This window comes from Cupriavidus nantongensis (assembly GCF_001598055.1).
GTDB lineage: Bacteria > Pseudomonadota > Gammaproteobacteria > Burkholderiales > Burkholderiaceae > Cupriavidus > Cupriavidus nantongensis.
In genome coordinates this window covers 2,330,995-2,386,574 of sequence record NZ_CP014845.1, presented here as the reverse complement: position 1 = coordinate 2,386,574, position 55,580 = coordinate 2,330,995, and the positions used below count along the sequence as shown (strand labels likewise).

Annotated in this window: 51 protein-coding genes (2 of these 51 only partly in view); 28 read left to right on the top strand and 23 right to left on the bottom strand. The window is 69.4% G+C overall.

From position 1 onward, the window contains the following. A protein-coding gene (locus tag A2G96_RS31540; RefSeq protein ID WP_174549339.1) for a FadR/GntR family transcriptional regulator crosses the window boundary here: on the bottom strand, positions 1-30 show its 5' end (the start). It extends 693 nt beyond the left edge of the window; 30 of the gene's 723 nt are visible here — the first part of the coding sequence; it begins with the start codon at positions 28-30; its stop codon lies off the left edge, out of view. A gap of 125 nt (positions 31-155) precedes the next feature. Here A2G96_RS31540 and A2G96_RS31535 point away from each other — a divergent pair, with 125 nt between their 5' ends. The 4 genes from A2G96_RS31535 to A2G96_RS31520 all read left to right on the top strand — a co-directional run bounded on the left by A2G96_RS31535 (position 156) and on the right by A2G96_RS31520 (position 5,067). Continuing rightward, complete coding sequence (locus A2G96_RS31535) at positions 156-938, top strand: (Fe-S)-binding protein (protein WP_062804027.1); 783 nt, start codon at positions 156-158, stop codon at positions 936-938. Next, positions 935-1,633 (top strand): LutC/YkgG family protein, encoded by a 699-nt coding sequence (locus A2G96_RS31530; protein WP_062804026.1) that lies wholly within the window; start codon positions 935-937, stop codon positions 1,631-1,633. The genes A2G96_RS31535 and A2G96_RS31530 overlap by 4 nt, the downstream gene beginning before the upstream one ends. Continuing rightward, positions 1,633-3,078, top strand: a complete 1,446-nt coding sequence (locus tag A2G96_RS31525; RefSeq protein WP_062804025.1) for a LutB/LldF family L-lactate oxidation iron-sulfur protein — start codon at positions 1,633-1,635, stop codon at positions 3,076-3,078. The genes A2G96_RS31530 and A2G96_RS31525 overlap by 1 nt, the downstream gene beginning before the upstream one ends. Positions 3,079-3,345: 267 nt before the next feature. Then, positions 3,346-5,067, top strand: coding sequence for a lactate permease LctP family transporter (locus tag A2G96_RS31520; RefSeq protein WP_062804024.1), 1,722 nt, complete (start codon positions 3,346-3,348; stop codon positions 5,065-5,067). Positions 5,068-5,094: 27 nt separating this feature from the next. Here the strand turns inward: A2G96_RS31520 and A2G96_RS31515 are convergent, their stop codons facing one another. The 3 genes from A2G96_RS31515 to A2G96_RS31505 all read right to left on the bottom strand — a co-directional run bounded on the left by A2G96_RS31515 (position 5,095) and on the right by A2G96_RS31505 (position 9,134). Beyond that, entirely contained in the window at positions 5,095-6,216 is a 1,122-nt protein-coding gene (locus tag A2G96_RS31515) for a CaiB/BaiF CoA transferase family protein (RefSeq protein WP_062804023.1), read from the bottom strand. Between the two features lie 14 nt (positions 6,217-6,230). Further along, entirely contained in the window at positions 6,231-7,205 is a 975-nt protein-coding gene (locus A2G96_RS31510; protein WP_062804022.1) for a Bug family tripartite tricarboxylate transporter substrate binding protein, read from the bottom strand. Positions 7,206-7,331: 126 nt separating this feature from the next. Next, positions 7,332-9,134, bottom strand: a complete 1,803-nt coding sequence (locus A2G96_RS31505) for an acyl-CoA dehydrogenase family protein (protein ID WP_062804021.1) — start codon at positions 9,132-9,134, stop codon at positions 7,332-7,334. A gap of 118 nt (positions 9,135-9,252) precedes the next feature. Here A2G96_RS31505 and A2G96_RS31500 point away from each other — a divergent pair, with 118 nt between their 5' ends. The 4 genes from A2G96_RS31500 (at position 9,253) to A2G96_RS31485 (ending at position 13,079) form a co-directional block, all read left to right on the top strand. Beyond that, positions 9,253-10,152 carry a LysR family transcriptional regulator gene (locus tag A2G96_RS31500; protein ID WP_062804020.1) on the top strand — a complete coding sequence of 300 codons (900 nt, stop codon included), beginning with the start codon at positions 9,253-9,255 and terminating at the stop codon, positions 10,150-10,152. 417 nt (positions 10,153-10,569) lie between these two features. After that, positions 10,570-10,881, top strand: coding sequence for a FeoA family protein (locus A2G96_RS31495; protein ID WP_062804019.1), 312 nt, complete (start codon positions 10,570-10,572; stop codon positions 10,879-10,881). A gap of 15 nt (positions 10,882-10,896) precedes the next feature. Beyond that, positions 10,897-12,753: a ferrous iron transport protein B gene (feoB, locus tag A2G96_RS31490; protein ID WP_062804018.1), complete on the top strand. Its 1,857-nt coding sequence runs from the start codon at positions 10,897-10,899 to the stop codon at positions 12,751-12,753. 14 nt (positions 12,754-12,767) lie between these two features. After that, complete coding sequence (locus A2G96_RS31485) at positions 12,768-13,079, top strand: DUF6587 family protein (protein WP_062804017.1); 312 nt, start codon at positions 12,768-12,770, stop codon at positions 13,077-13,079. 335 nt (positions 13,080-13,414) lie between these two features. Here A2G96_RS31485 and A2G96_RS31480 read toward each other — a convergent pair whose 3' ends face one another. Then, a complete protein-coding gene (locus tag A2G96_RS31480) occupies positions 13,415-14,761 on the bottom strand; it encodes a hypothetical protein (protein WP_231909715.1) in 1,347 nt (448 codons plus the stop codon). A gap of 611 nt (positions 14,762-15,372) precedes the next feature. Between A2G96_RS31480 and leuA the strand changes: the two genes are divergently transcribed. Together leuA and A2G96_RS31470 are read left to right on the top strand one after the other, a co-directional pair. Further along, positions 15,373-17,067: a 2-isopropylmalate synthase gene (leuA, locus tag A2G96_RS31475; RefSeq protein ID WP_062804015.1), complete on the top strand. Its 1,695-nt coding sequence runs from the start codon at positions 15,373-15,375 to the stop codon at positions 17,065-17,067. A 343-nt stretch (positions 17,068-17,410) separates the two neighbouring features. After that, complete coding sequence (locus tag A2G96_RS31470; RefSeq protein ID WP_062804014.1) at positions 17,411-18,052, top strand: OmpW/AlkL family protein; 642 nt, start codon at positions 17,411-17,413, stop codon at positions 18,050-18,052. Between the two features lie 152 nt (positions 18,053-18,204). Here A2G96_RS31470 and A2G96_RS34315 read toward each other — a convergent pair whose 3' ends face one another. Together A2G96_RS34315 and A2G96_RS31460 are read right to left on the bottom strand one after the other, a co-directional pair. Further along, positions 18,205-19,110 carry a response regulator gene (locus A2G96_RS34315; protein ID WP_062804013.1) on the bottom strand — a complete coding sequence of 302 codons (906 nt, stop codon included), beginning with the start codon at positions 19,108-19,110 and terminating at the stop codon, positions 18,205-18,207. After that, the gene (locus tag A2G96_RS31460) at positions 19,094-22,426 is read right to left on the bottom strand and encodes a hybrid sensor histidine kinase/response regulator (RefSeq protein WP_062804012.1); all 3,333 of its coding nucleotides are present in this window, start codon (positions 22,424-22,426) and stop codon (positions 19,094-19,096) included. Before A2G96_RS31460 ends, A2G96_RS34315 begins: the two co-directional genes overlap by 17 nt. 235 nt (positions 22,427-22,661) lie before the next feature. On the opposite strand from A2G96_RS31460, the gene urtA reads away from it, so the two are divergent. The 7 genes from urtA (at position 22,662) to A2G96_RS31425 (ending at position 29,214) form a co-directional block, all read left to right on the top strand. Further along, on the top strand, positions 22,662-23,951 hold the full coding sequence (gene urtA / locus A2G96_RS31455; RefSeq protein ID WP_174549338.1) for an urea ABC transporter substrate-binding protein: 1,290 nt from the start codon (positions 22,662-22,664) through the stop codon (positions 23,949-23,951). A 66-nt stretch (positions 23,952-24,017) separates the two neighbouring features. Further along, positions 24,018-24,932 (top strand): urea ABC transporter permease subunit UrtB, encoded by a 915-nt coding sequence (gene urtB, locus A2G96_RS31450; protein WP_062804010.1) that lies wholly within the window; start codon positions 24,018-24,020, stop codon positions 24,930-24,932. Positions 24,933-24,954: 22 nt separating this feature from the next. After that, the gene (gene urtC / locus A2G96_RS31445; protein ID WP_231909714.1) at positions 24,955-26,097 is read left to right on the top strand and encodes an urea ABC transporter permease subunit UrtC; all 1,143 of its coding nucleotides are present in this window, start codon (positions 24,955-24,957) and stop codon (positions 26,095-26,097) included. A gap of 17 nt (positions 26,098-26,114) precedes the next feature. Then, positions 26,115-26,858 (top strand): urea ABC transporter ATP-binding protein UrtD, encoded by a 744-nt coding sequence (gene urtD, locus A2G96_RS31440; RefSeq protein WP_062804009.1) that lies wholly within the window; start codon positions 26,115-26,117, stop codon positions 26,856-26,858. 30 nt (positions 26,859-26,888) lie between these two features. Continuing rightward, on the top strand, positions 26,889-27,578 hold the full coding sequence (gene urtE, locus A2G96_RS31435) for an urea ABC transporter ATP-binding subunit UrtE (RefSeq protein WP_062804008.1): 690 nt from the start codon (positions 26,889-26,891) through the stop codon (positions 27,576-27,578). A gap of 56 nt (positions 27,579-27,634) precedes the next feature. Then, the gene (fmdA, locus tag A2G96_RS31430; RefSeq protein ID WP_062804007.1) at positions 27,635-28,867 is read left to right on the top strand and encodes a formamidase; all 1,233 of its coding nucleotides are present in this window, start codon (positions 27,635-27,637) and stop codon (positions 28,865-28,867) included. A 32-nt stretch (positions 28,868-28,899) separates the two neighbouring features. After that, positions 28,900-29,214 (top strand): zinc ribbon domain-containing protein, encoded by a 315-nt coding sequence (locus tag A2G96_RS31425; RefSeq protein ID WP_062804006.1) that lies wholly within the window; start codon positions 28,900-28,902, stop codon positions 29,212-29,214. A gap of 45 nt (positions 29,215-29,259) precedes the next feature. On the opposite strand, the gene A2G96_RS31420 is transcribed toward A2G96_RS31425, so the two are convergent. Continuing rightward, positions 29,260-30,771 (bottom strand): AMP nucleosidase, encoded by a 1,512-nt coding sequence (locus tag A2G96_RS31420; protein WP_062804005.1) that lies wholly within the window; start codon positions 30,769-30,771, stop codon positions 29,260-29,262. 187 nt (positions 30,772-30,958) lie between these two features. Between A2G96_RS31420 and A2G96_RS31415 the strand changes: the two genes are divergently transcribed. After that, positions 30,959-31,348 carry a GNAT family N-acetyltransferase gene (locus tag A2G96_RS31415; protein ID WP_062804004.1) on the top strand — a complete coding sequence of 130 codons (390 nt, stop codon included), beginning with the start codon at positions 30,959-30,961 and terminating at the stop codon, positions 31,346-31,348. A gap of 59 nt (positions 31,349-31,407) precedes the next feature. Here the strand turns inward: A2G96_RS31415 and A2G96_RS31410 are convergent, their stop codons facing one another. The 4 genes from A2G96_RS31410 to A2G96_RS31395 all read right to left on the bottom strand — a co-directional run bounded on the left by A2G96_RS31410 (position 31,408) and on the right by A2G96_RS31395 (position 35,400). After that, positions 31,408-32,469 (bottom strand): MBL fold metallo-hydrolase, encoded by a 1,062-nt coding sequence (locus A2G96_RS31410; RefSeq protein ID WP_082819173.1) that lies wholly within the window; start codon positions 32,467-32,469, stop codon positions 31,408-31,410. Between the two features lie 197 nt (positions 32,470-32,666). Further along, positions 32,667-33,632: a Bug family tripartite tricarboxylate transporter substrate binding protein gene (locus A2G96_RS31405; RefSeq protein ID WP_062804003.1), complete on the bottom strand. Its 966-nt coding sequence runs from the start codon at positions 33,630-33,632 to the stop codon at positions 32,667-32,669. Between the two features lie 42 nt (positions 33,633-33,674). Then, complete coding sequence (locus tag A2G96_RS31400) at positions 33,675-34,028, bottom strand: AtuA-related protein (RefSeq protein ID WP_062804002.1); 354 nt, start codon at positions 34,026-34,028, stop codon at positions 33,675-33,677. 10 nt (positions 34,029-34,038) lie between these two features. Then, positions 34,039-35,400, bottom strand: a complete 1,362-nt coding sequence (locus tag A2G96_RS31395) for an acyclic terpene utilization AtuA family protein (RefSeq protein WP_062804001.1) — start codon at positions 35,398-35,400, stop codon at positions 34,039-34,041. 125 nt (positions 35,401-35,525) lie between these two features. Between A2G96_RS31395 and A2G96_RS31390 the strand changes: the two genes are divergently transcribed. Further along, positions 35,526-36,431 carry a LysR family transcriptional regulator gene (locus A2G96_RS31390; protein WP_062804000.1) on the top strand — a complete coding sequence of 302 codons (906 nt, stop codon included), beginning with the start codon at positions 35,526-35,528 and terminating at the stop codon, positions 36,429-36,431. Positions 36,432-36,509: 78 nt separating this feature from the next. Here the strand turns inward: A2G96_RS31390 and A2G96_RS31385 are convergent, their stop codons facing one another. The 8 genes from A2G96_RS31385 to A2G96_RS31350 form a co-directional block, all read right to left on the bottom strand. Then, a complete protein-coding gene (locus A2G96_RS31385) occupies positions 36,510-37,301 on the bottom strand; it encodes an SDR family oxidoreductase (protein ID WP_062803999.1) in 792 nt (263 codons plus the stop codon). Between the two features lie 49 nt (positions 37,302-37,350). Beyond that, entirely contained in the window at positions 37,351-38,487 is a 1,137-nt protein-coding gene (locus A2G96_RS31380; protein ID WP_062803998.1) for an ABC transporter substrate-binding protein, read from the bottom strand. 244 nt (positions 38,488-38,731) lie between these two features. Continuing rightward, positions 38,732-39,244 (bottom strand): hypothetical protein, encoded by a 513-nt coding sequence (locus A2G96_RS31375; RefSeq protein WP_062803997.1) that lies wholly within the window; start codon positions 39,242-39,244, stop codon positions 38,732-38,734. Positions 39,245-39,459: 215 nt separating this feature from the next. Beyond that, entirely contained in the window at positions 39,460-40,890 is a 1,431-nt protein-coding gene (locus A2G96_RS31370) for an acetate kinase (protein WP_062803996.1), read from the bottom strand. Positions 40,891-40,965: 75 nt separating this feature from the next. Then, positions 40,966-41,877: a hypothetical protein gene (locus A2G96_RS31365; protein WP_062803995.1), complete on the bottom strand. Its 912-nt coding sequence runs from the start codon at positions 41,875-41,877 to the stop codon at positions 40,966-40,968. Between the two features lie 10 nt (positions 41,878-41,887). Next, entirely contained in the window at positions 41,888-42,586 is a 699-nt protein-coding gene (locus A2G96_RS31360) for a C39 family peptidase (protein ID WP_062803994.1), read from the bottom strand. Further along, positions 42,586-43,017: a hypothetical protein gene (locus A2G96_RS31355; protein WP_062803993.1), complete on the bottom strand. Its 432-nt coding sequence runs from the start codon at positions 43,015-43,017 to the stop codon at positions 42,586-42,588. Before A2G96_RS31355 ends, A2G96_RS31360 begins: the two co-directional genes overlap by 1 nt. Positions 43,018-43,197: 180 nt before the next feature. Further along, a complete protein-coding gene (locus A2G96_RS31350) occupies positions 43,198-44,769 on the bottom strand; it encodes a hypothetical protein (protein ID WP_062803992.1) in 1,572 nt (523 codons plus the stop codon). A 683-nt stretch (positions 44,770-45,452) separates the two neighbouring features. Between A2G96_RS31350 and A2G96_RS31345 the strand changes: the two genes are divergently transcribed. The 4 genes from A2G96_RS31345 (at position 45,453) to A2G96_RS31330 (ending at position 49,282) form a co-directional block, all read left to right on the top strand. Continuing rightward, a complete protein-coding gene (locus tag A2G96_RS31345) occupies positions 45,453-46,238 on the top strand; it encodes a GntR family transcriptional regulator (RefSeq protein ID WP_062803991.1) in 786 nt (261 codons plus the stop codon). Between the two features lie 133 nt (positions 46,239-46,371). Continuing rightward, entirely contained in the window at positions 46,372-47,421 is a 1,050-nt protein-coding gene (locus tag A2G96_RS31340) for a tripartite tricarboxylate transporter substrate binding protein (RefSeq protein ID WP_062803990.1), read from the top strand. Then, entirely contained in the window at positions 47,418-48,704 is a 1,287-nt protein-coding gene (locus tag A2G96_RS31335; protein ID WP_062803989.1) for a 3-isopropylmalate dehydratase large subunit, read from the top strand. The genes A2G96_RS31340 and A2G96_RS31335 overlap by 4 nt, the downstream gene beginning before the upstream one ends. Before the next feature lie 47 nt (positions 48,705-48,751). Next, complete coding sequence (locus A2G96_RS31330) at positions 48,752-49,282, top strand: LeuD/DmdB family oxidoreductase small subunit (RefSeq protein WP_062803988.1); 531 nt, start codon at positions 48,752-48,754, stop codon at positions 49,280-49,282. A 15-nt stretch (positions 49,283-49,297) separates the two neighbouring features. On the opposite strand, the gene A2G96_RS31325 is transcribed toward A2G96_RS31330, so the two are convergent. Together A2G96_RS31325 and A2G96_RS31320 are read right to left on the bottom strand one after the other, a co-directional pair. After that, the gene (locus tag A2G96_RS31325) at positions 49,298-49,990 is read right to left on the bottom strand and encodes a phosphoribosyltransferase (RefSeq protein WP_062803987.1); all 693 of its coding nucleotides are present in this window, start codon (positions 49,988-49,990) and stop codon (positions 49,298-49,300) included. A 95-nt stretch (positions 49,991-50,085) separates the two neighbouring features. After that, entirely contained in the window at positions 50,086-50,979 is an 894-nt protein-coding gene (locus A2G96_RS31320; protein WP_062803986.1) for a LysR family transcriptional regulator, read from the bottom strand. Between the two features lie 176 nt (positions 50,980-51,155). On the opposite strand from A2G96_RS31320, the gene A2G96_RS31315 reads away from it, so the two are divergent. Together A2G96_RS31315 and A2G96_RS31310 are read left to right on the top strand one after the other, a co-directional pair. Further along, on the top strand, positions 51,156-51,614 hold the full coding sequence (locus A2G96_RS31315; protein ID WP_082819172.1) for a nucleoside deaminase: 459 nt from the start codon (positions 51,156-51,158) through the stop codon (positions 51,612-51,614). Then, on the top strand, positions 51,607-52,875 hold the full coding sequence (locus A2G96_RS31310; RefSeq protein ID WP_062803984.1) for a cyanate transporter: 1,269 nt from the start codon (positions 51,607-51,609) through the stop codon (positions 52,873-52,875). Before A2G96_RS31315 ends, A2G96_RS31310 begins: the two co-directional genes overlap by 8 nt. A 70-nt stretch (positions 52,876-52,945) precedes the next feature. On the opposite strand, the gene A2G96_RS33955 is transcribed toward A2G96_RS31310, so the two are convergent. Then, complete coding sequence (locus tag A2G96_RS33955; RefSeq protein WP_167354408.1) at positions 52,946-53,083, bottom strand: hypothetical protein; 138 nt, start codon at positions 53,081-53,083, stop codon at positions 52,946-52,948. Between the two features lie 407 nt (positions 53,084-53,490). Here A2G96_RS33955 and A2G96_RS34290 point away from each other — a divergent pair, with 407 nt between their 5' ends. The 3 genes from A2G96_RS34290 to A2G96_RS31300 all read left to right on the top strand — a co-directional run. Then, on the top strand, positions 53,491-53,613 hold the full coding sequence (locus A2G96_RS34290; protein WP_257734180.1) for a hypothetical protein: 123 nt from the start codon (positions 53,491-53,493) through the stop codon (positions 53,611-53,613). A gap of 28 nt (positions 53,614-53,641) precedes the next feature. Continuing rightward, the gene (locus tag A2G96_RS31305; RefSeq protein ID WP_062803983.1) at positions 53,642-53,959 is read left to right on the top strand and encodes a YXWGXW repeat-containing protein; all 318 of its coding nucleotides are present in this window, start codon (positions 53,642-53,644) and stop codon (positions 53,957-53,959) included. Between the two features lie 725 nt (positions 53,960-54,684). Further along, positions 54,685-55,580 carry the 5' portion of a helix-turn-helix transcriptional regulator gene (locus A2G96_RS31300; protein ID WP_062803982.1) on the top strand. Its footprint extends 85 nt past the window's final position, so only the first 896 of its 981 coding nucleotides appear in the window; it begins with the start codon at positions 54,685-54,687; the stop codon falls past the right edge of the window.

Genomic DNA, 55,580 nt, shown 5'->3' with positions numbered 1-55,580 from the left:
GGTGGTATGCCCGTGCCTGGCTGCCGTCATGCCGTGTTTCCTCGCTCCTGATCTGGCGCGGCCCGCCCCCTGAATTGGTCCAACCAATTTGAAGCGCCGCGCGGAAGCGGGAATTATGCGCCCAAACGTGCGACCCAGCACGTGTGGAGCGAGACATGAAGGATCGTCAGTACCCCAGCGGCCCTGCCCCCACGCAGGCCTACCTCTTTGCCACCTGCCTGGTCGACATGTTCGTGCCGCAGGCCGGCCTCGATGCCGTGCGGCTGCTCGAGCGCGAAGGCCTGACGGTGCATTTCCCGCGCGGCCAGAGCTGCTGCGGCCAGCCCGCCTACAGCAGCGGCAACCCGGACGCGGCGCGTGCGGTCGCGCGCGCCCAGCTCGACCTGTTCGGCCAGCCGTGGCCGGTGATCGTGCCGTCCGGCTCGTGCGCCGGCATGATGCGCCACCACTGGCCGCAGCTCTTTGCCGACGATCCGGTGGCCGGCCCGAAGGCCCGCGAACTGGCCGAACGCGTCTATGAGCTGGGCGAGTTCCTGCTGCATGTGCTGCAGGTGGACTTCGGCGCTGCCGCGCCATCGGCCCAGCCACCGGAGCGCATCGTGCTGCATACCTCATGCGGCGCCCGTCGAGAAATGGGTACGCGCCAGCACGGCGTGGCGCTGGTCGATGCGCTGCCGGGCGTGACCCGCGTCGAGCATGCGCGCGAATCGGAATGCTGCGGGTTCGGCGGCACCTTCTCGCTCAAGCATCCCGATATCTCGGGCGCGATGGTGCGCGACAAGGTGGCCTCGGCCTGCGCCACCGGCTGCGACCGCCTGGTATCGGCCGACTGCGGCTGCCTGCTCAATATCGGCCATACCGCCGCGCACGACCGCGCGCCGCTGCAGGTGGAACACCTCGCCAGCTTCCTGTGGCGCCGTAGCGGAGGTGCCGCATGAGCACGCCCGGCGCCCGCGAACGCATGCTCGGCCGGCTGCGCGCCGCCGCGCCCGTGCCGTCCCCGCAAACCACCGAGCTCGATCGCCGCATCGACGGCCATTTCGAAGCACGCCGCCATGGCACGCCAACGACTGGCGCGCGCGTCGCCGCGATGCAGGCCGCGCTGCAAGGCCTGCATGCCGAAGTCTGGTGCGCCGATGCCAGCGCGTGGCCGGCGATGCTCGCGGCCGAGCTGGCCAGGGCGCGCGTGAAGCGCCTGCTGCTCGATCCGGCCACCGCGGCCGGCGCGGCGCTGGCAGCCGCGCTGCCGGCCGGCATCGAAGCCATCGGCTACGACCGCCCGATCGAGGCGTGGAAGGCTGAGCTGTTCGACACCGTCGACGCCGGTTTCACCGTGGCGCGCTCCGGCATCGCCGCCACCGGCACGCTGGTGCTGGCGCCCGATGCGGGCTCACCGCGCACGGTGTCGCTGGTGCCGCCGCTGCATGTCGCACTGGTGCGCGCATCGACCCTGCATGACGACCTGCATATGGCCGCGCGCGCCGAGCGCTGGGCCGACGGCATGCCGACCAACCTGGTGCTGGTCTCGGGCCCGTCCAAGACCTCGGACATCCAGCAAACCCTGGCCTACGGCGCGCATGGTCCGCGCCGGCTGTGGGTCGTGATCGAGACCGACACCGCGGAGGGCGCGTGATGAGCCAGCAGACACTGCAATTCGTTGCGCCACAGGACTTCAAGGCACGCGCCCGCGAGGCGCTGGACGACCCCAAGCTGCGCCAGAGCTTCCGCGGCGCGATGGACTTCCTGCAAGGCAAGCGCCTGGCGCAGTTTCCCGACGCCGACGAGCTCGAACGCCTGCGCGACCTGGGCGAGGCGGTGCGCCAGCACGCGCTGGCCAACCTGCCGGACCTGCTGGTGCAGCTGGAACAGAAGCTGAGCGCGGCCGGCGTGCAGGTGCACTGGGCCGAGACCGCCGACGAGGCCAACGCCATCATCCACGGCATCGCCAGCGCCAGGCAGGCCACGCGCGTAATCAAGGGCAAGTCGATGGCCAGCGAGGAAATCGAGCTGAACCATTACCTGGCCGAACGCGGCGTCGACTGCATCGAGTCGGACATGGGCGAGTACATCGTCCAGCTGGCTGGCGAGAAGCCCTCGCATATCGTGATGCCGGCGATCCACAAGACCAAGGGCGATATCGCGCAGCTGTTCACCGAGCATATCCCCGACACGCCCTATACCGAGGATGTCGACGCGCTGATCCAGACCGGCCGCCGCGCGCTGCGCCAGGCTTTTGTCGAGGCCGACATCGGCCTGTCCGGCGTGAACTTCGCCGCCGCCGACACCGGCACGCTGTGGCTGGTGGAAAACGAGGGCAACGGCCGGCTGTCCACCACCGTGCCCGACGTGCATATCGCCATCATGGGCATGGAGAAGGTGGTGGCCCGGCTCGAGCACATCGTGCCGCTGTCGACGCTGCTGACGCGCTCGGCCACGGGCCAGGCCATCACCACCTACTTCAACCTGATCTCGGGCCCGCGCCGCGCGGGCGAACGCGACGGCCCGCGCGAAGTGCACCTGGTGCTGCTCGACAACGGCCGCACGCAAGCGTATGCCGACGCGCAATTGCGCGCGACGCTGCAATGCATCCGCTGCGGCGCGTGCATGAACCACTGCCCGGTCTACACCCGCATCGGCGGCCACGCCTACGGCACCACCTACCCCGGCCCGATCGGCAAGATCATCTCGCCGCACCTGCTGGGACTGGACGCCACCGCCGACCTGGCCACCGCCTCGAGCCTGTGCGGCGCCTGCGGCGAGGTCTGCCCGGTGCGCATCCCGATCCCGCAGCTGCTGGTGCGCCTGCGCACTGAGGCCAACCGTGATCCCGCAGAACCGGCGGCCAACCCGCTGCGCGGCCAGGGCGCCAAGTACAGCCGCGGCGAACACCTGGTGTGGCGCTTCTGGAGCGGCGCCTATTCGCACCCGGCGGCCTACCGGCTGTTCCGCTGGGCCGCCACGCGGCTGCGCGCGCTGACGCCGGCGCGGCAGCTGGGATGGACGTCGCATCGCACGCCGCTGAAGCCGGCGGCGAAGAGCCTGGCGGATCTGCTGAAGGAAAAGGGGCAGCCCGAGTAGGCGGCGCCAGGCTCGGCGCAGTAGAGCGCAGCGTCGACGCTTCCCACACCCGCATGTTTGCTCCCCTCTCCCGCTTGCGGGAGAGGGGCAGGGGGTGAGGGCAGGCGGTGGCATACCGACGGCCTGGACTTCGTCGACACACCGGCCCTCACCCCAACCCTCTCCCGCAAGCGGGAGAGGGAGTACACAAGCGCGCGGATCGATGCTGCGAAGCGTCACGGAAGAACAAAAATTTTCCCGAACCACCACCAAATCAGGAGACCAACCTTGCAACCCTGGACCCAACTCTACACACCGCTAGGCAGCCTGTGGCTGTCCTCGCTGGCGGCAGCGATCCCCATCGTGTTCTTCTTTATCGCGCTCGCGGTCTGGCGCATGAAGGGCCATGTGGCCGCAGCGGTGACGCTGCTGCTGGCGCTGGCGGTGGCGATCTTCGCCTACGGCATGCCCGCGCAGCAGGCGCTGGCGTCGGCTGGTTTCGGCTTTGCCTATGGCCTGTGGCCAATTGCGTGGATCATCGTGACCGCGGTGTTCCTCTACAAGATCGTGGTCAGGACCGGCCAGTTCGACGTGATCCGCGCCTCGGTGCTGTCGATCACCGACGACCAGCGCCTGCAGATGCTGCTGATCGGCTTTGCCTTCGGCGCCTTCCTGGAGGGTGCGGCGGGCTTCGGCGCGCCGGTGGCGATCACCGCGGCGCTGCTGGTGGGGTTGGGCTTCAACCCGCTGTACGCCGCGGGCTTGTGCCTGATCGCCAATACCGCGCCGGTGGCGTTCGGCGCGATGGGCATTCCCATCATCGTGGCCGGGCAGGTGACGGGCCTGGACCCGTTCCATATCGGCGCCATGGCCGGGCGCCAGCTGCCGCTGCTGTCGCTGCTGGTGCCGTTCTGGCTGGTGTTCATGATGGACGGCGCCAAGGGCGTGCGCGAGACCTGGCCGGCGGCGCTGGTGTGCGGCGGCAGCTTTGCCGTGACGCAGTACTTCACCTCCAACCATATCGGGCCGGAACTGCCGGACATCACCTCGGCACTGGTGAGCCTGGTGTCGCTGGCGGCGTTCCTGAAGGTGTGGCAGCCGCGCAGCGCGTCGCAGCGCGCCGGCGGCCGCGCCGGCAACGTCAGTGGCGGCACGGTCGCGCTGGCGGGCTTTGGCGGAGGTATCGGTGGCGGTATCGGTGGCGCAATGCAGAGCCGCAAGGCATCGCCCTACACGCTGGCGCAGACGCTGCGCGCGTGGGCGCCGTTCGGCATCCTGACCGCCATCGTCACGGTATGGAGCCTGCAGCCGTTCAAGGCGCTGTTCGCCGCCAACGGCCCGCTCGCCGGCACGGTGCTGAAGTTCAAGATCCCGGCGCTGGACCAGCTGGTGATCAAGGCCGCGCCGATCGTGGCCACGCCCAAGGCCTATGACGCGGTGCTGAAGATCGACCTGCTCTCCGCCGTCGGCACCGCGATCCTGCTGACCGCGCTGATCTCGGCCGTGCTGCTGCGCATGAAGCCGCGCGACCTGCTGGCCACGTTCGGCGAAACGCTGGTGGAACTGGCGCGCCCGGTGCTGTCGATCGGGCTGGTGCTGGCCTTCGCCTTTGTCGCCAACTACTCCGGCATGTCGTCGACGCTGGCGCTGCTGCTGGCCGGCACCGGTGCGGCGTTCCCGTTCTTCTCGCCGTTCCTGGGCTGGCTGGGCGTGTTCCTGACCGGCTCCGACACCTCGTCGAATGCGCTGTTCTGCGCGCTGCAGAACACCACCGCGCACCAGATCGGCGTGTCCGACACGCTGATGGTCGCGGCCAACACCACCGGCGGCGTCACCGCCAAGATGATCTCGCCGCAATCGATCGCGGTGGCCTGCGCGGCCACCGGGCTGGTGGGCAAGGAGTCGGAGCTGTTCCGCTTCACCGTCAAGCACAGCCTGCTGTTCGCCGTGATCATCGGCGTGATGACGATGGTGCAGGCTTACTGGCTGCCCGGAATGATTCCAGGCTGAGCGTGGCTGGGGCCGGCCCGGCGATGCCTATTCGAGGAAATCGTTGCCCGGCGTCAGCGGCGCATACCTGTACGTCGCCGGCGTCCGGCTCAGCTTCACCGGCGCGCCCAGCCCCTGGTAGCCCCCTTCCATCTCCACCACCATCTCGCGATGGCGCGTATGCGGATGCTGCAGGGCATCGGCCACCGACAGCACCGGCGCGCACGGCACGCCCGCGGCCACCAGCGCGTCGGCCAGCGCCTTGCCGTCGAGCGCGCGCATGCGCGCTTCGAGCTCGGCCTTCAGCGCCACGCGGTTGACCGAGCGCGCGCCCGCGCTGGCGTAGCGCTCGTCGTCGGCCAGCGCCGGCACCTGCAGGTGTTCGCACAGGATGCGGAACTGGCGGTCATTGCCGACTGCCAGGAACACCGGGTCGGTGGCAGTGGCCACGGTGTCGTACGGGTAGATGTTGGGATGCGCGTTGCCGGTGCGCTGCGGCGTCTTGCCGCTCATGAACCAGTTGGCCGCGTGCGGATGCAGCAGCGACAGCCCTGAGTCATAGAGCGCCGCCTCGACGAACTGCCCGCGCCCGCTGCGCATGCGTTCCTGCAGCGCCAGCAACACGCCGATGGCCGCATTCAGGCCGGTAACCATGTCGACCACCGGCAGGCCGACGCGCAGCGCATCGCCATCGGCGTCGCCGTTGATGCTCATGATGCCGGACATGGCCTGGATCGCCGCGTCATAGCCCGGCAAGCCGCCGAGCGGGCCGTCGGCGCCATAGCCGGACACGCGGCAATGCACCAGCCGCGGAAAGCGCGCGGACAGCGCCTCGTAGCCCAGCCCCCACTTCTCCATGGTGCCGGTCTTGAAGTTCTCGACCAGCACGTCAGCCTCGGCCAGCAGCGCGAGCAGGACTTCGCGCCCGGCGGGCGCGGCCAGGTCCAGATGCATCACGCGCTTGTTGCGGTTCAGCCCGAAGTAGTACGAGGCCACGCCGTCCCTGAACGGCGGGCCCCAGGTACGGGTGTCGTCGCCCTGCGGCGGTTCGATCTTGAGCACGTCGGCGCCGTGGTCGCCCAGGATCTGCCCGCAATACGGGCCGCCCAGGATGCGCGACAGGTCGACCACGCGGATGCCGGCAAGCGCGCCGGGGCTGGATGGCGTCATGGCGATTCCCTCCCTCAGTCGAGCTGCGCGCCCGATTTCTGCACCACGGCGCGCCACTTGCCGACCTCCGCCTTGACGAAGCTGCCCAGCTGCTCCGGGGTGGTCGACGGCGCGAACTCCAGCCCTTGCGCCTGCAGTGTCTTGCGTACGTCGGGCTGCTTGAGCGCGTCGGCAAAGGCGCGGTTGAGCTTGCCGACCACTTCCGCCGGCGTGCCGGCGGGCGCGACCACGCCGAAGAACACCGACACGTCAAACCCCGGCACGCCCTGCTCGGCCACCGTCGGCACGTCGGGCAGCGCCTGCGAGCGCGCCTTGGTGGTCACGCCCAGCGCGCGCACCTTGCCGCTCTTGATGAAGGGCATCGCCGTCAGCACGTCGGTAAAGGTCATGCTGACCTGGCCGCCCAGCAGGTCGTTCAGCGCCGGGCCGGTTCCCTTGTACGGGATGTGCTGGAAATCGGTGCCGGTGACGTTGTTGAACAGCACGCCGGCCAGGTGCGACGAGGCGCCATTGCCGGACGAGGCATAGGTCAGCTTGCCCGGGTTGGCCTTGCCATAGGCGATCAGCTCGTTGACGTTCTTTGCAGGCACCGACGGATTGACCACCAGCACGTTGGGCAGTTGGCCGATCTGGATCACCGGGGTGAAGCTCTTGACCGGGTCGTAGTTGATCTTGCGGTACAGGCTGACGTTGATCGCCAGCGGCGCCGAGGTGCCGAACATCAGCGTGTAGCCGTCGGGCTCGGCGCGCGCGACTACCTCGGCGCCGATATTGCCGCCGGCGCCGGCACGGTTCTCGACCACCACCGGCTGGCCCAGGCTGGTCTTGAGCGCGGCGGCGAGCGTGCGCGCCATGGCATCGGTGGGACCGCCCGGCGGATAGGTCACCACCATCATGATCGGCTTGGACGGAAAGTCCTTCTGCGCGAAGGCGGGGGCGATAAACAGCGAGCACGCGGCGATGGCCGCGACGCGGTGCCAGAGTTTCATGGCATTGTCTCCTGGTGTAGGACGTCTCCCGCGGGGTATGCGGGATGGTTGGGGCGTCTTCGGGGCGGGGTGCTCCCTCTCCCGCTTGCGGGAGAGCGGAGCGAACAATGGGTTCAGGTTGCGGCGTCAGAACACGTTGACCGCATCGACCGCGCCGGCCGCACGCACCGCGCCATCGTTGGCGGGCGCCACGGTTTCGGCCAGCCATGCCGGCTCGTCGCTTGCCGCCAGCGGATCCTGCGGCAGCACGCGGTGGCGCAGCACCAGCTGCGCCAGCCGCATGCGGCGCACCGAGCCGATGCGCCCGGCTTCCCAGGCCATCGCCACCGCGCTGGTCACGTGGTACAGCGCCGAGGCTGCCTGGCGCGCCAGCAGTTCGCCGTCGGCACCGGCCACGGCGGCCTGGCCGGCGAGTTGGGCAGCGCTGGCGATGGCGCCTTCGAATACGGCGCGGGCGTCGGCGTGCATCGGGGTATCGGCCAGCAGCCCGGCCAGATGCGCCTGCAGTACCGGCAATGCGCCCTCGCGCCGGACCGCGCGCAGCACGTCGAGCGCGACGATATTGCTGGTGCCTTCCCAGATCGAGCCGAGATGGGCGTCGCGCACCAGGCGCGGGTCGCTCCATTCCTCGATATAACCGCAGCCGCCGCGAATCTCCATGGCGTCGCCGGTAACCTTGCGCGCGTCGCGGCAGGCGCGGAACTTGATCAGCGGGGTCAGGATGCGCATCAGCGCGTAGGCGTCGGGCTCGCCGGCGTCGGCGCGGCGCAGCGCCTCGGCGGTCTGGAACACCATGGTGCGCGCCTGCTCGGTGGGCAGCGTCAGCTTGAGCAGCTGGCGGCGCATCAGCGGCATGTCCTGCAGGCGCTTGCCGAAGGCCTGGCGCTCGCGCGCGATAAACAGGCCCTCGGTCAGGGCGCGGCGCATCAGCCCGGCGGCGCGCACGCCGTTGGACAGGCGCGAGTTGTTGATCATGTCGGCCATCTGCACGAAGCCGCGGCCGGGTTCGCCGACCAGGTAGGCGTGCGCGCCCTCCAGACGGATCTCGCCGCTGGCCATCGAGCGCGTGCCGAGCTTGTCCTTGAGCCGGATGATGCGGTAGTGGTTGGCGCTGCCGTCTTCCAGCTGGCGCGGCAGCAGGAACAGCGACACGCCCTTGTGGCCGGGCACGGCGTTGCCGGCCTCGTCTTCCACGCGCGCCAGCACCATCGCCAGCGCGGCATCGGGGTTGGAGCAGAACCACTTGTCGCCATGCAGGCGCCAGCCGCCTTCGGCCGAGGCATCGCGCACCGCGCGGGTGGCGGTGGCGGCGACGTCGGAGCCGGCGCCCTGCTCGGTCATGAACATCGCGCCCTGGTACAGGTCGTCAAAGACCTGGGTGGTCAGGTTGGGCAGGAAGCGCTCGACCAGCGCCGGGTCGCCGAACTTGCGCAGCGTGCGCGTCAGCGAATCGGTCATCGACAGCGGGCAGCACAGGCCGAACTCCGCCTGCACGAACAGATAGGTAAGCGCGTACTTGGCCGCCGGCGGCATGGGCTTGTCCCAGCCCAGCACGCCGCCGCGGTGCGAGGCCGCGGCCAGACCGAATTCGGCAAAGGCCACGCGCTCCATCTCGACATAGGACGGGTGCTTGTCGATGCGCTGCGCGTCGACGCCGGCGCGGGTGCGATAGGTCAGTTCCGGCGGGTTGCGGTCGGCGACGCCGGCCAGCTCGTCGAGCACGCCGCCGGCCAGCGCGCCCATGCGCTCGAGGTGCGGCAGCAGGTGGTTGAACAGGTCGGGCGGCAGGTACAGCGGCAGCAGCGCACGCAGGTCCGGGTCGGCGGCAAGCAGGCTGCCGCCCTGGCGGTCAGGCACCGGATGCACGGCGGCCGCCGCTTGCGTGGAATGGGGTTGCTGGGGGATGTCGCGCACGGCGCTGGATGGCATGGCAAGTCTCCTGGTATGACGGTGCCGGCTGGCGGCCCCTTTGGCCTCCATTATTCAAACCCCAAGGATTTGCGTCTAATTCTAAAATTGGCTTGATCCATATAATTTCTGTATCGCCATGGAATTCCGCCACCTGCGTTACTTCCTCGTGCTGGCCGAGGAACTGCACTACGGCCGCGCCGCGCGCCGGCTCGCCATCTCTCAGCCGCCGCTGTCGCTCAATATCCAGCAGCTCGAGGCCTCGGTCGGGGCGCGGCTGTTCGACCGCGACAGCCGCGGCGTGCGGCTGACCGCCGCCGGCCGGGCCTTCCGCGAATCGGCCACGGCGCTGCTGGCGCAGGCCGAGGCCGCGCGGGTGCTGGCGCGCGAGATCGAAGCCGGCGCCATCGGCCGCCTGCGCGTGGGCTTTGTCGGCTCGATGCTGTACCGCGGGCTGCCGCAGACGCTGCGCGAGTTCGAGGCGGGCTATCCCGGCATCCATGTGGCGCTGACCGAACTGAATTCGCAGGAACAGATCGACGCGCTGCTGCATGACGAGCTCGACGCCGCCTTCATCCACACCGGACGGGTGCCTGACACGCTGCAGGCCACGCTGGTGCATTCCGAGCCCTTCGTCTGCTGCCTGCCCGCGGACCATGCCCTGGCCGCACTGACGGAGTTGCCGCTGACATCGCTGCGCGGCGAGCCGTTCGTGCTGTTCTCGCGCAAGGCCTCGCCGGACTATTACAGCCGGATCTTCGACATGTGCGCCGCACAGGGCTTCTTCCCGCAGATCCGGCATGAGGTGCGGCACTGGCTGTCGGTGGTGTCGCTGGTGTCGCAGGGCATGGGCGTGGCGGTGGTGCCGGCGGCGCTGGCGCGCTCGGGCATGGCCGGCGCGGCGTTCCGGCCGCTGGCGGACGCGGCGGTGCGCTCGGAGGTCTATTGCGCCTGGAAGACGGCGCCCGACCATCCGGCGCGCGACCACTTCGTCACTATGGTGGCGGCCAAGGCGGCGCAGCCGAAAACACAGCCATAAAGAAAAAGCCACCGGTCCAGGGACCGATGGCTTGTGAAGTACGCGTGGAACGGGGTGTTCAGCGTGCTGTGAGCTTAACGCCGCTGGCTTACGGCAGCCATAACGCAAATGCAGTAATTGCACGCGATGACAGGAATCGCGCGGATTCGTGTCTCATTGCCGAACCGCGGTTCTTGCATCGCTTGAATAACGGGCACGTCGGGCCCGTATGCCACCGCCTGCGCTCAGCCATTCATCCCCTTAGCGGTTATCATTCGCCTCCTGCCGTGCCCGCCGCGGCAAGGCTGGCGTGCCCGCCCTTTGAGGGGGCAACGTAAAGCCTTATTTGCGATACAATGAAAACGATTTTCATTTACACACCCCGGCGCGGTCGCACCGACCGCTTGGCGGCAGGCCGCGCCACGGACTGGAAGCATGATGCGGTTGTCTGAACTTCCACGGCGCACGCCCGCCGTAGTGCAATCGGTGGACGACGCCACCCCAGGGGATCCGGTTGCGCGCCGCCTGCGCGAACTCGGCTTCGTTGCCGGCGAGCCCGTGCAGGTCATTGCCTACGGGCCGTTCGGCATGGATCCGCTGGTGGCGCAGGTAGGCTTCACGCGCTTTGCGCTGCGCCGCTCGGAGGCGGCGCGCATCAGCGTGGAAATCGCCAGCGCCTCGGTCACCCGCATCGCCCCCGCCACGCAGGGCGACGAGACTGCCCCACCGTCCGCCAAGCGGACCGCCTGAGCCTTTCCCCGGATTATGTCTGCAGCTGCTTCCCCTTCTGCCCTGCGCATTGCGCTGGTCGGCAATCCCAATTGCGGCAAGACCGCACTGTTCAACCGCCTGACCGGCAGCCGCCAGAAGGTGGCCAACTACGCCGGCGTCACCGTCGAGCGCAAGGAAGGCTACTTCGTGTCGCCGGCCGGGCGCCAGGTGCGCATCCTTGACCTGCCCGGCGCCTACAGCCTGCATGCGGCCAGCCTGGATGAAGCCATCACGCGCGATGTCTGCCTGGGCCAGCGCGCCGGTGAGGCGCGCCCGGACCTGCTGGTGTCGGTGGTCGATGCCACCAACCTGCGCCTGCACCTGCGCTTCGTGCTGGAACTGCGCCAGCTGGGGCTGCCGATGGTGGTGGTGCTCAATATGAGCGACGCGGCTGCGCGCCGCGGCATCCAGATCGACCGCGACAAGCTGTCGGCCGCGCTCGGCGTGCCGGTGGTCAGCACCGTGGCGGTCCGGCGCGACGGCGCCGCGGCGCTGGTCAGCCTGCTCGATGCCACGCTGCCGCCGGCCCCGCCCGCTGGCACTGCATCGGGCCCGGACTTCGACGTGCATGCCGAAGTCAACCGCCTGCTGTCGGCCGCGGTGAGCATGCCGGCGCGCACCGCCGCGCTGGACGACCGCATCGACCGCATCGTGCTGCACCCGGTGTTCGGCCTGCTGCTGCTGGCGGTGCTGCTGTTCCTGATGTTCCAGGCGGTGTTCTCGTGGGCCGAGCCGCTGATGGACGGCATCGAGGGCGGCGTGCACTGGGCCGGCGAGATGCTGGGCGCCTGGCTGCCCGACGGCATGCTCAAGAGCCTGCTGGTCGATGGCCTGGTCGCCGGGCTGGGCAGCGTGGTGGTGTTCCTGCCGCAGATCCTGATCCTGTTTCTGTTCATCCTGACGCTGGAAGAATCCGGCTACCTGCCGCGCGCGGCGTTCCTGCTCGATCGCCTGATGATGGGCGCGGGGCTGTCGGGGCGCTCGTTCATCCCGCTGCTGTCGAGCTTTGCCTGCGCCATCCCCGGCATCATGGCCACGCGCACCATCCAGGACCCGCGCGACCGGCTCACCACCATCCTGGTGGCGCCGCTGATGACCTGTTCGGCGCGGCTGCCGGTCTATGCGCTGCTGATCGGCGCGTTCATCCCCGAGCGCACCGTGATGGGCCTGCTCAACCTGCAGGGGCTGGTGCTGTTCGCGCTGTACGTGGCGGGCATCGTCAGCGCGCTGGTGGTGGCCTATGCGCTCAAGTTCCTGCGCCGCGACCGCACCGACCATCCGCTGCTGATGGAGCTGCCGTCGTACCGTATCCCCAATCCGCGCGACATCGCCATCGGCCTGTGGGAGCGTGCCCGCATCTTCCTGTCGCGCGTGGGCAAGGTGATCCTGGCGCTGACGGTGCTGCTGTGGTTCCTGTCGACCTTCCCGTCCGCGCCTGAGGGCGCGACTGCGCCGGCGATCGACTACAGCTTTGCCGGCATGATCGGCCATGCGCTGCAGAAGGTGTTCGCGCCGGTGGGCTTCAACTGGCAGATCTGCATTGCGCTGGTGCCGGGCCTGGCCGCGCGCGAAGTCGCGGTGGGCGCGCTGGCCACCGTGTACGCGCTGTCGGGCAGCGAAGAGACCGTGGCCACGCAGCTGGCGCCCATGATCGCCGCGCAATGGTCGCTGGCCACCGCGCTGTCGCTGCTGGCGTGGTACGTGTTCGCGCCGCAGTGCATCTCCACGCTGGCGGTGATCCGGCGCGAGACCGACTCGTGGAAGGTGATGGCGCTGTCGGCCGCCTACCTGACCGGGCTGGCCTACCTGGCCGCGTTCGTGACCTACCGCGTCGCGCTGCTGTTCAGCTGAGGCCACCCGCCGCCATGAGCCTCTACCACGCCATCGAAACCCTGCTGGTCCCGCTGATCGTGCTGGCGTGCGCGGTATCGGTGGTGGCCCGCTACGCGCCGCGCACGCGCGAGCGCGTCAAGGCGGCGCTGGCGGCGCGCCTGGGCGGCCCTGCCGCCGCCGGCTGGCGCGGCCGCCTGGCCCGCTGGCTGGCCCCGCAGGCCGCCGCCGGCTGTGCCAGCGGCTGCGACGACGGCGGCTGCAATACCTGCGACGCCAATACCAGCAACTCCACCAGCCAGGACAAGCCTGCCGAGCAGGTGGTGCGCTTCGTGCGCAAGCGCTGAGGCGCGCTTTTCCTCCCTTATCCTCCACGCAGAAACGGGTACGCCCGCTGCTGCCGCATGGTCGCGGCAGGCGGCGGATGGCGCGCGTCCGGCCGTCTTTGCAGGCGGCGGCGTGGGCCTTTTTGCTGGTCAATCGGGCCCGTTCCGATGCACGCAGAATTGGGTACGCTTTACGCGCTCGCCTGCCGGGCAGGCACGCAGAAACGGGTACGCTCGACCGGTTATCCCTGCCGCTTGTGTACTCCCTCTCCCGCTTGCGTCTTCGCAAAGCAAAACGTGCAAAACAAAACGCCCTCCATCCGGAGGGCGTCTCGCCAGTTGCGGGATACCGGCGCTTACTTGACCGTACCGTAGAAGACCAGCTTCAGCGGCGTATTGTCGGCGACTGCGGTGCAGGTCGCGGTGATGGTGAAGTCGCCGGGACCGGTGCCGCTGGCGCGCACCTGGTTGGGCAGCATCACCATGCTCGGGCTCAGCGACACCGGCCCGGTGCTGGACCATGCCCAGTCCCTGCACGCGGTGAACTGCGCATCCTCGCCCAGGTGCTTCATGCGCGCGGTCACCTCGACCGGCGTCGGCGCCAGCAGCAACAGCGTGATCGGATCCTGGTTGTCGCCCACCAGTGCCCACAGCGGGTTTTCCGTCACCGTCAGGGTGGCGCTGCGCCGCTCGCCCAGCTTGCTGCTGACTGCGGTCACAGTCAGGCTGCCCTGCACCGGGCCGGTGTCGCCGGCCAGGCTGGTTCGCACCGTGGCGTCATGCGTACCCGCAGCTTCCGTTGCCGACAGCGTTGCCGAGCTTGCCGTATAGCTCCAGCTGCCGTCGAAATCCGCGGTCACGTCCTGGCCGTCGTGGCGCAGCACGCGCGCGCTGAAGGTGTCGGGACGATTGCTGAACACCTGCAGCGCGTTGACCTCGCGCCCGCCCTTGGTGGTCACCACGCGATAGGCCGCGGCGCCGTTCTTTTGCACCGTCACCGCGATGACGCCGCTGAGGGCATGTCCGTCAGGCGCGGTCACCGACACCGAGACACTGGCCGTGGCCGCGGTCGTCGGCGAGCCGTTGCTGGCCTTCAGCGTGGCGCTGTTCTGGCTGGCCGTGACCTGGACCGCGGTACCGCTGCTGGACCAGGCCCAGTTCGAGACGCTGGCCGACACATCGCTGCCGTTGCTGTCGAGCAGCGTCACCTTGACCGGCAGCTCCTGGCCGTCGCTCATCGACAGGCTGGTGGCAGGCATCGACAGCGTGTAGCTCAGCGCCGACGCCGGCACCACGGTGATGGTGGCCGATTGCGGGGGCAGCTGTACGGTGGTGTTGTCGCTCCCCCGCACCGTGGCCGCCACCTGCACGGTGGTAGTGCCCGGCGCCACGCCCCTGACCACGGCGCTGCCCGGCGTGCCCGAGCTCGGCGTTACGGTGGCGACGGCGCTGTCGGTGCTGGTCCAGTCGAAGGTGGTGTTGCCCGATACGTCGACGCCGTTGCTGTCGACCGCCAGCGCGCTGATGGTCAGCGTGCGGCCGACACCGACCTCGCCCGAGGTCACGCTCATCTTCGCGCTATAGGTCAGCGGCGTGGTGGTGCCGCCCGATGCCGGCGCGGCGGGCGCGCTGCCGCCACCACCGCCGCCGCATGCCGCCAGCAACAGGGCCGCGGCCGAGCCCGCCAGCCAGGATGCCCACATTCTCAGTCTCATGATGTTCCCCCCAGTCGTGTTTTTCCCGCGCTATCAGCCTAGGCACAAAGTGGCCCGCGCAATACCAGCCAGACGACTGAGGTGCAGCGCACAGAACATCGCGGGGAGTCATCCATTCAGCGCAGGACATCGCCATTCGGACGAGGAAAACCGCGGCCGAACGGCACGCACTGCAGCCGGCCCCAACCGTTTGGCGCAGCCCGTTTCCACCATCCCCTGAGCGGGCCACGACGGTTTGCCGCGCTCGACGGCACGTGCGCAACGCTTGACCAGTCCCGGACTTGTCGACTAACCTTGCCCGTTCCTATGGACCTGCGCGGCATGCGCACCCACGTGGAGCGGCCCCGGCCCCTCCGACTCCCGCCACGATGAACCGTTACACCAGCACTCCCTGCCAGGCTGCCGATGCGTCCCGCATCGCTGCCCGCGCGCGCGTGCTGGCTGCCCTGGCATCGGGCCGCGCCCTGCGCGCTTCCTCGCTACTGCTAAGCCTACCGATCGGTTGCCGGGCCTAGGGCCCCGTGGCAGTTCGGCAGCCTTGCGCCACCCTTTTCCCGTTTTTCCGTTTTTATCTTCCCTTGCGAGGAAGGAGACCCCGTATGCTCGTCAATCCCGCCACCAAGTACCGCCCTGCCGCCACCGTCGACCTGGCTGACCGCAGCTGGCCCGGCCGCACCATCACGCGCGCACCGCGCTGGATGAGCACCGACCTGCGCGACGGCAACCAGGCCCTGATCGAGCCGATGAACCCGGCGCGCAAGCTGCGCTTGTTCGAACAGCTGGTGAAGATCGGTCTGAAGGAAATCGAAGTGGCGTTCCCCGCCGCGTCGCAGACCGACTTCGACTTCGTGCGCATGCTGATCGAAGAACGGCGCATCCCCGACGACGTCACCATCGTCGTGCTGACGCAGTCGCGCGAAGACCTGATCCGCCGCACCGTCGAATCCGTGCGCGGCGCGGCCCGCGCCATCGTGCACCTGTACAACCCGATCGCACCGGCCTGGCGGCGCATCGTCTTCAATGCCTCGCGCGACGAGATCAAGGAAGTCGCGGTCTCGGGCACGCGCCTGATCAAGGCGCTGACCGATGCCATGCCCGAAACCGCGTGGACCTACGAGTATTCGCCCGAGACCTTCAGCCTGGCCGAACTCGATTTCTCGCTGGAAGTCAGCGACGCGGTGTCGGCCGCGTGGCAGGCCGGCCCGGGCCGTCCGATGATCCTGAACCTGCCGACCACGGTCGAATGCAGCACGCCCAACGTGTTCGCCGACCAGATCGAATGGATGCACCGGCGCCTCGCGCGGCGCGAGCATATTGCGCTGTCGGTGCATCCGCACAACGACCGCGGCACCGCGGTGGCGGCGGCCGAGCTGGCGCTGATGGCAGGCGCCGACCGCGTCGAGGGCTGCCTGTTCGGCAACGGCGAGCGCACCGGCAACGTCGACCTGGTAACGCTGGCGCTGAACCTCTACACGCAGGGCGTGGCGCCGCAGCTGGACTTCTCCGACATCGATGCGGTGCGCCAGTGCGTCGAGCACTGCAACCAGCTGCCGGTGCATCCGCGCCATCCGTATGTGGGCGACCTGGTCTTCACCGCGTTCTCGGGCTCGCACCAGGATGCGATCCGCAAGGGCTTCGCGCAGCAGCAGCCGGACGCGATCTGGGAAGTGCCCTACCTGCCGATCGACCCGGCCGACCTGGGCCGCAGCTACGACGCGGTGATCCGCGTCAACAGCCAGTCTGGCAAAGGCGGCATGGCCTACCTGCTGGAACAGGTGCACGGCCTCTACCTGCCGCGCCGCCTGCAGATCGAGTTCAGCCGCGCGGTGCAGGCCATGACCGACGACACCGGACTGGAAGCGAGCGCGGACGACCTGTATGGCCTGTTCCAGCGCGAGTACCTGGCGCGCGAGGCGCCGCTGCGCTATGTCTCGCACCAGCTGGCAAGCGACAGTACCGGCGCCACCGCGATCACGGTGCAGATGGAGCGCGACGGCCAGCCCTGCAGCGTGCGCGGCAGCGGCAACGGTCCCATCGACGCCTTCATCGATGCGCTGGATTTGCCGGTACGCGTGATGGACTACCACGAGCATGCGATGAACGCCGGCGCCGACGCGCGCGCAGCGTGCTATGTCGAAGTCCGCGTGGGCGATTCGCCGACCGGGTTCGGCGCGGGCATCGACGCCAACCTCGTCACGGCTTCATTGCGTGCGGTGCTGTCGGGCGTGAACCGGCACCTGCAGGCGGGCTTTGCTGCCGCCGCTCACAACACGGCCAGCGCCGCCGTGGCCTGATGCCTGGCGTGTAGCGTTGCGCAAGAAAACCGGTGTGCCCCGCCCCCACGGGGCACACCCGGAAAGACGCCCTTGCGGACGCCCACGACATGCCTGGTGCGATCCGGACACGTATTGCGCGTGCTCGGATCTTTCGCACAGCGTAAGCGGCAGCATCGGGCCGCGCTACGAATCATTTCGCATGTGGTTAGAAGCGATGTCCGAGGGCGCGTTGGTTGTGCCGCGTTGTAGCGCGATCGCGACGCCGCGCGCGCCATTTGGTTCCGCTTGTTTTGTGTCAAGGCCCTCGCCGGCCCGCTCGGCCACACTGGGCGCGGCTTCGATAACAAACCAAGCAGACCTCATGAAAACACTGTCTCTTCGCACCGCCACCTGTTCGGCCATCGCCGCCTGCGCCATGCTCGGCGCCTTCGCCACGCCCGCGGCCGCCGCGGACGACGCCCAGGGCAACTGGATGGTGCGTCTGCGCGGCACCTACCTCGACATGGCCCACAGCTCGGATCCCGTTGGCGGCGTCGGCCGCTCAGACCGCATCACGGTCAACAACAAGTGGATTCCGGAACTCGACGTCACCTACTTCTTCACGCCGAACTTTGCCGCCGAACTGGTGCTGACTGTGCCGCAGAAGCAGAACGTCTATCTCGACGGCAACAAGATCGGCACCTTCAAGCACCTGCCGCCGACGCTGCTGATGCAGTACCACCTCATTCCCAACGGCACCTTCCGCCCGTATATCGGCGCGGGCCTGAACTTCACCCACATCTGGGGCGAAAACCTCGCCAACAACTCGCTGCAACTGGATAGCTGGAGCGTGGGCCCGGCGCTGCAGATCGGCATGGACTACAAGCTGACCAGGAACTGGTTCCTCAACGCCGACATCAAGAAGATCTGGCTGAAGAGCGACGTGAAGGCGGGGGACGTCAAGGTCTCCAAGGTGAGCCTGGATCCGTGGCTGTTCAGCGTCGGGGTGGGATATCGGTTCTGAGTTGCCGCCTGCGTGCAAGAAACCGGCGCCATCAGGCGCCGGTTTTTTCGACGACATGCCGATGCGGCGACCAGCCAGCTTCAATGCCTGACCAGACTCGCCACGTCCTCTGCCGGCACGCCGGCCTGTTCTTTGTATTGGCGGCCGGCACGTCATGCCGTCCCCAGCGTGCGCCGGGCTGCCGCGACCGCTGCCGTGCGTGTTTCCACGCCGAGCTTTTCGTAGATGTGTTCCAGGTGCTTGTTTACCGTGCGCGGACTCATCCCCAGGATCTCGGCGATATCGCGATTGGTCTTGCCTCGCGCCACCCAGGCCATCACCTCGGCCTCGCGCGGCGTCAGCACCGGCACGGCGGCAGACGCACCGAGGTCCTGCCCCGGCGCGGACAACTCCACCACCACCACCTCGGCGGCCTCGCTTGTCAGGCGGCGCAGGCAAAGTCCGTCGGCACTGGTTTCCGCTGCGATGCACAGGCGTAGCACGGCTGCATGCAGCCCGGATGCCAACCCTTCGCCAGGACCCGGCACCGGCCATCCCCGCGCATGCAGCAATGCCATCGCGCTGTCGTTGATCCACAGGATCTTGCCGCCACGGCCGGCCGCGAACATCGGCACCGAGCTGCCCAGTACTGCCTGCCGCGCGCTGCGTGCCAGCCGCGCCTTGCCTGCGTGCGACCGCAGCCGCGCCACCACCTCGGCAATTGCTACCGGCTTGGTCACGTAGTCGCAGGCGCCGATCTCGAAGCCGCGCACGATATGGCCGATATCACCCAGCCCGGTCATGAAGATGACCGGCAGGTCGGCGTGCCGGTCCAGCAGCCGCACACAGGTGGCAAAGCCGTCCATGCCGGGCATGTCCACGTCCAGCAGCACCGCGTCGGGCGTGAAATGCATAAGCACGTCCAGCGCGGCGTTGCCGCTCGCGGCGGTGTGCACCAGCATGGCTTCGTCAGCCAGCGCACGGGTCATGAAGCTACGCGCATCGGCATTGTCGTCGACCACCAGTACGCGGGTCTCAGGCGCGGGCGGCGCCTGCGGGCGATCAGCTTCGGGATGCATGGAGGGCCTCGCCAAGTGATGTGGTCAGCGCGGCGGCATCGGTGCGCGCGAGCGCCAGCATCTGCAGCGCCCAGGCGGCCACGGCGCCGCCTTCTTGCGCCAGTTCTGAAAGTTGCGCCTCTACCGCGCGCAGCCTGCCGGTGGCGCCCAGCTGCAGCAGCTCACGCAGGGTGTCCGGCGCCGGCGCTGCCGCAGGCTGGGGCTGGGGCTGAGCCAGCGCGCGCCGCACCATCTCCACCAGTTCGCGCTCGCGCACCGGTTTGCTGACAAAACCCAGGTAGCCGTGCAGCGCCCGCGTCTCGTCGGTGTTCTCATGCGCATTGGCAGAGACGATCACCACCTGTGGCGCCGGGTCCAGCGCGCGGATCTGGCGGCACAGGTCCCAGCCGGACGCATCGGGCAGGTTCAGGTCGAGCAGCACCAGTTGCGGTTGCCAGCGGCACAGTTCGGCCTGCAAGCCGGCGCCATCGCCCGCTTCGCGCACGGTCAGGCCAAGCGGCGCGAGGAAGCCGCGCAGCACCGCGCGATGCGCGGCGCGGTCATCGACAACCAGCACGCGCGCGCCCGCTGGCAACGGCTGCGCGGGTACGGCCGGCGGGCGCGCGAGCGGCGCCTGCACGCTTGGCAGGTACAGCCGTACCGAGAACTCGCTGCCCTTGCCCGGCGCGCTGCGCACGCGGATGTCCCCGCCCATCAGGTCCGCCAGCAGGCGCACGATGGCGAGCCCCAGGCCAATGCCCTCCTGTTCGTCGTGCGGCGTGGCGCGTTCGAACGGATCGAAAATGCGCGCCTGGTCATGCGCGGCGATGCCGGGCCCGGTGTCGCTGACGGCGATGGTGGCCAGCTCGCGCTGGTGCTGCACCGTCAGCACGACCTCGCCCTGCTCGGTGAACTTGATCGCATTGGTGACAAGGTTGATGAGGATCTGGCGCAAGCGCTTGGCGTCGCCACGTACGTGCGCCGGCAGCGTGCCGGCCACACGATAGTGGAACGCCAGGCCGCGCGCGGTGGCCAGGGGCCGGAACATGCGGACGAGCTCGTCCAGCAGCTCTGGCAGCGCCACCGCTTCCTGCTCCAGGCGCAGCTTGCCGGCCTCGATGCGCGACAGCTCCAGCAGTCCGTCGACCAGGCTGGACAGGTGCTCGCCGGCCCGCCCGATGGTGCGCACATCCTCGCGGCAGGGGGCGGGCAGCGCAGGTGCGCGCAGCAGCAACTGCGAATATCCGAGGATTGCGTTGAGGCCGGCGCGCATCTCATGGCTCATGCCGGTGATAAAGCGGCTCTTGGCCTGGTTTGCGTGTTCCGCGGCTTCCTTGGCTCCCTGCAGCAGCGCATCGGTGCGGCGGTGGGCATCGATCTCCTTCTGCAGCAACTGGTTCTGGCGCTCGGATTCTTCCTGCGCCACGGCACGGCTTTCATTGGCCAGCGCCAGCCACCAGGCGGCCACGGCAGCGAACAGCACCAGGCCGGCGCCGAGCTTGAGGAACAGGCTGGCGCGCGGCGCGGCCAGCGGACCGGACAGCTGCTCCTGCGTATAGAGCAGCCACAGCAGGGTGCCGAACATAAACATCATCCCCGCCAGCAGCATTCCGAATTGTCCGATGCGACGCACCATGTCCGGCGGCGTGCCCGCCGGCAACACACGCGTCAGCGCCGTGGCGACCTGCGCATGGGCGCTGGCTCCCGGCTTGCAGCGGTCGCCGCAGCGCGCGTCGAGCGTGCAGCAGAGCGAGCAGATCGGGCCGCGATAGGCTGGGCACGCGGCCACGTCTTCCTGCTCGAAGGGATTGCGGCAGATGGCGCAGCGGATCACGGCATGGCGACGGCCGAAGTCGGCGGGCGCGCGCGCGATGAAATAGCGGCTGCGCGTGGCCAGGGCGATCAGCGGCGACAGCAGGATCGCGAGCGCGAGGCCGACACCGACCGAAGCCGGGCGCAGGCCCTCGCCCAACACCCCCAGGTGGGCCACCATCGACGCCGCAGATGCCAGCAGCATCGCGCCGAAGCCGGCAGGGTTGATATCGAACAGGTAGGCGCGCCGGAATTCGATATGCCGCGGCGAAAGCCCGAGCGGCTTGCTGATGACGAGGTCGCCGAAGAGCGCGCCAACCCACGCGACGGCGAGGTGGGCGTAGAGCGCCAGCACCTGCTCCAGCGCCTCGAACACGCCCATGGCCATCAGCATGACCGCGATCAGCACATTGAAGGCGAGCCACACCACGCGGCCCGGGTGGCTGTGCGTCAGCCGCGCAAACACATTCGACCATGCCAGCGAGCCGGCATAGGCGTTGGTGATATTGATCTTGGTCTGCGAGACCAGTACGAACAATCCCGTCAGCGCCACGGCGACCCAGCCGGGCCAGGCCGGCCCCAGCCCGCGTGCAAAGCCCGCCAGGTACATCTGCGTGGGTTCGAGCGCATGCGTGAGCGGCTGCCCGGCCTGCAGCACCACAAAGGCCAGGAACGCCCCGCCCGCCATCTTTGCCGCACCCAGGATGATCCAGCCGGGGCCGGCCACGATCAGCGCGCTCCACCAGCGCACGCGGTTGCGCCGCGTCAGCGGTGGCATGAAGCGCAGGAAGTCGACCTGCTCGCCGATCTGCGCGATCAGCGCGGCCGCCACGGTGGCGGCCGCGCCGAATGCCGGCCAGGAGAAGCCATCGCCATCGGCCAGGCGCCCGTTGAGCGACAGGAAGTCGCCATAGCGCTGGGGCTCGCGCCAGAGGATCAGCGCGTAGGGCAGCACCAGCAGGACCAGCCACACCGGCTGCGACCAGAGCTGGATGCGCGACAGCAGCGTGACGCCATGCGTAACAAGCGGGATGACCACCATGGCCGACAGCAGGTAGCCGACCGGCCGCGGCAGGTCGAACAGCAGCTCGAAGGCCTGGGCCATGATCGCGGCCTCAAGCGCGAAGAAGATGAAGGTGAAGCTGGCGTAGATCAGCGAGGTGATGGTCGACCCCAGGTAGCCGAAGCCGGCGCCGCGCGCCAGCAGGTCGATGTCCAGGCCATGGCGCGCCGCGTAGTAAGCGATCGGCAGGCCGGTCAGGAAGATCACCAGGCTGACCACGCCGATCGCCCACATCGCGTTGGTAAAGCCATAGCTCAGCGTGATGGCGGCGCCGATGGCCTCCAGCGCCAGGAAGGCGACTGCACCAAAAGCGGTATTGGCCACCCGGAACGCGCTCCACTTGCGGAACGACCTTGGTGCAAAACGCAGCGCGTAGTCCTCGAGAGTCTCGTCTGCCACCCAGCGGTTGTAGTCGCGGCGGATCTTGCTGATGCGCTGGACTGGCTGGCTGGCGCTCGACATGGTTCGGTCCGGAGGAAAGGTCGGAAAACGTGGCAACGGCGGCAGGGCGCTGGCGTCGAGCCGCGCTGATGCAAGAGCTGTGCCGCCGTGCCGATGCGCCTGGCGATCCTGCCGCGAACGGCGCGTACGTTGAATGACGTATGGCCGCCCTTGCCGCAGCCCAGCATGATCGTCTCGCAAGCTGCATTGCCGCCACGGCTCAGCCCACTCACCTCGTCCCCAAGGAGCGTCGATCATGCGTGACACAGACAGCAACGGATCCCCAACCACCCATGGCGACGGCGCGCCATCGCTGCCGCGTCGGCGCCTGATGCAAGGCCTGGCCGCCCTGCCGGCACTGCCGCTGGCGGGCCTGGCGGCGCGCGCGCAGGGCGCCAGCCTGCCTACCGCTACGGTCAACACCACCAGGCTGGCCGTGACCGATACCGAAGTCACCGTCGGCCAGCTGCACTCGGCCACCGGCACCATGGCAATCTCTGAAACGGGCTCGATCCAGGCCGAGCAGCTCGCCATCGACCAGATCAATGCAGCCGGTGGCATCCTTGGCCGCAAGATCCGGGTGGTCAAGGAGGACGGCGCCTCCGACTGGCCCACCTTTGCCGAGAAATCACGCAAGCTGCTGGTCAACGACCGTGCTGCCGCGGTGTTCGGCTGCTGGACCTCGGCCTCGCGCAAGGCGGTGCTGCCGGTGTTCGAGAAGGAGAACGGCCTGCTCTACTACCCCACCTTCTACGAGGGCCTCGAACAATCGAAGAACGTGATCTACACCGGCCAGGAGGCCACCCAGCAGATCATCTGGGGACTGGACTGGGCCGCCAGGCAGAAGCAGGCCAAGAGCTTCTTCCTGATCGGCTCGGACTACATCTGGCCGCGCACGTCGAACAAGATCGCGCGCAAGCACATTGAGAATTTCTTGAAGCTGAAGGTGGTCGGCGAAGAGTACTACCCGCTGGGCCATACCAACTTCAACTCGCTGATCAACAAGATCAAGGTGGCCAGGCCGGACTGCATCTACGCGATCGTGGTGGGCGGCTCCAACGTGGCCTTCTACAAGCAGCTGAAGGCAGCCGGCATCACCGCGGACAAGCAGTTCCTGCTGACCATCTCGGTCACCGAGGATGAAGTGCTGGGCATCGGCGGCGAGAACATCGCCGGCTTCTATGCCGCGATGAAGTACTTCCAGTCACTGGACAACGCCAACAACAGGCAGTTCGTCGATGCCTTCAAGGCCAGGTACGGCGGCAAGGCCGTGATCGGCGATGTCACCCAGGCGGCCTACCTGGGCCCGTGGCTATGGAAGGCCGCGGTCGAGAAAGCGGGCAGCTTCGATGTCGACAAGGTGGTGGCGGCTTCTCCCGGCATCGAGCTGAAGACCGCGCCCGAAGGCTACGTCAAGGTGGATGCGAACCATCACCTGTGGAGCAAGACGCGGGTCGGCCTGGCGCAGCCCGACGGCCAGTTCAGGGTGGTGGCCGAATCGCCGCAGCTGATTGCGCCCAACCCGTTCCCGAAAGGCTACCAGTAATACCGCGCCGGGCTGGCAATGGCTGCCATGCCGGCCGTGATCCCCTGACCTCACGGAGCCGTCTTCATGAGCCTCTCCGACATGCTGAACATTGCCCTGATGCAGGGCTTTGCCGGGCTGAGCCTGTTCTCGGTGCTGCTGCTGATGGCGCTTGGCCTGGCCATCATCTTCGGCCAGATGGGCGTCATCAACATGGCCCATGGCGAGTTCATGACCATCGGCGCCTATACGGTCTTCCTGGCATCGGCCACGGCCGAACGCCTGGCGCCCGCGTGGATGCCGTACTACTTCCCCATGGCCATCTGCGGCGCGTTCGCGCTTGCCTTCAGCGCGGGCTGGCTGAGCGAGTGGGCGCTGATCCGGCATCTCTACAAACGTCCGCTCGATACCCTGCTGGCCACCTGGGGGCTGTCGCTCGGCATGCAGCAGGCGTTCCGATCCAGCTTCGGGCCCAAGGAAGTCAGCCCGACGCTGCCGGACTGGCTGATGGGCTCATGGACGCCCGCCCCCGGCCTGGATATTCCCATCAACGGCCTGTTCGTGATGGCGCTGACGCTGGGCGTGGCCGGGCTGGTCTGGCTGGCACTGTACCGCTCACGCTGGGGCCTGCGCGTGCGCGCCACCACGGCCAACCGGGCCATGGCCAATGCCGCGGGTATCAACACGCGCCGCACCGACCGGCTCACCTTCGCGATCGGCTGCGGCATCGCCGGCGTGGCCGGCGCCGCGTTCACCACCATCGGCTCGACCGGGCCGACCAGCGGCTCGCTCTACATCGTCGACGCGTTCCTGGTGGTCACGTTCGGCGGCGCGGCCAGCCTCGCTGGCACGGTGGCTTCGGCCTTCGGCATCGCGCAGATGCAATCGGTCTCCGAGTTTTTCATGACGGGGTCGATGGCGCGCGTGCTGACGCTGTTGCTGATCGTGACCATCCTGATGATCCGCCCGCAAGGCTTGTTCGCGCCGGCGGCGCGCCGCTGAATTCCTTTCCAGGGAGCCTGTGATGTCGTCCTCGAAACCCCTTGCGTTGAACCTGCGGCGGCTGCGGCAGCATGCCGGCGCCGAATGGTCCGGCTACGCGCTGCTGGCACTGGTGCTGCTGGTGGCACTGCCGCTCGCGCTGGATGTGTTCCGGCTGAACCTGGCCGGCAAGTACCTCAGCTATGCCTTCGTCGCCGTGGGGCTGGTGATGCTGTGGGGCTATGGCGGTGTGCTGAGCCTGGGGCAAGGCGTGTTCTTCGGCCTTGGCGGCTATGCCATGGCGATGTTCCTGAAGCTCGAGGCCTCTGACCCGAAGAGCACGGCGATCCAGTCCACGCCCGGCATTCCCGACTTCATGGACTGGAACCAGCTGAGCGCGCTGCCCTGGTGGTGGGAGCCGTTCCGCCACCTGCCGCTCGCGCTGGCCGGCGTCGTCGTCATCCCGGTGCTGCTGGCCTTCGTGGTCAGCTTCGCGATGTTCCGCCGCCGTGTCGGCGGGGTCTACTTTGCCATCATCACGCAGGCGGTGGCGCTGATCCTATCGGTGCTGATCATCGGCCAGCAAGGCTATACCGGCGGCGTCAACGGCATTACCGACCTCAAGACCTTGCTCGGCTGGGATATCCGCACCGACAGCGCCAGGCTCATCCTCTACTTCGTCAACGTCGCGCTGCTGTTCGGCGCGATCGCGCTGTGCCGCTGGATCCAGCGCAGCAAGCTCGGCGTGCTGCTGCTGGCCATGCGCGACAAGGAAGACCGGGTGCGCTTCTCCGGCTACGACGTGTCGATGTTCAAGGTGTTCGTGTTCTGCCTGGCGGCGGGCTTGTCCGCCATCGGCGGTGCCATGTTCACGCTGCAGGTGGGATTTATGTCGCCCTCGTTCGTCGGCATCGTGCCGTCGATCGAGATGGTCATCTTCGCCGCCGTGGGCGGGCGCATGAGCCTGGTCGGCGCGGTGTGGGGCACGTTGCTGGTCAATGCCGGCAAGACCTATTTCTCGGAGAGTTTCCCGGATCTCTGGCTGTTCCTGATGGCGGCGCTGTTCATCGGCGTGGTGGTGGCGTTCCCGGACGGGCTGGCCGGCCTCTACCGCAAGTACCTGGCGCGCCGCCGTGCCGACGATCCGCCCGCGCCGGCCGAGGGCATCCCGGCCACGACGGCCTGACGCGCGAGGCAGACACCATGAGCAATACCGACTTCATGCTGGCCGTGGAAGACCTGACGGTTTCGTTCGACGGCTTCAAGGCCATCGACGGGCTCACGCTCTATGTCGACCGCGACGAGCTGCGCGTGATCATCGGCCCCAATGGCGCCGGCAAGACCACGCTGCTGGACCTGGTGTGCGGCAAGACCCGTGCCGGCGGCGGCAGCATCAAGTTTGCCAACCGCGAGATGACGGGGCTGCCCGAGTACCAGATCGTGCGCGCCGGCATCGGCCGCAAGTTCCAGACCCCATCGATCTACGAGAACCTGAGCGTGTTCCAGAACCTGGCGGTGTCGTTTCCGCGCGGGCGCGGCGTGCTGGGCGCGCTGACCTTCCGCACCAGCACGGAGGTGCGCGGGCGCGTGGCCGAGGTGGCGGCGCAGATCGGCCTGGCCGATGCGCTGGAGCGCGAGGCGGCACAGCTGTCGCACGGCCAGAAGCAGTGGCTGGAGATCGGCATGCTGCTGATGCAGGCGCCGCAGCTGTTGCTGCTCGACGAGCCCATCGCCGGCATGAGCGTGCGCGAGCGTGAGCAGACCGCCGCGCTGCTCAGGCGCATCAGCAAGGGCCGCGCCGTGATCGTGATCGAGCACGACATGGATTTCGTCAGGCAGATCGCCGACAAGGTCACCGTGATGCACCAGGGCCGGATCCTGGCCGAAGGGTCGATGGACCAGGTGCAGCAAGACCCGCGCGTGATCGACGTTTACCTGGGCCACTGATGCAGCCATCCCTACGTACGGAGAATCCCCATGCTCACAGTCGATAACGTGGTCGTCAACTATGGCCAGAGCGAGGTGCTGCACGGCGTGTCGTTTGCCGCCGCCCAGGGCGAGACGGTGGCGATCATGGGCCGCAACGGCATGGGCAAGACCACGCTGTTCAAGGCCATGATCGGCATGCTGCCGGTGCGCTCGGGCCAGGTCCGCGTGGACGGCAGGGACGTCGCGCGCGACGAGAGCTATCGCCGCGTGCGCGCCGGCCTTGGCTACGTGCCGCAGGGACGCATGATCTTCTCGCACCTGAGCGTCGAGGAGAACATCCTCACCGGCATGGAGCAAGGCAAGAGCCGCCGCATCCCCGACGAGATTTTCGCGATGTTCCCGGTGCTGTTCGATATGCGCCGGCGCAAGGGTGGCAACCTCTCTGGCGGGCAGCAGCAGCAACTGGCGCTTGCGCGTGCCCTGGTGGCCAACCCCAGGGTGCTGCTGCTGGACGAGCCTACCGAGGGCATCCAGCCGTCGATCATCAAGGACATCGCCCGCGCGCTGAACCAGATCCGCCGCACGCGCGACATCACCATCGTGTTTTCCGAGCAAGTGCTGAGCTTTGCGCTGGAGGTGGCGGACCGCCTGCTGGTCATCGAGGGCGGCCGCTTCGTGCACGAGACCCAGCGCCACAGCACCGATGTGGACCATATCCGGCGACTGCTATCGGTCTGAGCCGGATTCCATTCCTTACCACGCGATCCAACCACGCCACCCAAGGAGGCAACGTCATGACGGACACCCTGATCAAGGTCGACCTGGCCGAATCGCCGTACCAGAACCCCAATGTGCACAACCGCTGGCACCCGGACATCCCGATGGCCTGCTGGGTCAGGCCCGGCGACGACTTTATCCTCGAGACCTACGACTGGACCGGCGGCTTTATCCGCAACAACGATTCGGCCGACGATGTGCGTGACATCGACCTGTCGATCGTGCACTTCCTGTCCGGGCCGGTGGGCGTGCATGGCGCCGAGCCCGGCGACCTGCTGGTGGTGGACCTGCTCGACATCGGCGCCAAGCCGGACTGCCAGTGGGGCTTCAACGGCTTCTTCTCAAAGCAGAACGGCGGTGGCTTCCTGACCGACCACTTCCCGCAGGCGCAGAAATCGATCTGGGATTTCCACGGACTCTATACCTCGTCGCGCCACGTTCCCGGCGTGAATTTTGCCGGCCTGATCCACCCGGGCCTGATCGGCTGCCTGCCGGACCATGCCATGCTGGAGACCTGGAACCGGCGCGAGCTGGATTTCATCGCCACCGATCCGGCGCGCGTGCCACCGCTGGCCAACCCGCCCTTTGCCGCCACCGCGCACATGGGCCGGCTGCAGGGGGAGGCGCGCGACCGTGCCGCCGCTGCCGGCGCGCGTACGGTGCCGCCGCGCGAACACGGCGGCAACTGCGACATCAAGGACCTGTCGCGCGGCGCCAAGGTCTACTTTCCGGTCTATGTCGACGGCGCGGGCCTGTCGGTGGGCGACCTGCACTTCTCGCAGGGCGACGGCGAAATCACGTTCTGCGGCGCCATCGAAATGGCCGGCTGGGTGCATATGCGCGTATCGCTGATCAAGGACGGCATGGCCAAGTACGGCATCCGCAATCCGATCTTCAAGCCCAGCCCGATCACCCCCGGCTACAACGACTACCTGATCTTCGAAGGGATCTCGGTCGACGAGGCCGGCACGCAGCACTACCTGGACGTGCACGTGGCCTACCGGCAGGCGTGCCTGAACGCGATCGAATACCTGACTCGGTTCGGCTACTCGCGCGCGCAGGCGTACTCGATCCTTGGCACCGCGCCGGTCCAGGGGCATATCAGCGGCGTGGTCGACATTCCCAATGCCTGCGCCACGCTGTGGCTGCCGACGCAGATTTTTGACTTCGATATCCGGCCCAACGCCAACGGGCCGGTAAAGATGATCCAGGGCGGCGTGGACCTGCCGCTCGCGCCCGACCTGACCTGAAAACCCAGCGGTGCCCCCCTGGCGGAGATGCAATGCCCACCTACGACTATCGGTGTGAAGATTGTGGCGATTTCGCGGTGATGCGGCCAATGTCGCGGCGCGACGAAGCCGCGGCCTGCCCGCACTGCGGCGCGCTGGCGGCGCGCGCGCTGGTGGCCGCACCGGCGCTGGCCAGCCTGGCGGCGCCGGTGCGCGCGGCGCATGCGATCAATGAGCGCAGCGCGGCCGAGCCCAGGTCATCGTCGGCGCATGGCGCCGGGTGTGGCTGCTGCGGCCCGGTCCGGCTGGCCGGTCGCACGGACGCGGCCAAGGCTTCCGGAGGGCGGCCCTGGATGATCAGCCACTGAGCGCAAGTACCGCCCCGGCGCCGGCGGAAGCGGGCCGCTCAGCGACTACCGGAACGCCGGCTCGTCAAAGCTGCGCAGCTTGCGCGAATGCAGTTGCTCGACGCCGTTCTCGCGCAGGATTCGGATCGCTTCCAGGCCGATGGTCATGTGCTGGCTGACGCGCTGGCGATAGAACGCGTTGGCCATGCCGCGCAGCTTGAGTTCGCCGTGCAGCGGCTTGTCCGATACGCACAGCAGCGTGCCATACGGCACCCGCAGCCGGAAGCCGTTGGCGGCCACCGCCGCGCTTTCCATGTCGATGGCGATCGCGCGCGACTGGTTGAAGCGCGCGTACAGCGCCTTGGACTTCAGCTCCCAGTTGCGGTCGTCGGTCGACACCACCGTGCCGGTGCGCATGCGCGTCTTCATCTCGTTGCCGGACAAACCCGTCACGCGAGCCACGGCTTCCTGCAGCGCCACCTGGATCTCGGCGATCGGCGGCACCGGCACCCACGGCGGCAGGTCGTGGTCAAGCACGTGGTCGTCGCGCACATAGGCGTGCGCCAGCACGTAGTCGCCCAGCTGCTGCGAGCGGCGCAGGCCGCCGCAGTGGCCCACCATCAGCCAGCAATGCGGGCGCAGCACGGCGAGGTGGTCGGTCATGGTCTTGGCGTTGGACGGCCCCACGCCGATATTGACCAGCGTCACGCCCAGCTTGTCGCCGCGCACCAGGTGGTAGGCCGGCATCTGCGGCAGCACGCGCGGGCGCGTGGCGTCGTCGGGTTCGGGTGCGCCCAGGTCCTGCACCACGTCGCCAGGCTCGACGAAGCGCGTGTAGCCGCCGCCGTCGCCATTGCCGTTGCCGCTGCCGTCGCCATTCCCCATCAGCGCGCGCCCCAGCGCGACGAACTCGTCGACATAGCGCTGGTAGTTGGTGAACAGCACGAAGCGCTGGAAGTGCTGCGGCGCCGTGCCGGTGTAGTGGTAGAGCCGCTGCAGCGCCAGGTCCACGCGCTCGGCGGGGAACAGCGACAGTGGCCAGGCTTCGCCCGGCACCGGCTCGTAGGTGCCGTTGGCAATGCCGTCGTCGATGCGGTTCAGCTCCGGCAGCACGAACGACGCTTCCAGCTCGCGCGCCTGGGTGTAGCTGATGTCGGTGGTCGAGGCCTCGATCACGAACGGCAGCGGGATCGGGCGCCGGCTCAGGCCTACCACCACCGGCACGCGGTGATAGCGCATCAGCCGCTCGATCTGGTCGCGGTAGTAGTCGGCCAGCAGGTCGGGGCGCGTCACCGTGGTGCCGTAGACGCCGGGGTACGCCACCGTGCCCCAGGACGGGCGGCTGTCGGTGACCATGGTCTCGATGTTGACCGAGATGCCCAGGTACGGATAGCACGCATGCGCGGCCGAGGGCAACGGCTTGCCGTCGGCGAAGGCATCGAAGCGCGCGCGCACGGCGCCGACCGATGCCTCGTAGATCTCGCGGATGCGGGCAACCGCCGCATCCGCGTCGGTGAACTCGGCGAGCTGGTCGGCCGGATGCGCGGAGGAAAAGACGGGGGCGTTCATGGAGGCCATGATACCGCGCCAGAGCGCCGCGGTGAGCAACGCCCCGGCCCGCCGGCCGCCAAATTGACGCGCCCGCGCCCGCTCGCTACACTCCGCCAATTGCGCGGCACGGCTTGCCGTGCCGTTCTCGACTCGCGGCGCCCCTGGTGGCAAGGGGCGGCGAGGGGCCGTACATGCTTTGCTGGGAGAGCCGCCAATGGAAATCCGTAACCTGTTGCCCGACGACCTCGAGGCAGCCAGACAACTACTGATCGCCAATGGCTGGGCCCACCGGGTCGGCGGCCCCGACAAGTTCGCGCGGCTGGTGGCCAATTCGCAGCGCGTCGCCGTGGCGGTCGAGAAGGGCGAGGTGGTCGGCTTTGCCCGCGCGCTGTGCGACGACGTCTGCGACGGTTTCTTGTCGATGGTAGTGGTGGCGCCCGGCCACCGCCGTCACGGCATCGGCCGCGCGCTGGTGCGGCATATCGTCGGCAGCGATCCCGATATCAGCTGGATGCTGCGCGCGGCGCGCTCGTCCGAAGCCGCCTTCTTCGGCCAGCTCGGCTTTACGCCCTCGATGGTCGCGATGGAGCGGCGCCGGCCCTGAACCTGTCCTGGTCCTGTCCTGACTCTGCCCTGAACCCGCCCGGGCCGGCACCTGCCGCGCTAGCGGTCGTTGCGGATCGGGCCATATTCGGCCGGCACCCAGGTATAGCCGGCGCTGTCGCGGCGCACGTGGCCCAGGCCCGGGAACGGCATGTGCGCGCCCCCCACCCACAGTTTCCCCCTGGCGGCCTGCTCGAGGATGCGCTTGCGCGTGATCACGGCCTGGTTGCTGTCGACGTCGAACTCCATCGCCACCTGCGGGCGGCGCAGCTGCACCGCGTGGTTGTGCACGATATCGCCCCACAGCAGCAGGCTGTCGTTGCCCGAGGTGAACAGGTAGCCGCTATGGCCCGGGGTATGCCCGTTGGCCGGCACCACGCGCACGCCCGGAACCGGCTCGGGAATGGAGCCGCTGCCGGCGCCGCCGTTGAAGGTGCGCAGGCGCTGCGCCGCCTGGTACGGCGCGACCGCGGCCCGCGCCATCGCGAACAGGCCTTGCGCCTCCTTCGGCGCGGCGGCGGCGTTGGCATCGCTCAGCCAGTAATCGAGGTCGGCCTTGTCGACATAGACCGTGGCGTTCGGAAACGCGGCCTTGCCGTCGATGGCCAGGCCGCAGGCATGGTCGCCATGCAGGTGCGTCAGCAGCACGGTATCGACCTGCTCGGGCGCATAGCCCGCGGCGCGCAGGTTCTCGCCGATGCGTCCCAGCGTCGGCCCGAAGCAGCCGGCCGCGCCGGTGTCGACCAGCACCAGGCGGCTGCCGGTATGGACCAGGTAGGCATTGACCGCGGTCTGCATGCCGGGCGTCGACGCCACGAACATGCGCGCCAGCAGGCTCTGCACTTCGCGCGCGCTGGTGTACTTGAACAGCTTGGTGTCCAGGTCGATGTAGCCGTCATAGAGCGCGGTGACTTCGAGCTGGCCGACCATCATGCGGTAGTAGCCCGGCACCTGGGTCTTCTGCTGCGCCGGCGGCGTGGCGGTCTGCGCGCTGGCCACGCCCGCGGCCAGTACGGCGCTGCCCATGGCGATGGCGACGATGGCGCTCGATACTGCCTGGCGCAACGTGAGGCGCGCGCGCCGGCTGAGGGTGGCATGGCCCACCATGGACTGCAGCTTCATATCCTGATCCTGTTCTGGTTGGTGTTATCGAGGAGCAGGCCGGCGCATGGGGGCGCGCGGCCAGCGCATATCTTAGCCGCGCCTTGTCCGACAAGGCCGAAAGGGTCAAAGCGTACCTACTTCTGCGTAAAAAACGGGGCCATGTGCACGCCCATGGGCCCCGTTTTCCATGCATGGGAGCTTGCGCCGCCCGGTTTTTACTCTGGCTGGATATTCGCCGCCTTGATGATGCGGCCCCATTTGCCGGACTCCTGCGACTGGAACTTCGCCAGTTCCGCGGGCGTGCTGGTGAAGATCTCGGTGCCGGTCGACTTGTAGAAGCCGGCGGCAGTCTCGCTGCGCGCGGCCTTCACCATCATTGCGTTGAGCTTGGCCACCACCGGCTGCGGCGTCCCCGCGGGCGCGTAGGCGGCGAACCAGTAGCTCATCTCATAGCCCTTGACGCCGGCTTCATCGATGGTCGGCACCTCCGGCGCCAGCGGCGAGCGGGCCTTGCCCGACACGCCCAGCGCGCGCAGCTTGCCGCTCTTGACCTGCGGCAGGCCGGTGGCGGTATCGGTGATCATCATCTGGATCTGGTTGCCGAGCAGGTCGGTGATCGCGAGCGGGTTGCTCTTGTACGGCACGTGCAGCAGCTGCACCTGCGCCATCTGCTGGAACAGCTCGCCGGCAATGCGCGACGACGAGCTGCCGCTGCCGAAGCTGAGCTTGCCCGGCTGCTGCCGCGCCAGCGCGATGAACTCGCCCACGGTCCTGGCCGGCACCTGCGGATTCACGACCATGATCTGGCCGCCGCGGCCCAGCGCGGTGATGGGCGTGTAGTCCTTGACCGGGTCGTAGGGCAGCTTCTTGAACAGGTGCTCGTTGGCCGCATGCGTGGTGTTGGTGCTGATCAGCACGGTGTAGCCGTCCGGCGCCGCCTTGGCCACGTCGGACGCGGCGATAAAGCCATTGGCGCCGGGCTTGTTGTCGACCACCACGGTGACCTTGCTGTCCACGGTGATGGCTTGGCCGACGGCGCGCGCGAGCTGGTCGGTGGCGCTGCCCGCGGCAAACGGCACCACGAAGCGGATCGGCTTGTCGGGAAACTCGGCCCAGGCCTGGCCCGCGGGCAGGACCAGCGCGAGCGCGGCAACGGCCAGTGGCTTGAAGAGCGGATGCATGTGAGGTCTCCTGTTGAAATCGTTATCGGTGAAGGCAAGGGTTCAAGGGTGGTCCGAAGCCCCCGGCGCGAGCCGCGGCGGCAGCGGGATCTCAAGCTGCAGCAGGCGGAACGACAGCGCCTTGCCGTGGGTGTCGAGGTTGAGCGCATCGTTGACGCCGCCATCGAGCACGCCGTCGAGCACGAAGTTCATCGCCTGCAGCGACGGCACCAGGTAGCGCGTGACCGCCGCAGGCCGGCGCTCGCGAAACAGCGCGCGCACCGCGTCTTCGGTCACGTGCGCGACCAGGTGCTCGAAGTCGCGCGGGTCATAGGCGATCACGCTGATGTTGGAACGGTCGCCCTTGTCGCCGGTGCGGCCATGGGCGAACTGGTAGAGCGCGGCGGTGGCGGGCATGGCGGGCTCCTCAGTCGATGAAGGTAAAGGTGGGCGTGACCGCGGCGCGCGGCACCAGACACGACACCGCGTTCAGCCGCGCGCGCTGCGCCGTGCGCACGCCGCCGCCGCCGGCGGGGCCGCAGGTATAGAGCGCGTTGACCTCGCGCTGCAGCGCCTGCGCCACCGCCAGGTCGTCATGCGCCAGCGCGGCACGCAGGCGCACGTCCTGCGCCTGCGCCTCGTGCGGCTGGGGCTGCGCCAGCATGGCGCCGGCATCGTCGGCGAGCACGCTGAGCACGCCGATCAGGTCGAAGCGGATCGGCGCGTCGTGGCCCAGCATGCGCATGCGCCGGCGCAAGATGTCGGCGGCCAGCCGCGCGCGCGCCGCGGCGTTGGGGCCGGCGTAAGAGATCTCGCCCTCGGCCAGCCAGCCGCCGTGGCTGAACACATTGGCCTTGAGCTGCGCCGGGCGCGGGTGGCCGCGCACGTTGCGCACGGACACGCGGTCCGGGCCCAGCTGCGCCACGGTGACGGCGCCGATGTCGGCCACCACGTCCGGCGTCAGGTAGGCGCATGGGTCGTGGACTTCGTACAGCAGCTGCTCCTTGACCGTGCGCAGGTCGACGCAGCCGCCGGTGTCGGCGGCCTTGAAGAGTTCGATGCCGCCGCCGGCATCGAGCTGCGCGATCGGAAAGCCCAGCGCGTGCACGTCCGGCACCTCCTTGCGGCCCGGATCGGCAAAGTAGCCGCCGGTGACCTGCGCCCCGCATTCGAGCAGGTGCCCGGCCATGGTCGCGGCGGCAAGCCGGTCCCAGTCGTCCCAGGCCCAGCCGAAGTGCGCCATCGCCGGCCCCAACGCCAGCGCCGGGTCGGCCACGCGCCCGCACACCACCACCTGGGCGCCGGCGGCGAGGGCATCGGCAATGCCTTGCGCGCCGATATAGGCGTTGGCGCAGACAAAGCGCTCGGCGTCGAAGGCGTCGCCGAGGATCCCGTGCAGGCGCGCGCGCCCGGGCGCGTCGGACAGGTCGTCGCCCTCGACCACGGCGACGCGCGGCGCGGCCAGGCCCAGTTCGCTGGCCAGCTGCAGCACGCGCCGCGCGGCAGCGCGCGGATTGGCGGCACCGAAATTGCCGACGATGGCAATGCGGTGCTGCAGGCACAGCCCCAGCACCGGCGCCAGCAGCGCATCGAGCAGCGGCTCGTAGCCTTGCGCGGGATCGTTGCGCCGCGCCAGTTGCGCCAGCGCCAGGGTGCGCTCGGCCAGGGTCTCGAAGATCAGCGCGGCCGGCTGCGCCGCGGCGATCAGCGTGCGCACCACCGGCAGCGCGGCATCGGTACGGTCGCCGGAGAAGCCGGCGCCGGAGCCGATCAGCAAGGGAGCAGTCATGGTCGAGTGAGAAATCGGGAGCCAGGAATCGGGCAGGTCGGTCCCATTCTAGGGTGCGCAGGCTCAGCCAAAAAACGGATTATTTGGATTAATCTATCGACTTCCTGGATAGATACGCTGGCCCCATGAACCTGTCGGTCAAGCACCTGCGCGCCTTCGTGGCGCTGGCCACCTACCGCAATTTCACGCGCGCGGCGCGTGCCTGCCACCTGTCGCAGTCGGCCTTCAGCGCGCTGGTGCAGACGCTGGAAGAGCAGGCCGGCAGCCGGCTGTTCGAACGCACCACGCGGCATGTGGAGCTGAGCACCGACGGCGTGCGCTTCGAGCAGGCCGCGCGCCGGCTGCTGGCCGACTTCGAGACCGCGTTCGAAGACCTGCGCGCGCACGCCGAGCGGCGCAAGGGGCGGGTGTCGATCGCGGCGCTGCCCTCGCTCGCGGGGGGCGATTTGCCGCCACTGCTGGCGCAGTTCCGCGCGCGCTATCCGGGCATCGTGCTGGAACTGTTCGACCAGCTTGCCGACGGCTGCATCGAGCTGGTGCGGCAGGGCCGCGCCGACTTTGCGCTGGCGCCCGCGCCGGCGCAGGACGACGACCTGCGCGTCGAGCCGCTGGTGCGCGACACCTTCCACCTGGTGTGCCCGGCGGACCATGCGCTGGCGCGCAAGCGGCGCATCACGCCGGAGATGCTGACGGGGCTGCCGTTCATCCAGCTGTCGCGCACGACCAGCGTGCGCCAGCACCTGGACGCGGCGCTGCATCCGTTGCGGCTGGCCAGCGTGATGGAGGTGGAGCACCTGGCGACGGTGGCGGCGCTGGTGCAGGCAGGCCCGGGCATCAGCGCGGTGCCGTCACTGGCGCTGTTCCAGTTCCGCCGCGAAGGGCTGGCGATCCGGCCGCTGCAGCTGCCGTCGCTGGTGCGCGATATCTGCCTGGTGCGGCTCAAGGACCGCGGCGATTCGGCCGCGGCCGCCGCGATGATCGAGGCCCTGCAGGCGTTCTACCGCGGCGGCAAGGCGCCCGCGCGGCGCTGAATCGCGTGCGCGAGCGGTACGCAGAATTGGGTACGCTTTGAAGAAAAAGCAGCGCGCGATGCGCCAGCAGTGCCTGGGTCAGAAGTGCCCGAGATAGCCGCCGTCGACCGCCAGCACCTGCCCGGTGACATACGACGCCGCCGGCGATGCCAGGAACACCACCGCGCCCGCCACCTCCTGCGGCTGGCCCCAGCGGCCCAGCGAGGTGCGCTGGCGCAGCCACTCGGCCACGCTCTCGTCCTCGACCATGGGCTGGTTCGGCTCGGTGGCGAAGTAGCCGGGGGCGATCGCATTGACGGTGACGCCGTGGCGGCCCAGGTCGGCGGCCATGGCGCGCGTGAGCGCGTCCAGTCCGCCCTTGGTGGCGGGATAGAGCACGTCGCCGGCGCGCGCCACCTGGCCTGCGATCGAGCTGACATTGACGATGCGTCCGTAGCCGCCCTGGCGCATGCGCTGCGCGGCCAGCCGGCACAGCGCGTAGGGCGCCACCAGGTTGGTCTCGAGCATGGCGCGCAGGTCGCCGGCATCGAGCTGCGCCATGTTGCTGCGGTTGCGCGCGCCGGCGTTGTTCACCAGGATGTCGAGCCGGCCGTGGTCGGCATCGATGCGCTCGAAGGCTGCTGCCACGGCGGCCTCGTCGGTGATGTCGAGCACCAGTGCCTCGGCGCTGCCGCCGCGCGCCGCCAGCGTGGCGACGGCCTCGTGCACGCGCGGCGCATTGCGGGCCACCACCAGCACATGGGCACCGGCATCGGCCAGCCCGGCGGCGATCGCCAGGCCCAGGCCCTGCGCGCCGCCGGTCACCAGCGCCACGCGGCCATGCAGCGCGAACGGGGTACGGGAATCGGGGGAAGGGATAGGAGTAGCCATGCGGGCGACTATACCGCAGCGGCCGGCTCCGGGCCCGCACCCACGCGCGCTAGCGGATCAGCTTGCCGGTGGACGACACGATCGACATCTCAACGAACGACGAGCCGGTGTGGCGTGCCGCGCTGTAGCTGATCAGGATGCCGCCGAGGTCATAGTCGCGCATGCCCTCCAGCGCCGCGACCAGCCGCTCGCGGGTCAGCTCGGGGCCGGCGCGGCGCAGGCCTTCGACCAGCACCTTGGCCGACATGAAGCCTTCCATGCCGGCGTTGGACGGCTCCACGCCCTGCTGCTTGGCCAGGCTGCGGTATTCGCTGGCCAGCGTCATCTGGCTGGAGTTGGTGCCCGGCACCACCTGCGTGATGATCAGCCCGCGCGCGTCGTCGCCGAGTTCGCGGATAAAGGCATCGGCGGCGTTGTTGGACAGCGTGACGAACTGCGCCTCGCTGCCGGCGCGGCGCAACTCGCGGATGATGCGCGCCGCCTCCGAGCCCGAGCCGATCACCAGCACCGCCTGCGGATTGGCCTTGTGCATGGCCGCCACGCCCTGGCTGATGTCGCCCATGGGACGGGCGAAGTTGACCGTCGCCGCCGGCTGCACGCCGCGCGCTTGCAGCGCGGTGCTGTAGCCTTCGAGCACGTCCTGGCCGAAGCCGTCGTTGGCGTAGAAGATGCCGATGCGGCTCATGCCCGACGTGGCCAGGTGGTTGATCGCGCGCGCCACTTCGTCCTGGTACTTGGCGCGCACGTTGAAGACGTAGCGGTTCACCGGCCGGTGCAGCGTGATGGCGCCGGTCAGCGGCGCGATCAGCGGCACCTTCTGCGCGGCGATGAGGGGCAGGATGCTTTCGTTCTGCGGCGTGCCGCGTACCATGAACAGCGCGAACACCTTGTCTTCGTCGAGCAGCTTGCGCACGTTGTCGGGGGTGCGTTTGGCATCGAACCCGTCATCGTAGGTGACCAGTTCGATGCGCCGGCCGGCAACGCCGCCGCTGGCGTTGACCGTGCGCAGGTAGACCTGCGCGCCGGCGATCTGCTCCTTGACCGAGCCCGCCACCGGCCCGGTGACGCCGGCCGACTGGCCGATGCGGATAGTGTTGCGGGTCACGCCCGGTTCCGCCTGGGCCATCTGCGCGGCCCACCCCAGCGTGGCGGCCAGCACGCCGCACGCGATCCATTTCGCCTTCATTGTCTCGCCCCCTCCGCCTGGACGGCTGCTTTCGTTATTTTGTGGCGACGCCGCGGACAGGCCCGCGCGCCGTCACGCAAGGTACCGCATGCGTCCGACGCGGGCAAACCGGGAAAACAGGGGGTGTTGCAGCGGCATCACACCGGAACCGGGGGCGGTTCCGGTGCGGACCGGGCGCGCGGCAGGTGGCGCGCGCAGAGAGACATGCGGCGCCACGTGGCGCCAGTCGCCGGCAGGTGCCGGATCAGGGGAACGCCGGCACGGCCGGATCGACGCCGGCGAAGCTGGCTTCCGGATGCGCGTTGCGCAGCAGGGTTTCGATTTCTTCCACGCGGGTGCGCGGCACGTCGACCATCAGCAGGATCTTGCCCGCCTCGATGTCTTTCTCGAACGCGCGCAGCCGGCTGTTGGGCGCCGAACTGCCGATCATGCTTGCGGCCCAGGCCCCGAACACCGCGCCCAGCACCGCCAGCACGCCGACCAGCCCCCACTGCGGAGTGTCGCTGACGATGGGGAACATCGCCACCACCACGCCGGCCACCACGCCCACGCCGCCGCCGACCATCAGGCCCATTTCGGCCGCGTGGACGATGTCGGAAGTCTGGAACAGGTTGGCTTCATGCAGGCCGGTCATGTCGGCACCGTCGCGCGCCACGAAGTGGATGTGGCGGTTCTCGACGCGGGCCAGCAGCAGGTCATCCATGGTGCGTTTGGCACTCGCCAGGTCGGGCAACAACCAGAAGATGCGTTTGCGCATGTCTCTCTCCTTGTACAGGCCGCACCACCGGTGAGGTTTAGGCTGGTCGGAAAGTACCGCTGGCGGCGCGGGGTTATTTCTTTGTACGCCGTTCATGGGGCCAGCGCAAGGCGCGTTTCGGCGCTGGCGTACGGTCCCGGCACACTATCGCTGACATGTGATGCGCACGCGTGTCCCGCCCGGGCGGGGCACGCGTCACGTCTGCATCATGGGCTTCAGAAAGTGATCGGCAGGCGCACATTGACCTGCAGGTCGGGCGTGTCGCGCGTCAGCCCCGCGCCCACCGACAGGTTGAGCGTATAGCGGTTGTTGAAGCGGTACGAATACCCCACCAGCAAGGTGCCCTGGGTAATGCGCACCGAGCCCGGCACGGTCATGCCGTTCTGCTTGGTCGGCCAGATGATGGCCTGGTCATAGCCGATACTGAACGACGCCTTTTCGTTGAGCGACAGCCCCATGCCGAAGCTGAACTCGAAGATGTCGCCCGGCGCGATCTTGCCCAGGTTCTCCTTCTCGCCGTTCAGCACGGTGCGGCTGACGTTGTTGCGCGCAAAGTTGTGCAGGTAGCTGAAGGTGCCGAAGAACACCGCCGGATCGGTCGGCAGCAGCCAGGTGATGCCTGGCTGGATCGCCTGGAAGCCGGTGCCGGTGGGCAGCCCGAGCGGCAGGCCGGTGCCGGTGGTATTGCCCACGCAGCGGGTCACGCAATCGGTCACCACTTCGAACGGATCCTTGCCGGTAGCGGACTTGTAGCGCAGCCAGCCGACAAAGTACGGGATGCGCTCGTTGCCGTAGTTGAGCTGGTAGCGCACCGTCGCCTCGACATCGCCCAGCCCCTTGCCGCTGGAATTGAACACGTTGTCGACCGCAGTGCCGGTGAACACCTCGCGGCTGATGGTCGAGCCCGAAGTCTGCACGTACGGCACCTTGGCCTCGATCTCGAGCCGCTTGGTCACGCCATAGCGCAGCGCGATCGATTCGATATAGGTCGAGGTCTTGACCTCGCGCACATCGATCAGGCCGATCAGGATGGCCGGGATGATCGAGTAGCCGACCAGCGCGACGCGGTTGTTCGACGAATAGCCGTACTGGAAGCCCGGCTCGACCACGAACTTGCCTTCGCCGGTCAGCACCCCGGGCTGGTCGATCAGCGGTGCCACCTCGGGCGGGCGCTGGTCGCTCTCGGGCGGACGGCCCACGGGCTCGTCCACGGCCACCGTCTGCGGGCTGGCGGACTCACCCTGCTGCGCCCCGGGCTGCGGCCCCTGGGCTATGACTTGCTGCGGACTGCTGGCCAGGCCCGGCGCGCCCTGCGTGGCACTGGCGGCCGCTGCCGCGGTGGCGGCATTGGTGGCATTGTCGGCCGGCATCACGCCGGGCCCTGAGCGTTGCCCGCCGCGCTTGGTGGCCAGCACGTCAGTGCCGATCACGCTGCGCAGTTCGCGGATCACTGCCTCCTGCTCGGCCAGCGCCCGCTTCATGGCATCGAGCTGGCTGGCCTGGTCGGCGAGTTCCCTCTGCAGGGTTTCCAGTCCGGCCGCGGGTGGCCCCGCCTCCGGCGGCGTCTGGGCTTGCGCCAGCCCGCCGAGCAACAGCAACGTCGAGCATCCCGCATTGCGGATGCCCTGCATCGACCGCTTCTTCATCACGTCTTCCTCCCCCGGACTGCAGGCTGTTCTGCAGGAGCCTGCGACCTGTACTAACCGCTACCTCGCTAACGGCTATCTCATGCTTGCGGCCCGCAGCAGCGCGTTGTTCAGCGCCGTGTTGGCCAGTTGCGACCGGAAGGCCTGCAGCGTATTGACGCTTGCGTCGATTGTCATCAGGCTCCGGATGCTCTGGTTGTTCAGCGTGTTCTGGATCACGGTCACCGGCGTTCCCGCCAGCGCCCCCACCGATGCGGCATTGCCCGGGCCGTTCTGGATCACGTTCAGCAGCCCGTTGGTCACGACCTGGCCCGTGGCGGTGCTGACGGCTGTCGCCGGCGGGCCAGCGCTCGCTGCCCCCCCGGCACCCGCGGCACCGGCATTTGCAGAAGCAGAAGCAGAAGCACCACCATTGGCCGCTGCCGCACCGCCCGCCTCCGCACCACCCGCAGCCGATGCCGCCGCGCCATTGGTATTGGCATTCATCGCCGCGGCGGCGTCGGCCGTGACCGGATTGCCTGCCAGCGCGTTGGCCACCGCGGCATTGGTGCTGGCCACAATGGCGGGCCCCAGCGTCGCAGCGAGCCGCGCGGCCTGGTCGGCAGTGATGCGGCTGACGTCTGGGATGTTAATGCTGGTAGCGACCACCAGGTCGCCGTTGATGTACACCGCGCGTTCGATACCGAACGAAACTTGCAGCCCGGGCATCTCGAAGCCGCCGCGCATGTCGTCGAGCTTTTCATGTGCCACCGGTTTCCAGCCGGCCATGCTGCCGCGCGCGGCAGCCACAGGGTGGGAGTCGCCGCGCTCGCGCGCGGCCATGGCAGCCTGCGCCGGCGGCGCCGCGGCATCGGCTGTCCCGGGCTGCGGCGGCATGCCGGCCTGTGCCGTGCCGGCGCACGCCAGGCCGGCGCCCAGCACCATCGCCGCGGCCGCCGAGGCGGCGCTGCGTGGCACGGTCGGGGGCGGCAAGGAAGTCTGCAGCATGATGCGTTCCTCAAAAATCTCCGGCGCCATGGCGGGGCATGACCGTGAAGAACAGGTTGTCCCGGTTGACGCCCATCCAGTAAGGACCGCTGGGCGCGACGCGCCAGTCCGCGGCGACATTGAAGCGCGCGCGGTCGGTGCGGTTGTGGATCACGAACAGCAGCTGGCTGTCCCAGATGCGCTCGAACTGTTCGCGCGACATGGCACGCGTGCCGCGCGCCGGATCGCCGACCAGCACGCGGTTGCCCTTCACGCCCTTGACCACCACGAAATGGTGGTAGCCGTTTTCGACGATCAGCACGATCGCCGGCACCTGCGTTTCTTCCAGCTTGGACAGCGGCACCTCGAAGCCATCGGCCTCATAGCCCAGCGCGGCCAGGAAGCGCTTCATGTCCAGCAGCGAGAACCCTTCGGCGCGGATCTTCTGCTGGTCGCCGTTGAGGTACATGTTCTGGAACACCGTGGCCTCGTTGATCGGATGGCCGTACTGGTACGTCAGCAGCGTGGCCACCGCGGCCGAGCCGCAGCTGAAGTCATACTGCTGGCGGATGGTGGACTTGAAGCGCGCCTCGCGGATGCTGGTGACCCTGACGCTGTAGGGTTCGCCGACCGGGCCATACATCGCAGCGTCGGCGGCCTGCGCTTGGGGCACATGCGCCGTGGCCAGCAGCCACGGCACGCACGCCAGCAGGATTCGCAGCGGCTTCATCATTTGAACTGGACGTTGACGATAGTGGCGTTCTGGATCAGCACGTTCGATCCGGAGTTCTGGATCGCGGTGGGAATCCCCGCCGCATTCGAGAACGCGCCTTCCGTGATGTGGTTGGTGCCTGACAAGGTATTGACCGCGGCGTTGTCGGCCACGGTGCCGTGCAGGCGCATATCGTTGACGGTGACCTCCGCACCGCCGCGGACATCGTCCAGCCGCGACACGGATACGGCCCTGGCCGCGCCCGCAAACAGCGCAGCCGGCGTTGGTGCCGGTGCGGCTTCAGCTGGCGCCGCGGTAAGCGCGGCAGCGTCCGCGCGCGCCGCGGCCATCGCGGCCTCCAGCCCTGGCGGCTCCGCGTGGGCCTGCAATGCTGGCCAGGCGAGTAATGCCGCGGCACAGGCGCCGACGGCGAAGCGGACCGGTTGCATGGTGTTCCCCCCCTGCCGGTGCGCCGACTCTCTCCAGTCGGCTGCATGGCAACTTGGCTTGCGTAGGCATGACAGGGCCCGGGCGCCCGCACACAGGATGCGGGCGCCGGTCCTGCCGGCATGACTGCGAAACCGCCGGCCGGTCCCGGGCAAACCCGGGATCCGGCCGCGTTGCGCGTCTTACCTGCCGCCCACGTTGAGGTTGGCCTGCACGTTCACGCTTTGCTGCACCAGCGAGGCCACGCCGCTGTTCTGGCTGGCCATCATGATGCCCGCCGCCGTCTGACCCACGCTGGTCATGGTGTTGGACATGTTGAAGGTGCCTGCGTCGACCAGGTTGTAGCCGCCGTTGCCGCCGGTACCGCCGGCGCCGCCGTTGCCTACGCCGCCCATGCCACCGGTACCGCCAGTGGCTGCGCCGCCGCTGCCGCCGTTGCCGCCGTTGCCGCCGTCGCCGCCGTCACCGGCGGTGGCGCTGCCGTTCGACGCCATCGCCGTGGCCGCGCCCGAGGTCGCCGCCGCGCCGTTGCCGCCGGCACCGCCGGTACTGCTCTGCGCGCCGCCGGCACCGCCGGTGGCCGTGCCGTTGCCAGCCGTCGCGGTCGCGCCCGCGCCGCTCGAGCCGCCCGCGCCGCCAGTGCCGCTGCCGGCGCCGCCGGTCGCGGCCGAGCCGGAGCTGCCGGAGCCGCCCGCACCGCCGGTGGCACCCGCGCCGCCGCCCGTGCCGGTGCCCGCGCCCGCCGTGTTGGTACCGGTCGCGCCGGAACCGCCACCCGCGCCGCCCGCACCGCCGGCATCCATGCCGCGGCCATTGGCATCACCGCCGCTGCCGCCCGCACCGCCGGCCGAACCGGCCAGCCCGCCGAGGGCACCGCTGGCACCCAGTCCGCCGCCGCCGATCGCGCCGGCGCTACCGCCACGGCCGCCCGCGCCAAGCGAGGCGCTCAGCGCACCGCCGCCCTTGCCGTAGGCGTCACCACCGCTGCCGCCCTGGCTGCCCGCGGCGCTGAGCGCGCTGCCGCCCTTGCCATAGGCGCTGCCGCCATCGCCGCCCCAGCCGATCGCGGCGCCGCCATCGCCACCGTCGCCACCCACGGCCCTGCCCGTGGTGGCATCGCCGGCGCGCGCGCCGCCGTTATAGGCAAAGGCCTTGGCGCCCACCGCACCGACCGCGCCGGCAGCACCCGCGCCGCCCACGCCGCCGGCACCGGCGCCGCCGTTGCCGCCGGTGCCGCCCTTGCCGCCGAAGCCGGTGCCGCCGTTGGCATTACCCGTGTTCGAGGCATAGTTGCCGATGTTGTGGACGTTGTTGCCGGTCACCGCGCCGTTGAGCTTGCTGACCGCGATCGCCTTGCTGGTGTTGAAGGAATTGGCGATGCTCGACGAGGCATTGCCGGCGTTGGCGGCGGCATTGCCCAGCCCGCCCTGGTCCAGCGTCAGGCGGGTGCGGTTGTCGGAGTTCGTCTTGCTCTTGTTGTTGGAGTTGGTGCGGTTGTTGGAGTCGTTGGTCGACTTGTCGATCGCTACGTCGACCGCGGTGTTGCGGGTGCTGGTGCGGGTAGTGGTGCTGTGATCGGAGTTGTCCTGGTTGGACGTCGAGTACTCATTGGCCATGGCCCCGGCGCCGCGTTGGTTGGAATTGGCGGTGGCTGACTGATGGCTCCAGCCGTCCGTGTTGTTATTGGTCGGGTTACCCCACGCCGAACCAGCAAAGGCGAGGGCAATCGCCGACGCCAGAATTGTCTTGTTCATACGATGCTCCCAGGAGGATTTCACAGTCACAGCGGCTCTGCTCCTGGCCGGCGCTAATGGAAGAGCGCAACGGCCGGAGGTTCTGGTCAGGCTTGCTGCCAAACCAGCCTGCCCTGCGCATAATCGGTGCCAGCTTCGTCACCCGCGGACGCAAGTCCTTGTATTACAAGGGCCACACGGCGTGCCGGCAGGGTTTTGCCGGATGTTTTGCCGGATCAACATGGGCCCGCGCCGATGTGCCGCCGGGGACATGTCACATTGCTGTGACAGCGGGGTCCCATCGGGTTGTGGCGGTGTTTCGAGGCCAGTCCGGAAAGCCTTGATTTTCAAGGACTTGCAGCGCGCCCTCGGGACTTGCCCTGAGTCCGCCGCCGCGTATCGGCGCTGAAACACGCGCCCGGCGATGCCGCTGCCGCCGCCCGTGTGGGCCGTCCCACATTGCCGGCTTGACGCGACGTTGGCGGCATGGGCAAGCGCAAGCCGCTGCCAGGCCGCCGCGGCGCCCCCGCAACGGGGCGAATCCGGCACAATGCTCGGCGGCCCTGCGGCGGCGCGGCGCGGCGTGACATCCGTGCCGCCCCTTGTCGCGAAAACCCCTCAGCGTTTATCCTCGCTAGGCCCTATGTCTGATTTACAGTACATTAGAGGCATTACAGACTTGTCATCTCTCCACAAGGGAAACCATGAGTGAAGCCGTCGTTCCCCTGTATCACCAGATTTACGTGGTGCTGCGCCAGCAGATCGTCGAAGGCCGCTTCGGCCAGGGCCCCTTGCCCGGGGAGATCGACCTCGCCAAGCAGTTCCACGCCTCGCGCGTGACCATGCGGCGCGTGTTCGACCGGCTGGTGCAGGAAGGGCTGGTGCGCCGCCACCGCGGCCTCGGCACCTTCGTCAACCCGCATCCGGTGCGCCCGGCTGCGGCCGCCGGCGAGGAACGCGGCACCAGCCTGCTCGACAACATCATCGACATGGGCCAGAAGACCTCGGTCAAGGTGATCTCGATCGATGAAGTCCATGCCACGCCCGATGTCGCCGACTCGCTGCAGATCGAGCCGGGCGACCCGGTGGTGAAGATCGTGCGCGTGCGCCACTACCGCAACCGCCCGCTGTCGCACATCACGGTCTACCTGCCGGCGGCGCTGGGCCGCCCGATCACGCGCCAGGCGCTGGAAGAAACCCCGGTGCTGCGGCTGCTCGAAGCGGGCGGAGTCAAGCTCGGCCGCGCCAGCCAGGTGCTGTCGGCCCGGCTGGCCGACGTGGTGGTGGCGCCGCTGCTGGACGTGCCGGTCGGCGGCGCGCTGCTGGCGGTGCGGCGCGTGGTCAAGGACCAGTCCGGGCGCCCGGTGCAGCTGCTGCTGGGCCAGTACCGCCCGGACCGCTACGAATACCGGATGGAACTGTCGCCGGCCGGCGTCGACAGCGCCAACGTCTGGGTCGAGAGCGAAACCCGCCCGGGCTTGCGCGATTGACCTCCGACTGACCCACGACTGACGCACGACTGACGCCACGCGAAATGCCCCGGGCTTGCGTAGCCGGGGGGCGCCGGACCCCGTTCCGCGCCATACTGCGCATCCCTGATCACATCGAGCGAGGACCGCCGCCATGCCTGAATTCCGTCCGTCCAGCCTGACCCGTCTGCCTTCGATTGCGCGCCGCGCCACGATGCGGCGCCTTGCCACGCTCGGCACACTGGCCGCGTGCGCGCTGGCGCTGCCGCTGACGGCGGCCGCGCAGACGCACGGCCAGCCGCAGGCGCCGCTTGCCGGCGGCAAGCCGATCCGGATCCTGGTGGGCGCGCCGGCCGGCGGCACCACCGACACGCTGGCGCGCACCATCGCCCAGGAGATGTCGCAGGAGCTGGGCCAGCCGGTGGTGGTCGAGAACCGCCCCGGCGCCGGCGGCAATATCGCCGCGGACCTGGTCGCCAAGAGCGCGCCGGACGGCAGCACGCTGCTGATGAGCTTCACCAGCCATACCATCAACGCCACGCTGTACAAGAAGCTGCCGTTCGACCCGGTGCAGGACTTCACGCCGATCACGCTGGTCGCCACCGTGCCGAGCGTGCTGGTGGCCACGCCCCGGCTGGCGGCCAACAACGTGCCTGAATTGATCCGCCTGGCGCGCGCGGAGCCGGGCAAGCTGAACTTCGCCATCGGCTCGGTCGGCTCGTCGCTGCACATGGCCGGCGACATGTTCAAGATGATGACCGGCACCTACATCGTCAACATTCCGTACAAGGGCACCACCCCGGCGCTGACCGACGTGCTGGCGGGCCAGTGCGACCTGATGTTCGCCAGCACCATCAACGTGCTGCCGCACGTGCGCGCGGGCAAGCTCAAGGTGCTGGGCGTGACCAGCCCGGCGCCGCTGCCGCAGTTCCCGGGCGCGGCGCCGATCGGCAATACCGTCAAGGGCTTCGAATCGAGCGCGTGGTTCGGGCTGTTCGGCCCGGCCGGCATGCCAAACGAGACCACGCAGTCGCTGTACCAGGCCGCGCGCAAGGGGCTGGAATCTCCCGCCGTGCGCAAGCGCCTGGAGAACGACGGCGCGCAGCCGATGGGCACGCCGCCCGACGCCTTCGCCGCGTTCGTGAAGCAGGACGTCAAGCGCTGGGCGGGCGTGGTCAAGTACTCGGGAGCTTCGCCGGAATGAGCACGCTGCCCGCCACGCTGGCGCAGAAGCTGGTGGCACGCGCCGCCGGGCTGGCGCATGCCGAGCCCGGCACCGTGGTGATCTGCCGGGTCGACCTGGCGATGTCGCATGACTCGAGCGGCCCGCGCCGCGTGGCGCCGCTGCTGCAGGAGCTTGGCACCGGGGTCTGGGACCCGTCGCGCTATGTCGTGGTGACCGACCATTTCGTGCCCGGCGGCGACGCCCAGGCCGAATCGATCCTGCGCTTCACGCGCGACTGGACGCGCCAGGCCGGCGCGCACTTCATCGACGCCGAGGGCATCTGCCACGTGGTGCTGCCCGAGCGCGGCCATGTGCTGCCGGGCCGCCTGATCGTCGGCGGCGACAGCCACAGCCCCACCGGCGGCGCCTTCGGCGCGTACATGTTCGGCGTGGGCGCAACCGAGATGGCCGGCGTGCTCGCCACCGGCGAGATCTGGCTGCGGGTGCCGGACACCATCCGGCTGCAATGGGACGGGCAGCTCGCGCCCGGCGTGTGCGCCAAGGACGTGATGCTGTTCCTGTGCGCGACGCTGGGCATGGGCGGCGGGCGCTACCAGGCGCTCGAATACACCGGCAGCGCCGTCACCGCGCTGCCGATGCAGGAGCGCATGACCCTCACCAACATGAGCACCGAACTCGGCGCGCAGACCGGGCTGGTGGCACCCGACGCGGTCACGCTGGACTGGCTGGCGCAGGCCGGCGTGCCGGCGCAGACGCTGGCCGCGATCGACCTTGAACACTGGCGCAGCGATGCCGGCGCGCCGGTGCTGGCCACGCACCGCTTCGACGCCGCCGCGCTGGCGCCGCAGGTGGCGGCACCGCACTCGCCCGCCAACAGCGCGCCGGTCGGGCAGGCCGCCGGCGAGCCGGTGCAGATCGCCTACCTGGGCGCCTGCACCGGCGCCAAGCTGGAAGACCTGCGCATGGCTGCGCGCGTGCTGCGCGGGCGTCGCGTTGCCGCCGGTGTAACGCTGCAGGTGGCGCCGGCCTCGCGCCGCGACCAGCTGCAGGCCGAGCGGGAAGGCACGCTCGGCATCCTCGCCGATGCCGGCGCGATGCTGCTGCCCAATGCCTGCGGCGCCTGCGCAGGCTACGGCGCGGCGCGCTTCCCGGCTGGCAGCCGCGCGATTGCCTCGACCGCGCGCAATTTCTCGGGCCGCATGGGCGACGCCGGCAGCGCGGTGTGGCTGGGCTCGCCGATGACGGTGGCCGCCAGCGCCGTCACCGGCCGCATCACTGATCCGCGCACGCTGCTGGAGTAACGCGCGGCCCCACCTCGTGCCCGCCGCCGGCGGGACAGTCTTCCCGCATGACCTCTGCTCCCACCCCCTCCCATCCCGTCCCTGCCGGCCGCCTCTGGCGCTTCGGCGACAACATCGACACCGATGCCATGGCCCCCGCCGTGCTGATGAAGGCGCCGCTGCCGGTGCTGGCCCGGCATTGCCTGGCCTCGGTGCGCCCCGAGTTTCCCGGCAGCGTGCGTCCCGGCGACGTGCTGGTAGCCGGCGCCAACTTCGGCATCGGCTCGTCGCGCGAGCAGGCGCCGCAGGCGCTGCGCGAACTGGGCGTGGGCGCGGTGGTGGCGCAATCGTTCGGCGGGCTGTTCTATCGCAACGCCATCAACCTGGGCCTGCCGGTGCTGGTCTGCGCCGACACCAGCCGGCTGATCGACGGCGCGCACGCAGTGCTGGACCTGGATACCGCGCAGTTGCGGCTCGACGACGGCAGCGTGGCGGCGTGCGAGCCGATCCCGGCGTTCCTGCGCGCGATCCTGGCCGCCGGGGGGCTGGTGCCGCACCTGAAGGCGCGCCTGGCGCGCGAACGCAGCGCGCGGGACTGAGCCCGGCGGCGCCGGTCAGGCCGCGGGCGGTGGCGCGGTGCGCAGCAGCGCCAGCGCCTCTTCGTCGCTGGTCTGGCTGAAATCGAGATAGAACGCGCCCACCGCGCCGAAGCTGGGCGGCGTGTTCAGGCAAATCACCTCGTCGGCGGCCGCGGCCAGGCTGGCCAGCCCGTCCTGCGAGCCCACCGGGGTGGCCGCGATCACGCGCGCCGCGCCGGCCATGCGCACGCCTTCTAGCGCGGCGCGCATGGTGGCACCGGTGGCCACGCCGTCATCGACCACGATCACCACGCGTCCGGCGCGGGCCGGCACCGGCTTGCCGCCGCGGTAGCGCTGCTGGCGCCGGGCGATCTCGTCGAGCTGGCGCCCGCGCTCGGCATCGAAGCTGCCGCTGTCGACGGCGCGCCGTGCCCAGGGATCGTCATTGACCACCGTGTGCGGTCCGCCGCCGCCGGCATCGCCCTCCACCACCGCGCCCAGCGCCAGTTCCGGGTAGCCCAGCGCGCCGATCTTGCGCACCAGCAGCACGTCCAGCTGGCCGTCCAGCGCGCGCGCCACCTCGAACGCCACCGGCACGCCGCCGCGCGGCAGCGCCAGCACCAGTGGCGGCTGGCCCAGCTGTGCGGCGCCAAAGCCCAGTCCGGCCAGGTGGCGGCCGAGGTATTGGCCCGCCTCGCGGCGGTCGGCAAAGCACGGGGGCAGGGACATGGCGGTTTCCATGGCAAGGGGACGGCCAGCGCCGGCGGTCCCTCCGCCAAATATAGACCCTGGCGCCGGCCGCGGCGGCGGCCAGCGGGCCACTTTCAGGCGCGCGCGCCAGCGCGAGCGGGCGCGCCCGCCGCCATCACTGTCTCGCACAGCGCGGCCGGCCGCGCCGCCATGTCGCGCGCCGCGGCCGGCAGGTCCGGCTGCGCGTGCAGGCTCAGCTCGACATCCGGCACCGCGGCGGGCCAGCCCTGCTCCAGCACGGTGTGATGCGGCGTGGCCAGCCGCCGCGGCAGCAGCGTCACGCCAAGGCCGTCGGCCACCGCCGCCAGGATGCTGGCCAGGCTGGCGCTGACAAAGGCCACGCGCCAGCGCCGCCCGCCGGCGTCAAGCGCGTGCGTCATCTCGCCGCGGTACAGGCCACCCACCGGGAACGCCACCAGCGGCACCGGGTCGCGCGCCACCGCCGGACGGCTGCGGCTGTCGATCCAGCACAGCGGCTCGGGCCAGCTGGCCAGCCCCTGCGCCTGGCCGGTGCGCTGCTTGACCAGCACCAGGTCCAGCTCGCGGTCCTGGAAGCGTTGCCACAGCTCGTGGCTCATGCCGCTGGTCACCTCCAGCCGCATCCCCGGCCAGTCATCGGCAAACCCGGCCAGCACCGGCGTCAGCGGCCGCGCGGCAAAGTCCTCGGGCACGCCCAGCCGGATCTCGCCCTGGCCGGCGCTCTGGCGCAGTTGCCCGATGGCCTCCGCCATCAGCTGCTGCAGCCGGCGCGCATAGCCCAGCAGGCGCTCGCCTTCCGGCGTGGTGGAGACATAGCGCCCGCCGCGGTCCAGCAGCACGCAACCCAGCTGCTCCTCCAGCCGCCGCACCTGCTGGCTGACGGTCGACTGGGTCAGGTGCACGCGCTGCGCGGCACGGGTAAAGCTGCCGCTCTCGGCGACGGCGACAAAGCTCTGCAGCAGCACGGGGTCGAGGCGAGGGTCCTGCATGATGACGTATCCATTGGCTTTTCCACTGCCGGTGATTTCATCATTTAATTTCCCAATTACCAAGCGCCGGCGTAGAGTTTCGGCACGATGCCCCGGCCTGCGTCCTGGCGCCATCGCCCCGACTCCACACGCCATGCCGCGTTGCACGCGAGCATGTACCCACTTTTCTGCCAACCATGACCACTCACCAGGAATTCATGCGCGAGGCGGTGCGCCTCGCGGTGGCCAACCGCGACCGCGGCGCGCGCCCGTTCGGCGCGGTGCTGGTACTCGACGGCGAAGCCGTCGCCACCGGCGTCAACGACATCGTCCACAGCCACGACCCCACCACCCATGCCGAGATGGAGGCGGTGCGCGCCGCCGCGCGCAAGCTGGGCCGGCCCGACCTGCGCGGCAGTGTGGTCTATGCCAGCGGCCACCCGTGCCCGATGTGCCTGGCGGCGATGACCATGGCCGGGGTGCAGGCGGTCTACTACGCCTTCGACAACCACGATGCCGCGCCCTACGGCATGTCGAGCGAGGCCGCCTACCAGGCGCTGCGCCTGCCGCTCGACCCGCCGCCGCTGCCGCTGACGCGGGTGCCGGTCGACCTCTCCGCCGCGCAGCTGTACGGCATGCGCCCGCGCCGTGGCTGAAGGCGCGCGCCCGGTCCAGCCCCGGCCGCCGCGCTGGCTGGTGCTGGCGGCCGTGGCCGGCATCGGCCTGAACCTGCGGCCGTTCCTGACCGCGGTCGGGCCGCTGGCGCCGGCCATCCGCGGCGGCACCGGCCTGAGCTACCAGGGCATGGCGTGGCTGACGCTGCTGCCGATGCTGCTGATGGGCGTGGGGGCGTTCTTCGGCCCGGCCATCCGCGCGCGGCTGGGCGCGCGCACCGCGGTGCTGGGCGCGCTGGCGCTGCTGGGCGCCGGCTGCGCGCTGCGGCTGGGGGTCACCGGCGGGACCTGGCTGATCGCGTCGGCGGCGCTGTGCGGGCTGGGCGTGGCGGTGGTGCAGGCAGCGTGCCCGGGACTGGTCAAGCAGGAATTCCCGGCGCGCGTGGCGCCGGTGATGGGGCTGTATTCGGCGGCGCTGATGGGTGGCGGCGCGCTCGGCGCGCAGCTGTCGCCCTATGTGACCGGGCTGGCCGGCAGCTGGCGCGAGGCGCTGGCGCTGTGGGCCGTGCCTGCGCTGGCGGCACTGGCACTGGCGTGGGTGGCGCTGCCGCGCGGCCCGGCCCGCCAGCCGGCATCGGCGCCGGCCGCGCCGTGTGGCCGCTCGCCCATCGCCGCCGGCAAGACCCGCGCGCTGCTGCGGCGCCCGCGCACCTGGCTGCTGATGATCAGCTTCGGCGTGATGAACGGCGGCTATGCCTCGCTGGTGGCGTGGCTGGCGCCGTTCTACCAGAGCCGTGGCTGGAGCGCGCCGGCCAGCGGCTCGCTGGTGGCGCTGATGGCGGTGGCGCAGGCCGCCGCGGCGCTGCTGCTGCCAGCGCTGGCGGCGCGCAACACGGACCGGCGCGCGTGGATGGCGCTGGCGCTGGCGATGCAGGTCGCCGGCTTCGCCGGGCTGGCGCTGTGGCCGGACGCGGCGCCGCACGCCTGGGCCGTGATCGGCGGCGCCGGCCTGGGCGGCTGCTTTGCGTTGTACCTGGTGGTGGCGCTGGACCACCTGCCCGACGCCGACAGCGCCGGCGCGCTGAGCGCGGTGATGCAGGGCGGCGGCTTCCTGCTGGCGTCGCTGGCGCCATGGATCACCGCCATGCTGCAGGCGCGCACCGGCAGCTTCACCGCGGGCTGGTGGTATCACCTGGCGTGCGCGGCGGTGGTCGGCGTGCTGACCATGCGGCTGGACCCGGCGCGCTACGGCGCGTCGTTTGCGTTGGCGGCGCCCGCCGGCTGCGCGCGGCAGGCGGGATGACACCGGCCCGGCCGCGCCGACGGCGCGCGGCGGTAACAGCCTGGGCCGTCAGCCAGCGCTGGCTTCGGCGTCAGCGGGCCGGCGCGGCCTCCACCATGGCCGTGGCATCCGCAGGCGCCGGCGCCTGCGGCAGTGCGAACAAGGCCGCCGCGGGCGGCGACAGGCCCTGCAGCCATTGCAGGGCAAGCACGATAAGCATGACCGGCATGGCGCCTCCTTCCCGCATACGTGGTCACTTCTCACTGGTATAGCCCATCGCGCCGCGGTAGCGTCGCCTGCCGACGCCCGGGCTCGTCCATGCGTACCCGTTTCTGCGCGCTTGCCGGTCGTGACAGGACACGACAGCGGCGGCGCCAGGCCTGCCCGTCTTGCTAGATTTATTTCGCATGTAACGTCACATTACCTTCCCGGTTCCGGCCGCACGGCGTCCGCCGGTGCCGCGGCGATGCCCGCGACGCCTTGCCAGACAAGGGTTTCCGGCCAGGCCTGCAGGCGCGGCAGGCGCCCGCCTAAGCCGGCGCCGCATGTGAGACAGGCTTACAAGTGCAAGCGCGCAGCGCGCCAGCCGGCCGCTACATTCGAGCCATGTCCAACGCGATCCCGCCAGGAGCCAACATGAAACGCGCCCTCTCGCTGGTGGTGCTGCTGTCCACCACCGCCGCACTGCTTTCCGCCTGCATCGTGGTGCCCCCGCGCGGCGGCCCGCCGCCGCGCCACCACCACCATTACCACTACTGATTCCGCCACCGCCCAAAGGAGCCCTCCCATGAAACGCCAACTCCTGCTTGCTGCAGCCGTCCTTGCCACGGGCGGCGCCTTCGGACTGAGCGCCCCTGCCGAAGCCCACCAGGCGCCGGTCGCCCGCGGCTACGGCCATCCGCCGCCGCCGCCGCGCTATGAGCCGCACCCGGCCGCGCGCCGCGGCCAGGTCTGGGTGCCTGGCCACTGGGAAGCGCGCGGCGGACGCTACGCCTGGCGCGGTGGCTACTGGCAGCCGCAGCGCGTCGGCTACCGCTATGTGCCCGAGCGCTGGGTGCGCGGCCCGCATGGCTGGGTCATGCGCCCGGGCCGCTGGGTACGCTGAGCCGGCCGGCGTCGCCATCCTTCCCGCAGCCCGGCCGGCCCCCACCGATGGGTGGTGGCAAGGCCGGCGCGGCCGGTGGCGCCGGCGCCGCAGAGCTCATCCATGGTGGTAACCGCGCCTCATCCAGAAGCACTAGACCATGTGCGCGAGCAGCCGTTAAATCTGCCGCATTGATTTCACAACCAGCATTTCCGGGGCGCGTTTCATAATTGGAGCAACACCATTGAGGATGCATTTCGGACATCCCTCAATAGGGTTATAAAATCGTCATATCGGACTATGGATAATAGAATCTGTTTCAGATTTGCAACCAATTAAACTCTGAATGTCACATCGGTGAAACCACCGGGAACGGCGCCAGCGCGGCGTTTCCGAAACCTGGCAGGCATAAACACGACATATTTGAAGGGATTATTAAGGTCCTTTCATTCCCTCCCTCATTCCACCTCGCTCCCCCTTGCTTGCAATCCCCTCACCCAGCCCATAAGATGAATTCCAACTGATTTAGGAGTAACAGGCACCCGGGGTCGGGTTCGGGGTCATCCCTTCCAGCCATGGCAAGTTCCAGTCACAACAACGGAACCGCCCGGCATGGAAGCATGGGGGTCAGCCACAGAGCCAGCCAGCAGTCACCGGCGGTTGCGGTGACGGCGGTCCTGTCACGTCCTCCATACGCAAAGTGCCCTGCAGTCCGCCTCCCGGGGTAAAAACGGGGAGTGAAGTCCATGAATGCGTTGCTGATCGAGGAGCACCCGCTGCTCCGGCTCGGGCTGTTGCAGATGCTCGAGAACATCCAGGAATCCGCGCAGGTGGCGGCCATTGCCCCGGCGGATATGGCCCGGCTCGACGCCCGGCACCATAACGCGGACCTGCTCGTGTTCGGCATGCCCGCCGACCCCGCGCCCGGCTGGGTGCTGCTGGAACAGGTCCGGCAGACGCTCGCGCCGCAACGCATCCTGATCCTTGCCGACACCCTGCCCTTGCATGTGCCCGCCGCGGACAGCGCGCGCGGCATCTGCGGCTGCCTGCCCAAGTCCGCCTCGCTGGCGGTGATCGAGGCCGCCATCCGCATGGCCGTGTCCGGTGTGCAGGGGCTGGTCTTCACTGCCGAGACCGGCACCCTGCCCTCGGCATCGCGTTCGGCGCTGCCCGTCACGCAGTCCCTCGCCTCGGCTGCGCCGCTGCCGCTCAGCGTCGCGCATCCGGCCCAGGCGCCGGGGGAGCAGCTGGCGCTGGCGTCCTGCGCCAGCACCCCGCGCGCCGCCCTGCGCACCACCGTGGCGCTGCGCGACCTGACCGAGCTGCGGCCCGGCCAGCCGCTATCCGCGCCCGCGCCGGCGGCGGTTTCGTCCGCACCCCCTGCCATGCCGCTGAGCGAGGAAGAACCCGGCTACGACGAGGCTGAGATGCTGAAGATCACGCCGCGCCAGTACGAGGTGCTGGTGCTGCTGGCGCGCGGCTATCCGATCAAGACCGTCAGCCGCATGCTCAACATCTCGGTGGCGACGGTGAAGAGCCACGCCTGCACGCTGTACCAGCGGCTCAAGGTGCGCAACAAGGGCGAGGCGGTTTACGCCGCGCTGCAGCGCGGCGCCACGCTGGAATGGGTCAGCGGCGACGA

What these genes read in the sequence shown, in the direction of transcription:
- A2G96_RS31535 (WP_062804027.1), top strand. Translation starts at nt 156, where the DNA reads ATGAAGGATCGTCAGTACCCCAGCGGCCCTGCCCCCACGCAGGCCTAC.
- A2G96_RS31530 (WP_062804026.1), top strand. Translation starts at nt 935, where the DNA reads ATGAGCACGCCCGGCGCCCGCGAACGCATGCTCGGCCGGCTGCGCGCC.
- A2G96_RS31525 (WP_062804025.1), top strand. Translation starts at nt 1,633, where the DNA reads ATGAGCCAGCAGACACTGCAATTCGTTGCGCCACAGGACTTCAAGGCA.
- A2G96_RS31515 (WP_062804023.1), bottom strand. Translation starts at nt 6,216, where the DNA reads ATGACGCCATCCAGCCCCGGCGCGCTTGCCGGCATCCGCGTGGTCGAC.
- A2G96_RS31510 (WP_062804022.1), bottom strand. Translation starts at nt 7,205, where the DNA reads ATGAAACTCTGGCACCGCGTCGCGGCCATCGCCGCGTGCTCGCTGTTT.
- A2G96_RS31505 (WP_062804021.1), bottom strand. Translation starts at nt 9,134, where the DNA reads ATGCCATCCAGCGCCGTGCGCGACATCCCCCAGCAACCCCATTCCACG.
- A2G96_RS31500 (WP_062804020.1), top strand. Translation starts at nt 9,253, where the DNA reads ATGGAATTCCGCCACCTGCGTTACTTCCTCGTGCTGGCCGAGGAACTG.
- A2G96_RS31495 (WP_062804019.1), top strand. Translation starts at nt 10,570, where the DNA reads ATGCGGTTGTCTGAACTTCCACGGCGCACGCCCGCCGTAGTGCAATCG.
- feoB (WP_062804018.1), top strand. Translation starts at nt 10,897, where the DNA reads ATGTCTGCAGCTGCTTCCCCTTCTGCCCTGCGCATTGCGCTGGTCGGC.
- A2G96_RS31485 (WP_062804017.1), top strand. Translation starts at nt 12,768, where the DNA reads ATGAGCCTCTACCACGCCATCGAAACCCTGCTGGTCCCGCTGATCGTG.
- A2G96_RS31480 (WP_231909715.1), bottom strand. Translation starts at nt 14,761, where the DNA reads ATGTGGGCATCCTGGCTGGCGGGCTCGGCCGCGGCCCTGTTGCTGGCG.
- leuA (WP_062804015.1), top strand. Translation starts at nt 15,373, where the DNA reads ATGCTCGTCAATCCCGCCACCAAGTACCGCCCTGCCGCCACCGTCGAC.
- A2G96_RS31470 (WP_062804014.1), top strand. Translation starts at nt 17,411, where the DNA reads ATGAAAACACTGTCTCTTCGCACCGCCACCTGTTCGGCCATCGCCGCC.
- A2G96_RS34315 (WP_062804013.1), bottom strand. Translation starts at nt 19,110, where the DNA reads ATGCATCCCGAAGCTGATCGCCCGCAGGCGCCGCCCGCGCCTGAGACC.
- A2G96_RS31460 (WP_062804012.1), bottom strand. Translation starts at nt 22,426, where the DNA reads ATGTCGAGCGCCAGCCAGCCAGTCCAGCGCATCAGCAAGATCCGCCGC.
- urtA (WP_174549338.1), top strand. Translation starts at nt 22,662, where the DNA reads ATGCGTGACACAGACAGCAACGGATCCCCAACCACCCATGGCGACGGC.
- urtB (WP_062804010.1), top strand. Translation starts at nt 24,018, where the DNA reads ATGAGCCTCTCCGACATGCTGAACATTGCCCTGATGCAGGGCTTTGCC.
- urtC (WP_231909714.1), top strand. Translation starts at nt 24,955, where the DNA reads ATGTCGTCCTCGAAACCCCTTGCGTTGAACCTGCGGCGGCTGCGGCAG.
- urtD (WP_062804009.1), top strand. Translation starts at nt 26,115, where the DNA reads ATGAGCAATACCGACTTCATGCTGGCCGTGGAAGACCTGACGGTTTCG.
- urtE (WP_062804008.1), top strand. Translation starts at nt 26,889, where the DNA reads ATGCTCACAGTCGATAACGTGGTCGTCAACTATGGCCAGAGCGAGGTG.
- fmdA (WP_062804007.1), top strand. Translation starts at nt 27,635, where the DNA reads ATGACGGACACCCTGATCAAGGTCGACCTGGCCGAATCGCCGTACCAG.
- A2G96_RS31425 (WP_062804006.1), top strand. Translation starts at nt 28,900, where the DNA reads ATGCCCACCTACGACTATCGGTGTGAAGATTGTGGCGATTTCGCGGTG.
- A2G96_RS31420 (WP_062804005.1), bottom strand. Translation starts at nt 30,771, where the DNA reads ATGGCCTCCATGAACGCCCCCGTCTTTTCCTCCGCGCATCCGGCCGAC.
- A2G96_RS31415 (WP_062804004.1), top strand. Translation starts at nt 30,959, where the DNA reads ATGGAAATCCGTAACCTGTTGCCCGACGACCTCGAGGCAGCCAGACAA.
- A2G96_RS31410 (WP_082819173.1), bottom strand. Translation starts at nt 32,469, where the DNA reads ATGAAGCTGCAGTCCATGGTGGGCCATGCCACCCTCAGCCGGCGCGCG.
- A2G96_RS31405 (WP_062804003.1), bottom strand. Translation starts at nt 33,632, where the DNA reads ATGCATCCGCTCTTCAAGCCACTGGCCGTTGCCGCGCTCGCGCTGGTC.
- A2G96_RS31400 (WP_062804002.1), bottom strand. Translation starts at nt 34,028, where the DNA reads ATGCCCGCCACCGCCGCGCTCTACCAGTTCGCCCATGGCCGCACCGGC.
- A2G96_RS31395 (WP_062804001.1), bottom strand. Translation starts at nt 35,400, where the DNA reads ATGACTGCTCCCTTGCTGATCGGCTCCGGCGCCGGCTTCTCCGGCGAC.
- A2G96_RS31390 (WP_062804000.1), top strand. Translation starts at nt 35,526, where the DNA reads ATGAACCTGTCGGTCAAGCACCTGCGCGCCTTCGTGGCGCTGGCCACC.
- A2G96_RS31385 (WP_062803999.1), bottom strand. Translation starts at nt 37,301, where the DNA reads ATGGCTACTCCTATCCCTTCCCCCGATTCCCGTACCCCGTTCGCGCTG.
- A2G96_RS31380 (WP_062803998.1), bottom strand. Translation starts at nt 38,487, where the DNA reads ATGAAGGCGAAATGGATCGCGTGCGGCGTGCTGGCCGCCACGCTGGGG.
- A2G96_RS31375 (WP_062803997.1), bottom strand. Translation starts at nt 39,244, where the DNA reads ATGCGCAAACGCATCTTCTGGTTGTTGCCCGACCTGGCGAGTGCCAAA.
- A2G96_RS31370 (WP_062803996.1), bottom strand. Translation starts at nt 40,890, where the DNA reads ATGAAGAAGCGGTCGATGCAGGGCATCCGCAATGCGGGATGCTCGACG.
- A2G96_RS31365 (WP_062803995.1), bottom strand. Translation starts at nt 41,877, where the DNA reads ATGCTGCAGACTTCCTTGCCGCCCCCGACCGTGCCACGCAGCGCCGCC.
- A2G96_RS31360 (WP_062803994.1), bottom strand. Translation starts at nt 42,586, where the DNA reads ATGAAGCCGCTGCGAATCCTGCTGGCGTGCGTGCCGTGGCTGCTGGCC.
- A2G96_RS31355 (WP_062803993.1), bottom strand. Translation starts at nt 43,017, where the DNA reads ATGCAACCGGTCCGCTTCGCCGTCGGCGCCTGTGCCGCGGCATTACTC.
- A2G96_RS31350 (WP_062803992.1), bottom strand. Translation starts at nt 44,769, where the DNA reads ATGAACAAGACAATTCTGGCGTCGGCGATTGCCCTCGCCTTTGCTGGT.
- A2G96_RS31345 (WP_062803991.1), top strand. Translation starts at nt 45,453, where the DNA reads ATGAGTGAAGCCGTCGTTCCCCTGTATCACCAGATTTACGTGGTGCTG.
- A2G96_RS31340 (WP_062803990.1), top strand. Translation starts at nt 46,372, where the DNA reads ATGCCTGAATTCCGTCCGTCCAGCCTGACCCGTCTGCCTTCGATTGCG.
- A2G96_RS31335 (WP_062803989.1), top strand. Translation starts at nt 47,418, where the DNA reads ATGAGCACGCTGCCCGCCACGCTGGCGCAGAAGCTGGTGGCACGCGCC.
- A2G96_RS31330 (WP_062803988.1), top strand. Translation starts at nt 48,752, where the DNA reads ATGACCTCTGCTCCCACCCCCTCCCATCCCGTCCCTGCCGGCCGCCTC.
- A2G96_RS31325 (WP_062803987.1), bottom strand. Translation starts at nt 49,990, where the DNA reads ATGTCCCTGCCCCCGTGCTTTGCCGACCGCCGCGAGGCGGGCCAATAC.
- A2G96_RS31320 (WP_062803986.1), bottom strand. Translation starts at nt 50,979, where the DNA reads ATGCAGGACCCTCGCCTCGACCCCGTGCTGCTGCAGAGCTTTGTCGCC.
- A2G96_RS31315 (WP_082819172.1), top strand. Translation starts at nt 51,156, where the DNA reads ATGACCACTCACCAGGAATTCATGCGCGAGGCGGTGCGCCTCGCGGTG.
- A2G96_RS33955 (WP_167354408.1), bottom strand. Translation starts at nt 53,083, where the DNA reads ATGCCGGTCATGCTTATCGTGCTTGCCCTGCAATGGCTGCAGGGCCTG.
- A2G96_RS34290 (WP_257734180.1), top strand. Translation starts at nt 53,491, where the DNA reads ATGAAACGCGCCCTCTCGCTGGTGGTGCTGCTGTCCACCACCGCCGCA.
- A2G96_RS31305 (WP_062803983.1), top strand. Translation starts at nt 53,642, where the DNA reads ATGAAACGCCAACTCCTGCTTGCTGCAGCCGTCCTTGCCACGGGCGGC.